This window comes from Campylobacter concisus (genome assembly GCF_003048535.1).
Lineage (GTDB): Bacteria > Campylobacterota > Campylobacteria > Campylobacterales > Campylobacteraceae > Campylobacter_A > Campylobacter_A concisus_S.
Window position 1 is genome coordinate 1 of record NZ_PIRQ01000008.1, and the last position, 57,671, is coordinate 57,671.

Sequence of the window (57,671 nt, forward strand, 5' to 3'; positions counted from 1 at the left end):
ATTTATAAATTCAATTCCTACCAAAGCTAACATCCACAATACGCCTATTCATCACTCTTTTACTTCATATCACAGCTACACTTCGTATCTTCCACTCTCTATTTGACCATTCTAGTTTTCAATACAAATATATAAAAAAGTTTGTATTTTACCTTTTAACATATTCATATAAGTATTATGCTTTTAAAATTATCTTTTTAAAATGAAAGTCGTATTTGTTTTTTGAAAACTTACAAGTAAGTTTTCAAAATTAAAAGTTTTATAAGATTGTAGATTTTAAGCCAAAAGCTCTTTTGCGATCATGCTTATGCGTTTTGCCTCAGCACTCGCTCCAATCTCATCTTTTGCCATTTTCATTACAGCGCCTAAATTTTTACCAACTCTTTCAATGATCTTTTTTATTTTCTCTTTAAGCTCTTCATCGCTTAGTTGCGCTGGCAAATATGCCTTAATAAGCTCAATCTCGCCCTGCTCTTTTTTAGCCAAATCCTCTCTAGCACCTTTTATATAAAGCTCAACCGAGTCAGCCCTCTTTTTGATCTCCTTTTGAAGTAGTGGAAGTACCACTTCATCAGTCATTTCGATCCTTTGATCGACTTCAACTTGCTTAAGTGCTGCATTTAGCGTTCTTAAAGTATCTCTTTTAAACTCATCTTTTGCCTTCATAGCCTCTTTTATATCAGCTAAAATTTGCTCTCTTATACTCATTTTCTCTCCTTTAAATTTTTGAAATATTAACTAAAAATTTGTGATAATTTCTTGAAATTTTCCTTGCAGATAAGCCACCCCAACACCCTCTCTAAGCCCATCGTCAATAACTAAAAATTTTGCTTCTTGCCCGATTAAAAGCTCCTCTAAAAGCAGCGTTCCAGCGATGAGCGGATACTTTCTGTTTCTTCCAACCGCCACATTAGCGCTCTTATCGTCCATCTTTAAAAGCTCATCCACAAACCAAGCAAGATCATCATCTCTAAGCTCAAATCCGCTTACTTTTTTTGGATCATAGTTCTCGTAGTTAAGTCCTAGTCGTAGCGCTGCGATAGTAGTTGGTACGCCAGAAGTCAGCACGATAAATTTATTTTTTAAGCTATTTAAAAATTCTCTTGCATCTTTTGTATAAAATTTTGCATTTTCTTGCATTAAATCAAGTGTTTTAAATTTTTCAAAAAATGTAATAATGCCAAATTTAAAACTCATAAAATTTTCATCTTCACCGATCTCTGAGCTTGCTCCACCGATGTCAATAACACTAAAATTTTCACTGATTCCAAGCTTTTTAAAAGCATTTTGAACACCCAAAAATGTAAGCTTTGCTTCTGCTTTACCACTTATTAGGTGAAAATTTATACCAAATTTCTCTCGTATCTCACTAAAAATTTCCTCGCTATTTGACGCTACCCTAAAAGCCTCAGTTGCGACTGCTACGCATTTAAATTTATCAAAGTCAAATTTACTTTTAGCCTCCGATATCGCTTCAAAGAGCCTATTTTTAGACTCATCTGCTATCTTGCCACTTTCATTTAAGCCCCTTGCAGCTCCAACTATCTTTTCATAATTTTGCTCATTACTAAAGCCATTTTGTTCTTTTTTGACAAGCGCTACGCGAAATGTGTTTGAGCCAAGATCTATCGCTATAACCAAAATTTATCCTTAAAATTTTTTGTAGATTCTAACATATGATAATTTAGTATCATTTAAAGTTGAAAAATTCTAAAAACTTTAATATTTTTCAAGATATAATCCCTATCAAAAACCTTATAAGGGGGCTTGATTGCTTCGAGATAACTTATTGGCATTTGTTATTTTTGCAATTTGTAGCGTTGGATTTTTCGTTTGGGGCTATCAATACATCCCGACAAATAACTACTTTTTATTTTTAATCGCTGGCATGTTTGGTCTTTTTATGGCCTTTAATATCGGTGGAAATGACGTTGCAAACAGCTTTGGCACAAGTGTTGGCGCTAAGACTCTTACGCTTAAGCAAGCTCTCATCATCGCAGCCATTTTTGAGCTTAGTGGTGCGATATTTGCAGGATCAGAGGTTACAAATACGATTAGAAACGAGATCGTAAAATTTCCAAGCGATCTAAACCCGATGAAATTTGTCATCATCATGATCTCAGCCCTTCTTAGCTCTGGGCTTTGGCTCTTTTATGCGTCTAAAAAAGGTCTACCAGTCTCGACCACTCACTCGATCGTTGGTGGCATCGTTGGTGCAGGACTTGCTATGGGTTTTATGATAAAAGATCCAGAACCATTTAGCATGGTCTCATGGAGTGAGATCGGTAGAATTGCCGTAAGTTGGGTCATTTCGCCACTGCTTGGCGGCGTGATGTCTTACGTTATATTTGGCTACGTAAAAAGCAAGATTATAGAACCAACACATGAACTTAAAATGAATCTAAAAGCGCTAAAGGCTGAGAGAAAAGCATATAAAGAAAGCTTCATAAAAGCACTAAAAACAAAGCCGGCTGAGGAGCAGATAGCTACTCTTTCAAAGATCGCAGTTATCGATGAGGACGAGATCGAAACCACTGAATACAGCGAGTATCGCTCAAAAATCCGCATTATGAAAGATAGTGAAAAAGAGATAGATACCTTTAAAGCGATGAAAAAGCATATCCCGATCATCGCTGGATTTGCCGCGATGGTGATCTCGTCGATGATGCTTTTTAAAGGGCTGGAGCATATAAATTTAGCCTTTAGTATCATCCAAACCATCTGGATCATCTTCGTCATCGGAGCTCTAGCATATCTTGCAAGCCTTGCTATTATAAACGTCATGAGCAAAAACGATAGCGAAAAGAGTATCAATAGAATTTTCTCATGGTTTCAAATTTTTACCGCTTCATCTTTTGCATTTTCACATGGTGCAAACGATATCGCAAACGCAGTTGGACCATTTGCAGCCGTACTTGACGTGCTAAAAACTGGCTCTATAAATGAAAGCTCACCCATACCAAGCATCGCAATGGTAACCTTTGGAATTTCGCTTGTCGTTGGACTTTGGTTTTTAGGCAAAGAGGTGATCACTACTATCGGCTCAAAACTAGCTGAAATTTTACCTACGACCGGCTTTAGCGCTGAGCTTGCCTCAAGTATCGTCATACTTCTAGCCACAAAGCTTGGCATACCAGTTAGCTCGACTCATATCCTAATAGGCGCAGTTTTAGGCATCGGCATCGTAAATAAAAATGCAAACTGGAAAATGGTAAGACCAATCATTCTTGCTTGGCTCATCACGCTTCCAGCAGCTGCTATCTCATCAGCTATATTTTATTTTGCCCTTGCTAAATTACTAGGCGTTTAGTCATATTTTTAAATAGCTAAACCGCCCTATTTTTTAGATATTTTTTGTATAAATTTTATATGAGAGCTTGGCAAGTTGATCCAACCTGCCAAGTAAATTTGAAGTTATTTTTTCTTAATGATGATCTTCTCACCATCGCTATCAATGGTGATCTCATCGCCACTTTCAAGCTCATCTTTTAAGATCATATCAGCGATCTTATCTTCAACTAGCTCATAAAGCGCTCTTCTAAGAGGCCTTGCGCCATAAACTATGTCAAAGCCAGCTTTTGCGATAAATTTCTTAGCCTCTTCGCTTAAAACTGCCTTGATACCACGGTTATGAAGAGTCTTTTCAAGCTCTTTAAACATGATCTCAACGATAGAGATTAGTCCTTGTTCATTTAGAGGATTAAATATGATAGTATCATCAAGACGGTTTAAAAATTCTGGTTTAAAGTAGTTTTTAAGCTCGTTTTTAACAGCAGCGTCACGATCTTCGCCCTTTAGCTCCATGATGAAATTTGAAGCAATGTTTGAAGTTAAAATGATGATAGTGTTTTTAAAATCAACCGTTACACCTTTATTATCAGTCGCACGTCCGTCATCTAAAATTCCCAAAAGTATGTTAAACACATCTTTATGGGCCTTTTCAACCTCGTCAAAAAGGATGACTGAGTAAGGTCTTCTGCGAACTGCCTCTGTTAGCTGACCGCCCTCATCGTAGCCCACATATCCTGGAGGCGCACCAAGAAGCCTGCTCACGCTATGTTTTTCCATATATTCGCTCATATCAAAGCGGATAAGCGCCTTCTCATCATCAAATAAAAATTTAGCCAAAGCTTTAGCAGACTGGGTTTTACCAACGCCTGTTGGTCCAAGAAATAAAAACGAACCAATAGGCCTTTGACCTTCATTTAGTCCTGCTTTGTTTCTTTTAACAGCACGTGCGAGTGCGTGTAGTGCGTCATCTTGACCGACAACGCTCTCTCTTAGGTGTTCCTCAATGCGGAGATATTTCTCTTTTTCACTTGTTAGCATCTTCTTAACTGAAATTCCAGTCCATTTGCTCAAAATTTCAGCTACAAGCTCTTCATCGACTTGATTTTTAAGAAGCACGCCCTCTTTTTTCATGCTCTCCCATTTTTCTTCAAGCTCGTGTTTGTGCTTTTTAGCGTCAGCTATCTTGCCGTATTCTATCTCGGCAGCCTTTTGAAGATCGCCATTTCTTTTTGCTATTTCAGCTTGTGATTTTAAGCTATCTATCTCTTTTGTGGCTTTTGAAATTCCGCCAAAAACAGCCTTTTCATTTTCAAATTTTGTATCAAGTGCTAGCTTTTTCTCATTTAGATCAGCTATCTCTTTTTCGATCTCGCCAAGTCTTTCTTTATTTTTATCCGCATCCTCCATCTTTAGAGCTTCTTTTTCTACTTGAAGCGTTACGATCTCGCGTTTTATCTTTGAAAGCTCGTATGGCTCGCTTTCTATTTGCATCTTAAGTTCAGCTGCGGCTTCGTCAATAAGGTCTATCGCCTTATCTGGCAAGAAGCGGTTTGCGATGTAGCGGTCACTTAGTCTTGCAGCGGCAACTAGCGCACTATCTGTTATCGTGATGCCGTGATGAACTTCAAGACGCTCTTTTATACCACGTAAAATTTGAAGTGCCTCATTTACGCTTGGCTCTTTAACATCTATCGGCTGAAAACGTCTTTGAAGCGCCGCATCTTTTTCAAAGTATTTTCTATACTCTTTTAATGTCGTCGCACCAACAGCGTGAAGCTCGCCACGTGCAAGAGCTGGTTTTAGGATATTTGCTGCGTCCATTCCACCCTCGCTCGCACCAGCTCCAACTATGGTGTGAATCTCATCTATAAAAAGTATTATATTTCCAGCTTTTTTAACCTCGTCAATGACAGCTTTTAGCCTATCTTCAAACTCGCCTCTATACTTTGCACCAGCTACAACTGCGCTCATATCAAGTGCGATGACACGCTTGTTTGCAAGGCTTGTTGGCACATCGCGAGCAACTATCTTTTGAGCTAAGCCCTCAACAATAGCTGTTTTACCAACGCCTGGCTCACCAAGCAAGATAGGATTGTTTTTACTCTTTCTTATTAAAATTTGCATCATCCTTGTGATCTCTTCATCACGGCCGATGACTGGATCAAGCTCTTTATTTAGCGCTTTTTGCGTTAGATCGATACCAAATTTCTCTAAGCTATCAAGAGTATCATCGCTAGTTTGGCTATCTATCTTTTTGCCACCTCTTATGCTTTCAAGGTTCTTTTTGATCTCCAAGATATCGCAAAATTTGCTTAAAATTTGTTTGATCTCACTAAGTTCAAGAGATGAGATGATCCATGTATCAACAGCTATGTAGCTATCGCCCATGCTTACCATCAAAGCTTTTGCGTTTTCAAGCGAATTTATAAGCTCTCTTGAAACCGAAACGTTATCTTTTGTGACATTTGAGCTGCTTGGAAGTGAAGAAATTTTACTTTTTACTTCAAGCTCGACGGCGTCTTTGCTTACATTCATTTTATTAAACACTTGGTTTAAAATGGAATTACTATCTGCAAGTAAAGCCCAAAAAATATGAAGCGGAACAACTTGTGGGTTTTTAGAGAATATCGCTAAACTAATACCTTTTTCAAGAGTTTCTTGCATCTGAGCTGTTAAATTTTCTGTTATATCAGCCATTAAATCTCCTTGGATTATTTTATATGGTCGCCATTATATAACTTTAGTCTTATATTGTCAAGTATTTTTATAACACTTATCACTCTTTTTATTTAATTGCTAAAATTTACCGTTATAAATTTGTATCAAAAACTATCCAAAAGCAAAAATATAAGCTTAAATTTATACTTTTTTTAGCCAAAAGCTAATAGAATTGAGTCAAAAATTATAGGAGAAATTTTGAATAAATTTAGTAGATTTTTTGCACTAAAAATTACAGGTGCTTTGCTTATCTCAAGCGTAGCAGTGAATGCACTTTTTGCAAAGAGTGAAGACGAAGCAAGTGCGAAGCTTGAAGCACTTTCAAAGCTTACAAAAACAATTTCAACCGTTGAAAAATACTATGTTGATGACATTAAATTTAAAGAGATCATCGATAAAGCCATTGCTGGTTTAATGCAAAATTTAGATGCCCACTCAAGCTTTTTAAATGAAAAAGCTTACAAAGATATGCAGGTGCAAACAAGTGGAGAATTTGGTGGCCTTGGCATAACAGTTGGTATGAAAGATAGCGCACTAACCGTTATCTCACCGATAGAAGATACCCCAGCTGATAAAGCGGGTATAAAATCAGGCGACATTATCTTAAGAATAGACGGCAACTCAACTATCGGCACAACGATAGATGAAGCTGTAAATAAAATGCGTGGCAAGCCAAAAACTCCAATAACTATCACAATTTTGCGAAAAGGTGAGCAAAAACCATTTGACGTAAAGATCATAAGAGATCTTATAAAAGTTGAGTCTGTCTATGCAAAAATGATAGAAAATGACAACATTCTTTACGTGCGTGTTACAAATTTTGACAAAAATGTTGTTACAAAGGTAAAAGAAGCGATCAAAGAGTATCCAAAAGCAAGTGGCATCATACTTGATCTTAGAAACAATCCTGGCGGACTTTTAAATCAAGCTGTTGATCTAGTTGATCTTTTTGTAGATAACGGCGTCATCGTCTCTCAAAAAGGTCGCGACGCATCTGAAAATATAGAGTATAAAGCAAGTGCTAGTAAAACTCTTTCAAAACTACCGCTTGTTGCACTAGTAAATGGCGGAAGTGCTAGTGCTAGCGAGATCGTAAGTGGCTCACTTCAAGATCATAAACGTGCTGTAATAATCGGCGAAAACACCTTTGGCAAAGGAAGTGTTCAAGTAATCCTTCCGATAGATGACACCGAAGCATTAAGGCTAACCATCGCAAGATACTACTTGCCAAGTGGCAGAACTATCCAAGCAGTTGGCGTAACACCTGATGTAGTCGTGCATCCTGGCAAAGTGCCGCAAAGCGACGATAGTGCATTTAGTATCAAAGAAAGTGAGCTAAAAGCACACCTAAAAAGCGAGCTAAACAAGATAAATCCTACAAGTGAGGGCAATAAAACTGAAGCAAAAGATGATAAAAAGATAATCACGCAAAAAAAAGTTGATGAAGATATTCAATTAAAAACAGCAATTGATACGATCAAAATTTTAAAAATAAAACAATAAATTAGAAGGAGATCTCCATGCAAAAAAGAGAGCTTATTTACGAGGGAAAAGGTAAAAAAATGTATGCCACAGACGATGCAAATTTACTTGTGGCTGAATTTAAAGACGATCTAACAGCATTTGATGCTCAAAAAAGAGGCAACGAAGCTGGTAAAGGCGCATTAAATAATAAAATTTCAACACAGCTTTTTAAGCTTTTGGAGAGTAAAGGCATCGTGACTGACCTAGTTGAGACTATTAGCGACACTGAACAAGTAGTCAAAAAATGTGAGATCATACCTCTTGAAGTTGTTGTTAGAAATATCGCAACTGGTTCACTAAGCAAAAGACTTGGCATAAAAGAAGGCACAGTTTTACCTTTTACGCTTGTTGAGTTTTACTACAAAAACGATGATTTGCACGATCCATTAGTAACCGATGAGCACTGTATCATTATGGGATTAGTAAAGAGTGAAAAAGATCTTCAAACTCTAAGACACACAGCAAGAGAGATCAACTCTATATTATTTAAATTTTTTGCCGAAAGAGACCTAAAACTAGTTGATTTTAAAATAGAATTTGGTATCGACAAAGACGGCAATATCATTCTAGCCGATGAAATAAGCCCCGATAGTTGTAGATTCTGGGATGCTAAAACTAATGAAAAACTTGACAAAGATAGATTTAGACAAGATCTTGGTAGCGTAAAAGTCGCTTACGAAGAAGTTTTAAGAAGAATTTTATCGTAAGGACAAAAATGAAAGCTGTTGTAAATATAGCATTAAGAAGTGGGGTCCTTGACCCTGCTGGCAAAGCAGTGGAGCATGCTTTAAATTCTCTTGGATTTAGCGGTGTGTCAAATGTCAGGATAGGCAAGCAAATCGTTTTAGATATTGATGAGAGCGATAAAAACAAAGCAAAAGAGCAGCTAAAAGTGATGTGCGAAGAGCTTCTGGCTAACACTGTTATCGAAGACTACGAGATCGTGCTATGAAAGTAGCGATTATACTTTTTCCTGGCACAAACTGCGAAGAAGATACAGCTCACGCATTTAAATTACTTGGATGCCAAACACAAATAATCTGGCACAAAGAAGATAAAATAGATGCTGACCTGGTCGTACTTCCAGGCGGTTTTAGCTATGGAGATTATCTAAGAACAGCTGCAATAGCTAAATTTAGCCCAGCTATGCAAGCTGTAAAAGAGCATGCAAAAAAAGGCGGCTATATCTTAGGAATTTGCAATGGTTTTCAGATGCTACTTGAGCTTGGACTCTTAAAGGGTGCGATGAGAAGAAATGAAAATTTAAATTTCGTCTCAAAATATCACCACCTAAAAGTAATCTCAAATGACAATAAATTCTTAGCAAATTTAGCCAAAAATGAAGTAGTAAATATCCCTATTGCTCATGGCGAGGGTAACTATTACACTGATGAAAACACTCTAAAAGGCCTTTACGACAACGATCAAGTGCTACTAAAATACTGTGATGCTAAAGGCAACGAAATAAATCCAAACGGCTCAGTCGACAATATAGCTGGAATTTGTGATGAGAGCAAAAAGATTTTTGGTCTCATGCCTCATCCTGAGCGTGCTTGTGAGAAAATTTTAGGTACAGATGATGGTATGAAGATGCTAAAAGGTCTAGTTTGGTAAAACATTTTCTTTTTATCTCCCTACTCGTACTAAATTTATTTGCTGTAAATACCGATGAAGTAAGCGTTTTTGACATGATGGACGAAGCTAGGGAGGATAAATTTGTAAATAGCCCTACTTCAAATCCAAAAACTCAAAAACCGCCAAAAGAACAAGATTTTTCAAGAAAATTTGTGTCACCACAGCCAGAACGTATCACTCCAGAGCAGATGCGAAACATCGTGCCAACAAACGAGCCAGATATTAGTGTTCCAGACAATCAAGTATATGATAAGATCAAAGTAAAAGAGCTTCTTTTAAAAGCCACAAATGTGCCAAAAAATGTTGTTATAGGAGAAATTTTTAGTGTTGAGATAGTGGCTGATACACAAAATGACTTTGAGTTTGAGTTTGAGACACAGCTTGATGAAACAAATATCAAATGGCTAAATAAGAAAAATTTTCAATGGGTAAAAAGCGAAGACAACAAATATGTAGGTACTTTTTATCTTGAGGCAACAAGCATTGACGCAAAGACTTTAAAAGTTAGTTTAACCCTAAAAAGAAATGGCGAGAACTATCAAAACTCTAGCATAAATATCTTTTTACCAAAGCTAAAAGAGCTTAGAAGTGATGAGAACTACAACCACATCGTCGCTGACAACCTTGAGGTAAAGAAATTTAAAACGACTAAATTTGATGATATAAACAATATCATGGTTGTAGAAATTTATGGCAACAACGTAGATCTAAGTGCTTTTAATATTGAAAATAAGACAATCTTAAAGCAAGGTGTAGATACGATAAATGGCGACTTTAACTCACAAAGCGCATATTATTTTGCAGTATTTAAGCCAAATAAAAAATCGCTTGACTTTAACTATTACAACCTAAAAAAGGCCAAATTTGAAAGTTTTTCTTTGCCGGTGAGTGTCGAAGATGACGATGTTAGCACACAGATCGGACTAAACCCAAAACAAAGCGAGTTTAGCACCTATAAAGATATCACGATATACTCTTGTGCGGTAATTTTTATATTATTAGCTATTTGGCGCAGAAGGCTTAGCTACTTTTTTGTGGCGGCTGTTTTTATCGCACTTGGAATTTACACCTACAACCCTTTTGGCAAGGCTGTTCTAAAACCAGATATTAGCGTTTCGATCTTGCCTACAAAAAACTCAACCATTTTTTACACATCTCGCAAAAATGAAAATGTAGAAATTTTAGACACAAAAGGCGACTACTCAAAAATTTTATTTGCTGATGGTAAGATTGGCTGGGTAAAAAAGGATAATCTTGTCAAAAATTAGAGCTTTATTTTTTGCTATTGAGTTTGTTATTAGCGTTATTCTTGTCGTCTTTTTTATGTGGCTATTTAATGATAAAAATAGAGCCATAAGAAAATTTTGGGGAAGATCGCAAAGGTTTTTTGGTGGATATAAACTTGAAGTGATAGGTAATTTTAGTGATGAGGCAAATATCTTACTCATAAACCATCAAAGTATGCTTGACATTATTGTGCTTGAAGAGGTTCATCCAAAAAATCTTTGCTGGATAGCAAAGGCACAAATCGGCAAAATTCCTATAATTGGTAAAATTTTGAGCCTGCCAAAAATGATAGCGGTTGAACGTGAAAATAAACATTCACTAATAAAGCTTTTAAGCGAAGCAAAAGACAGGGTTGAAAATGGTCGTGTTTTAGCGATATTTCCCGAAGGAACTAGATCTCAAACCAATAAACTTTTGCCTTTTAAGGGTGGTGCAAAACTATTAGTTGAAAAGCTAAATTTAAAAGTTCAACCTATCGTTATAGTAGGAAGCGATGCTATGAAAGTAAAAGAATTTAGCTTTAAAAAAGCAGACATCAAGCTCTTTTGTCTTGATATAGTCGATACTTCAAAAGACAACTGGCTAGAGGCGACTAGAGAGAGTATGCAAAAAGTCCTAGACGAAAATAGAAAATAAATTTGGCTTTGCAAATTTACAAAGCCCCTCCTGCTCTATATCATTATCTATAAAAATTTGACTTTATACTAGAAATTTTTATCAATAAATTTAAAAAGGTCCAGCGAAAGCTAGACCTAAAAATATGAGCTTAAGGGGTAAGCTCTCAAGTCCTAAAGACACTAAGTTTTGAATTTAATGCATCTGTCATCTTGTTTAGATGTTCTGCCGCTGAAGCTATCTCTTCGACACTTCTAGCATTTTCAGATGAAATTTGGTTGATATTTGAGATGCCTTCCATGATTTCATTTACATTTTTACCAGTTGCGATGTAGTCTTGCATAGTCTTATCAGACATTGCTATAGCGTTATTCATCGTCTCACTCATAACATTTATAGTTTTTTCAACGTCGCTTGCCACGTGAGTTAGCTCTTGGATCTGTTTAGAGTTGATGCCCATTTGCTCACTGCTATCATTGATCGCTTGAACGATGACATTGATAGTTGCATTTATCTCAGTTAAACTCTTTTGAGTCCTCTCAGCCAACTGTCTAACTTCATCAGCAACGACGGCAAAGCCTCGTCCATGCTCACCTGCTCTTGCAGCCTCGATAGCTGCGTTAAGAGCAAGTAAATTTGTTTGATCAGCTATATCATTGATAACAACAAGGACTGATTTTACCTGCTCGGCATCACGGCTAAGCTGATCAATCTTATCAGCCATTTGATTTTCTACATTAGCTGAATCAATAATCTGCGCCGATAGCGATCTTATAGCTTCAGTTGCCGTTTTTATATGTGTGCTTGCTTTTTGAAGATCGTCTTTGCCGGCCTGAGCTACTGCTAAAGATTCTTTCATATTTTCTTGCATTACTTTACATCTTTGATTTGTCTCTTCCACTATTTCAGTTGATTTTTCTACACGTTTGCCTGTTTGAAGAGATGTAGAGCTAAGCTCATTTGCAACAGAGCTATTTTCACTTGAAAGGTGCTTTGTATCACTTATTAATACCCTTATTCTTTCAATAAAATCATTTATATCTTTACTTATCTTAGCTATCTCGTCTTTACCATAAATAGGAATTTTAATTGTAAAATCAGATGTTATCGCGTTTAAATTTGTTCCTAGTCTATCGATAGGACTTGCAACCATCTTCTTAAGCAAGAACATCGAAACAGCTATCAAAAGTAAGGTAACTATGACGCTTGCTATGATGAAATTTTTACTAACTACTTTTAATGGTGTTAAAAAATCATCAGTAACAGCTGAACCTAAAACCATCCAGTCTAGTTTATCAAATGACTCAAAAGCAACTATACAGTCAACCCCATCAATTATAATAGGCTCAATACCCTTTCCTTTTTTAACAATATTATCCATAGTAGTTTTTAATTCACTACTTAGCTCTTGATTTGCCTTGGTTGGATGAAAGTCAAATTTGCCAGTTTTAGTATTGTAAAGAGAAAAATATCCATGCTTACCAAGTTTCATCTCAGAAAAAGTCTTTTTCATATTGTTTAATCCCTCGGTAGGATCATAACCAACAAATAAAATTCCTATTACCTCGTTATTTTCAATAATAGGATCGTAAATGCTCATATAGTTGCGTCCAAATAAATTTACAACGCCTATATACCTCTCTTTATTCATGATATTTTTATAGGCTTGACCGTTTTTGTCAATCATAGTACCAACAGCTCTACTACCATCAGCCTTCGTCACCGATGTACTAACTCTTAAAAAATTATCACCCGATTTTGCAAAAATGGTTGAAATTCCACCTTTTGTAGCTTTATTAAATTTATCCAGAATATCGTAGTTGTTGTTTAAAATACCATTTTGAGATATTAGATCTATCGCCTCGTATTTGTCAGTCTTACTCATCTGGTGATTGGTTGAAATTTTTCCGATCATCTCTTTAAAAACACTCATTATTAGCTCTGCACTACTTACATTATCTTTCTCAAATAATTTAACCGTATTCATAGCAAGCTGGACGTTTTGTTCTACTGTTGTAAGCACACCATCTTTTATCTCGCGCTCTAAAATATTTGATGTATATACGACAAAACATGTCATAGATACTGCCAAAACCGTAGCAATCGTTGCTGAAACTTTTACCAAAATGCTTCGTAAATTCATTTTGTTTCCTTTTTTCCAAAAATTTTTCGCCTTGATTATAGCACTATTTTAAATAAACTTTATACAAGAATACATAATTAATAACAATTAATAAATTATCATTATTATTTTATTTATAAATTATAACTTTTTTGAAATTATTTTAAAAAATTAATTTAAAAACCTTGATAGTATTACTATCAATGTTAAGTATATTTTTATCACTTTGTGTTATAATCTGCCAAAAATTTTAAAAAAGGAAATCAAAATGGCAGATAAATTTGAATTTCAAACCGAGGTTAATGACCTTCTAAATTTAATGATTCACTCTCTTTACTCAAACAAAGAGATATTTTTAAGAGAGCTCATCTCAAACTCAAATGACGCTCTTGACAAGCTAAACTACCTTTGCTTAACTGATGAAAAGTATAAAAGTCTAAGCTACACTCCAAGGATCGACATCAAAGTAGATGATAAGGCTAAGACTTTAACCATCAGCGACAATGGTATCGGCATGGATAAAGACGAGCTTATCGCAAATTTAGGCACGATAGCAAGAAGCGGCACAAAAGGCTTTATGAAAAATTTAAGCGGCGATGCAAAAAAAGATAGCTCGCTGATCGGTCAGTTTGGTGTTGGCTTTTACTCAGCATTTATGGTGGCAAACAAGATCGAGGTCATAAGCAAACGAGCACTTAGCGACAAAGCCTATAAATGGACATCTGATGCAAAAAGCTACGAGATAGAAGATGCTAAAAAAGATAGCTTTGGAACGGACATCATCTTGCACTTAAACGATGATGAGTTTGCAAATTCTTGGCGTATAGAAGAGATAGTCAAGAAGTATTCAAATCACATTCCTTATCCTATATTTATGGATAAACAAAGCTATGTCGCTCCAAAAGAAGGCGAAAAAGAGGGCACGTATGAGACTAAGAACGAGCAGATAAACAAGGCAAATGCGCTTTGGAGGCTGAATAAAGCCAGCCTAAAAGAGCAAGACTATAACGACTTTTATAAGCAAATTTCTCACGATAGCAGCGATCCGCTCCTTTACATCCACACAAAAGCTGAGGGTAAGATCGAGTACTCAACTCTATTTTATGTACCAAGCACCGAGCCGTTTGACCTATTTAGAGTTGATTACCAAAGTGGCGTGAAGCTCTATGTGAAAAGAGTTTTCATCACAGATGATGCAAAAGAACTCTTGCCGCCATATTTAAGATTTATCAAGGGTATCATTGATGTTGAGGATCTACCATTAAATGTAAGCCGTGAAATTTTACAAGAAAATGCGATCATGCGAAGCGTCAAAGAGCAAAGCGTGAAGAAAATTTTAAGCGAGCTTGCAAAGTTAAAAGATAACGACCGCGAAAAATACATAAAATTTTACAAACTATTTGGCAAGGTTTTAAAAGAGGGGCTTTATGGATTTAACGCTGAAAAAGAGCAAATTTTAGATCTTTGTCTATTTAAAAGCTCAAAAAGAGATGGGCTTATCAGTTTAAAAGAGTACAAAGAGGCAATGAAAGAGGATCAAAAATCGATCTACTACATCAGCGGCAATAACGAAAGTATGCTAAGAAATTCTCCACTCCTCGAGAGCTTTAAGAAAAATGATATTGAGGTGCTCATTATGGACGAAGAGATCGACACGATCGTAATGCCAATGGTTAATGAATTTGACAAAACGCCTCTAAAATCAGTCTCACATGCTGATATAAATGACGAGATCAAAAGCGATGAGAAGGTTGATGAGAACAAGGTTGCAAACACGCTTGTTAAAATGAAAGAAATTTTAAAAGACGAGGTAAAAGATGTAAGACTGAGCTCAAGACTCTCAAGCTCCGCTGCGGTGTTAATTTATGATAAAAACGATCCTGATTACGCTATGCAAGAGATGTTAAAACAAATGGGACAAGGCGCAAATGCTCCAAAAGTTAAACCGATCTTGGAGATCAATGCTGATCATGAAATTTTTGCAAAACTTGAGAAAAATGAGGCGATGATATATGACATCGCACCTTTGCTTCTTGATATGGCAAGGCTAAATGAAGGCATGAGTCTAGAAAATCCAGCTAAATTTTCAGAGCTACTAACAAAAGTGATGATAAAAGCTATCTAATTTTATAAAGCCCAAGAGAAATTTTGGGCTTTATATTGCTTCTATAAATTTAAATTTCTATAAGAGATCGACCTGCACGCCATCTTGTATCTCAAGAAAAACAGTGTGTCTTGTGTTTATTGTATTTCCATTGATGGTTTCTTGGCGATTAAATGTCGCTTTATAGACTTGATTTACTGCGTCACCTTCACTTGTAACATCTACTTTGTTGTATATGTCACCGACAACACTATGTTTTCTATTTAGCGTAGCAACATCAGCTTTTGTAGCTTTTACAAAGTCATGTGTGAGCTGTACTAAGTCTTTGCTGTCGCCTATGACTTTTAATACTGTATTTACACTCTCACTAGCTACACTATTGCTTGCATCCCTTGTGTTTCTGCTATCAATAATATCAAAGACACCATCTGGGCTAAATTTTATAGATACCGCTTGATCGGCACTGCCTAGTTGAATCTTTTCAAAGTTATTTATCTTTTTAACATTATCTAAATTTGAAAAATCCACATCATCAACTACTATCAGAGTATCCACGCCACCTCTACCATCTATCGCCCTACCCTTACTATAAACAAAGGCATCGTCTAGGTTGCCACCTTTTATATCACCCTCTTGTCTTAGATATATTAGATCGCCAAAATTTGATTCGCCGTATTTACTAGCGTCACTTAGCTCGTAAGAATTTGTAGTCCCTATCTTTTTTACATGTCCATGTTGGATAAGTGCTTCAACATAATTATTACTAAAAAGATGCGTGCCGCTACCTTGTGCTCCAACTAGCATAGATGAAGGATATGGATCTTGGGGGCCATAAGTATTTGCCACACTTTTTGGAAGCATATATAAAGATAAGTTCATCTCACCGGTTCCGTCCATATACTCCATGTCAAATTTATAAAAACCAGCCTTATCAAATGTAAAATCCCTACTCCACCACTGGCCATTTTTACCATATGATGCTTCCGTAGCTGGGTTTATATACGTTGTTGGGCTTCCAAATTTTTGTGTCGTTCCATTTATAGTAAGCTCTGCATAGTTATGTAAGTCTGCTGCTCTCACAGAATATATTCCAGGTGCACTTACATATATCCAGCCATTCATCTTCATAACAATATCAGATCCGACAGGATTTGACTCACCAAGGGTATAATTGCCGGGTCTGCCTTTTAAAACACCATTTGCAAAGCCTATGTTATCACCAGTACCAGCAGCAGTATCGACGTCATTTCTAAATTTCTTTGGTGCATATGGATTAGACGCATCATATAAGGCACTATCTCCATGTCTACCAACTCTAGCTAAATCCTCCGCATGCATATTTCCTTGATTAGACAAAGTCTTATAGTGTGTTCCTGAAGCAAACTGCACAACATCGTAGGTAGTAGAGGCGCTTGGAGAATAAATTTCCATATAGTCTTTATAGATAGGCTTGCCGCCCTGCGTACTATAAACACCGGAATTGTTACCAACCCTAGCTCTCCATGACGGATCTACATAGTTGTAAAACCACATATCAGCATCAAGACCGCTATTGCCAATAAATGTAACAGTGCTAATAGATACGTTTCCTGCGGTGTCAGAATTTTTTATCATAAAATTTGCCCCAGTGCTATTGGCTGATAGGGCAAAATTTTCAGAATAGCTATGTGTATTATCAAGAGACGAGCTTTTGTGAACAGAATTTAGCAAGTCATAAAGATCAACTTTATTTATGGTATTTTTATTAAGAGTGTTGTTACCATTTGAGTCGGTTCCGATACTACCTGAAATATCTACACTAGTAACATTAGACGTGGCATTTGGTGTAGCTATCGCATCTGGAGTAGCATCAAGATCGACTCGGACCAAGAGATCATCATCTTTTGTTTCATCACTTTTTAAAACAGTCGCTCTAATATTTGAATATCTTTCATCTAGCTTTATCCCAAGCGCTTCAAAGTCCATATTTACACGCTTGTCTGCACCTACAACTAGGTCTATATAGTTTTGTCCGTTTGGTAAAATTTTAGCATTACCAAGATCATCTTCAAGAGCTAAACGAAGCTTGGTTCCAGGAGCACGGTCTACACCAAAGACTATATTGGGTTGCTCATCGTTAGTAAGCGAAATGTTATACTCTTTTATAGTTTTGCTCTCATTATCAAAGTTATTTTTCTGAATAACTTTTTCATTATCTCCTGCTCTTAAGTATTTTGCAATATTTATAACTCCGCCGTCTATCTGCGTAGCAAGCTTTACATCATCAATATACTCTAAAATTCCAAAGTCAAATAATCTACCACGGATGCCATCAGTCGTCGTAGCCTCGCCAGGTGTTGTAATAGTCGCTCTAACCGGCGTAGAGTGATCCATGGAAATAGGAACGCCTGGTATGCTAAATTTACCACCAGCTATTGGAAGTGATGCTGAGCCATTGCTTGGTATGGCTGTTAGCCCGTCATCGCTTATTGTATACCTAACGGTTGTGGTAACGGATGGTATGGTAGGAGTCGAGATCGTGACGTTTATATTGCTTCCTGGTTTTGTATTGTTAGGTAGGTAGATATCAAGATCACTTTGGGTTGACGGCGAGCCTGAAGGAGTCGTTATGCTATCTATCAACCCATCACCGTCATTATCCCTTGCAAATTGCACCTTTATACTATTATCTAGAGTTATCTTGTCTGTGACTGGGGCTGCTTTATTGCCAGCTTTGTCAGTAAATGTGGTTGTAAAATTTGTAGTAAGCCCATAAAGTCTTGTGGTGGTCTCTATGGTGCCATTATTTACACTGATAGGCACGCCATCATCTCTTGTTGCACTATATACACCAGACGCATTTTGAGAAATTTTAATAGTGATTTTATCTGTTTTACCATCACTTCCTGCGATATCTATCTCAAATTTATCACCATCTCTTGTATCATTTGGAATTTTTATCTTTATAGATGTTTTTACGCCATCAGGACTAAAACCACTCTCCTTACTAGTTAGAATGCCGTCTTTATCGCCATCTTTTGCAAACTGCACATGCGGAGATTTTATAGGTGCAACTATGTCACTTGAAATTTCACTCACACTTGAAGCTTTTGGAGTACCAGTCGTTCCGTCAATGATCGTCGTGCTTAGTCTTTTTCTGCTTGGATCACTCGAGTTTGTTGGATCAGTGATTGTGATCTTGCCATTTTCGATAGGAATGATCTCTGTACCACCATCAAGTGTAGCACTAAGTCCGTCAGGTGCGATAGTATATGTCTTTGTTACGCTTGTTGGTGTACTAGCTGGATCATCAACTTTTATACGGATCTTATCGCCAACTACGGCATTGTTTGGTATATAAATATCTATCGATAAGGCCGTACCGCCACTTTTTGTAAGCTCGGCTAAATTTATAATCCCATCTTTATTCTCATCAAGAGTAAAAACAGCGATTGGATCGTTGTTGTTTGCTATGGTCATGGTTTCAGTTGGACCTGGATTGCCCGACTTACTTATCATTTGGATATTTACATTTGTTGGAGTTGAAGATGAAATTTTAACCGCATTTGCTACGTTAAAACCGACATTTCCGCCACTCTCGCTTGTAAGCGGATAGCTCTCACCACTCTCTTTATCTATAAGCGTGTTTTGTGATGTTTTAACCAGCACTTTTTCATGTAAAGTTCCGTCAGGATCGGTAGTCGTTAGCTTTATCCTATCGCCTATTTTCATATTTGGCGACAAGATGATCTTTGCATCATTACTTGGTGTGCTAACTGCTGGATTAAAGCTATTTTCGCTTGCATCTATGACGCCATCGCCGTTTAAATCTTTTCCAAAAACGACCTTTTTGAAGCCAAGAGTCGGAGTGATTGTATCAACGCTTGCAGTTGCCTTTGCCACAGATGAGTTAGTGCCATTTGCCAGAGTGATACTAGAATTTACACTAAATGTAGCATTTGGAGTGACAGCGACACTTGGAATGATAAATTCTTTTTGCTCTGGGTTTGTGGCATTTGACGAAATAGGTAAAATTTCACTTGGATTATTTATATTTATCACGCTTGTGCCAGCTTGATCAACCTTATAAACAAGCATGGTCTTTACACCGTTATCTACAACTTCCAATGTCACTTTGTCGTTTGGCTTGAAGTCATTATTAAAAGTAACCGCCATACCAGTATGATTTGCATCGCCGCCTGCTTCTGCAATATTTATATAGCCGTCGCCATCAATGTCTTTTAAAATTCTAACACTTGGTGCCGCAATAACCGGAGCACTCTCTTTTTGCTCTACCGCTGATACCGCGCCGCTAATAGACCTATGTGCCAATGCCAACTCTTTTAATATGACTGGCAGTACAACTGCACCACCATAAACACCAATAATATTTGAGATGTGACCTTGTGTATCAAAATTTAAACCATTTATGCTTGCAAAGCTACTACTGTGGCTTGAGCCATGAGAACTATAACTTGCGTTATGAGGGCTGTCGTCTTCGCCTTTGTTTTTTATTTCTTCATTCTCAACAAGAAAATTTCTCTTATCTTCTTCTATCTGTGCTTCACTGCCTTGTGTATTAAAATTTGCTTTTGATAGCTCTTTTGTGATGATAATAGTTTGGGGCTCAAGTAGCGTGATAGGCGAAGCGTGATAGAAATTTATAATGACTGTATCACCACTACTTTGTGTTATGATCTCGTCGCCTAAAAATATCTCATCACCTTGCTTTAAAGCGGTCAATTTTCCGTCGCGTTTTACAAATACTTTTCCGCTTATTTTTGCAACAATGCCAACGTTTTGCATATTTAGTCCTTTAAATTTAATAATCAATCCATTTAAAATTTCACGCGATTATAGCTAAAAAATATTTTATATAAATAAAAGAATTTACATAATAAATTTTATTATTTTGACCTATTTTTATATTTAAAAAATAAATTAAGTTTTTATAAAATGCTAAAAAAAATGCTCTTTATTTATAATAGAATAATAGATTTTAAGAATTCCCACGCCAAAAGACGTGGGATAAATTTTACGCTATCTTGGTAGCGTCGATGATGTTTAGATCAAGTCCAAGATCTTCAACAGATAGTCCAAGTGCAAGACCTACAAGCTGAGATAGGTGAATGATTGGCTTTCTCACATTTGAGTGGTTTTCATCTTGATATCTCTCTTGGTAGATGTCAAGTTGCATTTGACAAAGTGGGCATGGTGTGACAACTACGTCAGCGCCATTTTCATCGGCGTTATTTACGATCTGGCTTGACATTTTTCTTACAGATGTGCCAGCTGGATAACTAGCGTGGAAACCGCAGCAGTCAAGTCTTTTCTCAAACGGCACGATAGTAGCACCAAGTGCGCTTACAACAGTTTCAAAGCTCTTTGGATTGACTGAGCTTTCCCTGTTATGAAGATCTTTTTCAGGTCTTAAGCTGTGACAGCCATAAAATAGTGCTACTTTTAGCCCACTAAGTGGCTTAACAACCTTTGCTCTTAGCGTTTCTACGTTTTGATAAAGCACCCAAAGAAGGCTTGTGATCTCGGTTGAGCCATTATATTTCATATTGCCCTCAGCCAAGAAAGTATTTATACGATCCTTTGCACCCTTATCAAGCGTAGTTTTAGCTCTTGTTAGAGTTAGCATACAAGTTGAGCATGTCGTAAGCATCGGCATATTCATCTGCTCTGCAAGCGCTATGTTTCTAGCATTTGCCACAAGTGTAGCGATAGGATCGACGTCTTGTGCTTGTTGAGCCCCACAGCAGCTCCAGCCCCTTATCTCGTGAAGCTTCCAGCCAAGTATCGGAGCGATAGCCTCAAGCGACATCTTAGCCTCTTTAGCTGCTTGAGAGAGTACGCATCCTGGGAAAAAAGCGAATTCGTTTTGCATAATTACTCCTTACTAGCAGCTTTGCGAGCCGCATTTATCATTTTTACTAGATCATCATGTCCTTCAATGTCCTCTTCGCCGAAAATATGAAGCGGATTCATCTTACCTGCAAGCATTAAATTTGCAGCGATATCCATTTTGCCCATATTTCTAAACACTCCCTCAGAGCGAAGTGCAAGCTTGATCTCATTTAGTCTGCCTGAGCCATCAACTAGATCGGTTAAAAACGCCTCAGCATGATCTGGTCCCATACCATCATCAAAGCCTTTTTGTATAGCCATAATGCGAAGATCAGTTATGTCTTTACATGCGCTTATGCCTTTTGGACAGCGATCAGCGCACTCTTGGCACTTTACACACATCCAAAGGCCATTATCTATAGCTGGTTTTAGGTGCGGCATAGGATCTTTACTACGTGAGTCAAATGCCGCTCTATAAGCATGCACAAATACAAATGGCTGCATATAATCGCTCGCATCAGCTTCAAGTTTATTACACTCACTAGCGCACGCTCCGCAAAGTATGCAGTCCCATTCAAGCGCTACTTTTTCATACTCTTTTTGACTTTGCTTACAGCCTTTTTCTGCGCTAAATTCTGACTTAGCAGTAATGCTAGGCTTTATCTTGCGTAAATTTTCGATACTTGGCTCCCAGTCCACCATAAGATCAGAGATGACCCTGAAATTTCCAAGTGGAGAAATTCTTATGCTCTCTGGGTTATCATACTCAGCTAAAAGCTCATTCATCTTCGTATCGCAAGCTAGATACGAGTGTCCATTTACCCTAACAGCGCACGCTCCACATATCGCTGAGCGGCAAGATGCTGTGAAATTTAGCGTCGCATCCTTTTTTTGTTTGATATCAAGAAGCACTGTTAAAAGAGTTTTGCCTTTGATCTCTTCATTTGTTAGCTCATAAGTTGATTCATATTTTTTAGTTCCGTCAAAACGGTCGATAATAATTTTCATCCTAGCTCCTTACTCTGGCTTCTTGCCGTCAAGTGAAAATATGCCTGTCACAACGTCTTTGTAACTAAGCTCAAGCTTGCCGTCTTTTAGTGTGACTATGCTATGTTTTAAGAAATTTACATCATCTCTTTTTGGATAGTCCTCTCTTGTGTGAGCGCCACGGCTCTCAAGACGATTTTGCGCTGCAAGGCATGCTGCACGAGAAAGAAGTATAAGGTTGCCAAGCTCGACATAGTCGGTAAATGCTGTGTTCATGACTGGGTTTTTATTTGGCACTTTGATGGTGTCATATTTTGCTTGGATAGCTTCAAGGTTTTTAGAGAGCTGATCAAGTTTTGCACCAGTTCTAAAGATACCCATTAGATCCCAGTTGTTTTTACCAAGCTCTTCACGAAGTGCGTACATATCATTTACGCCGCCCTCGCCTGTTGCTATGGCTTTAAATTTATCTTGCCACATTTTTGCTAGCTCAGAAGTCTTTTTGCCGCTTGCAAATTTTGCATTTTGCGCATAAGCTCCAGCACCCTTGCCAGCTAGATCGCCAGTCACAACTGCGTCAGTTAGGCTGTTTCCACCAAGGCGGTTTGCACCGTGGATAGATACGCATGAAGCCTCACCACCTACGTAAATTCCAGGGATTTTTGTGCTCATATCATCAAATTTAGCTACCTCTATGCCACCCATTGAGTAGTGAGCTGTTGGGCGGATAGGCACTGGTTGCTCGATTAGATCGATATTTTGGAAAAGCATAGCAGTGTGGCGAATTTTTGGAAGCTTTTTCATAATAGTATCTTTGCCAAGGTGGCGAACGTCACAAAGCACATAAGCGCTCATGCCCTCACCAAAGCCTCTGCCTTCGCGAATTTCTGTCTCGATCGCACGAGCGACGACGTCACGAGGAGCCAGCTCCATCTTTTCGTGATAGTTTTTCATAAAGCGCTCGCCCTTGTTGTTTAACAAGTATCCGCCCTCGCCGCGAGCAGCTTCAGTGATTAGTGTGCCGCCATTTTGAACGCCAGTTGGGTGAAACTGAAGCATCTCGGGATCTTCAAAACCAAGACCTGCTTTAAGCGCAGCAGCGATGCCATCACCAGTTGCTATAAATGGAACTGATGTGCGGTTATAAAAAATTCTAGTGTATCCGCCAGTTGCGATAACAAGAGATTTGCAAAGAACTGGGTAAATTTGACCATCTTGGATGTTGCGAAGAACGACGCCTTCGACCTTGCCATCCTCAAGACCGATCTCAAGTAGCTCATGGTCCATTAAAAATTTAACACCGGCTGTGATAGCGTCGTCAAGACAGGCGTGCATCAAAATGTGGCCAGTTTTATCAGCCGCGTAGTTACAGCGTTTTTTACTAGCGCCACCCATGAAGCGAAACGCAACATCACCATTATCTTTACGGGACACGTCACCATTATCTATACGAGAAAAGAGCATGCCATTGTGGTCTAGCTCGTGGATGACTGCGCCTGCTGCCTCGCAAAATTTCACAACTGCATCTTGATCAGCAAGATAAGCCGCACCTTTAACTGTGTCATAAGCGTGAAGCTTGAAGCTATCGCCATTACTAAAGTCAGTAACGCCGTTTATTCCGCCCTCCGCCATACAGGTCGCATTGCGAGATGGCATCATCTTTGTAGCAACAACGACGGTTGAGTTTGGATATTGCTTGCGAACGGCTGTTGCTGCACGAAGTCCGGCACCACCAGAGCCGATTATTAACACATCAACAGATGGTAAGCCACTTTCATTGCCTTTTGGCAACTCATCAGCAAAAACATTGGTCGCACCAGCCGTTGTAGCTAGCGCACCTACGCTGATACAGGCACTTTGTAGAAATTCTCTTCTGGTAAATTTTTCACTCATTGATAACTTCCTATCTTAGTAAATTTTTAGCGTTTAAAACGCACCGCCAGTTTATTTCTTAATATTTTTTAAAACAACTATATTAATTAAATAATTAATAATGAAACATTACATTAAATTTACTTAAAAGAAACATAAAGATTTATTTTAGATTAAGAAATGAGAGCTGATATTAAAATCAAAAAGGATAAAATGGGCTTTTTTAGGCGGTTTATATAAATTTAGCGGTAGAAATTTTATAAGATGTATAAAAATTTCTACCAATTTGAAGTTTATTTTTATTTTTGAGTTTTTAAGCTTTAAAAGCTCTTTTTTATGATATTAGAAAGATAAATTTACTTTTATACTTAAATAAATATATTAAATATAATAAATAACATTATTTTTGTCCTATTATCAAAATTCACCCTTTGGGTGCAAAATTTCTTTTATCTCGCTATCACTTAGCTTGTAGTTATAAAATCTCTCGTAAAACTCTTTTGTTTTTTGCTCTAAATTTAGATCGCTAAACTGCTCTGGGTAAAATGTCTTAGCTAGCCAAAGCGGATAAAGCGCGCCCTCAGCACTTCTTACACTCCAAAGATAAACGCCACTTGGCACTACAAAAATTTGCCCATTTTGCACAGCTTTTAGCTTGGCAAATGACGCGTTTTTAGCGATAGTATCGGCACTTTTTTGCGAATTTGTGATGATGATATCTGGGTTAAAGATGATGACTTGCTCTTCATTTATTGCTTTTGAAATTTTAAAATCACCATCGCTTAGCTCTGAGCTTAAATTTATACCGCCAGCTACGCTAATATACTCAGCACCGATATCCTTTGAGCTAATGGTGCTAAAGTTTCCTGAGTTGTAGTTAAGCACCAAAACTCTCTTTTTTGGTGTTAAATTTGCCGTTTTTTGGCTTACAAGTTTTATGTTATCGTTAAAATATTCATTAAACTCACGCGCTCTTTTCACGCTCTTTTCGCCCCAAATTTCAGCGATCTTGCTAAAGCTATCTTGTAACTCTTTGATGCTTTGAAATTTATCTATCTTTACAACTGCGATGCCAGCGCTCTCAAGCTGAGCCTTGCTATTTTCATCAAACATCATACCAACTGGCCCAAAAACAACTTGCGTTTTTGACGCGATGATCGTCTCGACGCTGCTGCTTAGCATGCCACTTTTGTTGTTGTTACTCTTTATCTTTGGAAAAATTTTTGACATTAGTGGAGGCAGTTTTGGCGCACCGCTAATTATATGATCTTCGTTGCCAAGCATCGCAGAGACATGCACAAATGCCCCTATTAAAGGTGTCGCACGCTCGATCACATCAGGCACTTCTACCTTTTTATTATCGCTATCAAGCACCACTCTTGCTTGCAAACTAACAAGCAAAAAAGCCAAAAGTAAAATTTTCTTAAACATATATTCTCCTTTTAATCCACCATCACACAAGAGTAATGCTCGCGCTCATCGATGATATTTTTTACCACTCGTATATCTACGCCGTAAATTTTCTTTAAATTTTCGCCATTCATCACCTCGCTAGCCTCGCCGTAGATGTAGTTTTTATCCCGTCCAAGCATCGCAACCTTTGCATTTAGATAAAAGACCTGCTCTGGCTGATGAGAGGTGAGGATGATGATGTAGCCTTGCTTTGCGAGCTTTTTTATCTCTTTTAAAACTCGCATTTGGTTGCCAAAGTCTAAATTTGCCGTTGGCTCGTCAAGTAGCATCACCTTTGAGCGTTGCGCTAAAGCCCTAGCTATCAGCACCATTTGCCGCTCTCCACCGCTTAGATCGGTGTAAATTTTATCTTTAAAACTCTCTAAATTTAGCGTCTTTAACGCATCTATCGCTATCTTCTCATCCTCTTTGCTAGGCCGCTCAAATATACCAAGTCTTGCATTTGCACTCATCATCACCACGTCAAAAACGCTAAAGGCAAATGGCGGAGTGTGAGCTTGCGGGACGTAGCTTATAAAGCTTGCTCGCTCCTTCTCGCTCATCTTTAGCGCATCTTTGCCGTCTATTAAAATTTCTCCCCCAAGTGGCTTTAAAAAGCCAAGTATCGTCTTAAACGTCGTCGTTTTGCCAACGCCGTTGCTACCAAGCAGGCAAAAGATGTCGCCATCTTGTAAATTTGCATTGAAATTTTCTATAACGACCTTTTTGTCGTAGCCACAGCTTAAATTTTTTATCTCAAATTTCACGCAAAACCCTTTTTGCTTTTATAGAGCAGATAGACAAAAAGAGGCGCGCCAACTAGCGAAGTGATGACGCCAAGTGGGATCTCACTTGCCATTAGACTGCGTGAAGTGGTATCGACTGTAAGCAAAAATAGCCCTCCGCCAAGCAGCGAAGCTGGAAAGAGCGTGATGAAATTTGCTCCCACGACAAAGCGCATGATGTGAGGAATGACAAGCCCCACCCAGCCCACGATACCGCAAAATGAGACGCAAGTAGCGGTTAGAAGCGTTGAGGCGATGATGATTATGATGTTATAAAATTTCACATTTAGCCCCATCACCCTAGCCTCTTCTTCGCCAAAACTAAGCGTGTTTAGCTTGTAGCGAAGCATAAAAAGTGGCACAAGACAGATCATAACTACGCAAAAAAGCAGAGCCAAATTTTTATATCCGCCACTTCTTGCAAGGCTTCCCATTAGCCAAAAAGTAACTTCTGGCAGCTTATCTTCGCTGTCGGCTAGAAATTTTATAAGCGAGCTAAGCGCTCCAAAAAGAGATGAGATGACGATGTCAGTTAGAACCATCACGAGTAAATTTAGCCTGCCTTTTGCGATGACACTGCTTATAAAAACGACAGCAAAAACCGCAAACAGACCGCAAGCAAATGCGCTAAGCTGCACGCCTATGTAGTTAAAATTTAAGATGATAGCCACGCTCGCCCCCCACAGCTGCGCCACTTGAGACGCCAAGGATGTCAGGCGAAACTAGAGGGTTTTTTAAAAGACCTTGATAGACAGCTCCAGAGCTAGCAAGCGCTGCTCCAACTAAGATGACAAAAAGTACCCTTGGCAAGCGAATGAGCGTAAAGACCGTATATCCTTGCTCGTCGCTTGGTTGCTCGTTTAAAATGCCTGATCTTATAAACTCAAAAATTTGAGCGTAGCTTATCTCGTAGCGTCCGATACCTAATGAAAAAAAGAGCACCAGCAAAAGAAGCGCAAATAATGCGAAAATAATCTTTTTGCTACTCAAATTTCATCTCCCGCACGTCCCACCAGATAAGATAGCTCTTGGTTTCTCTTTTAAATTTAAAGCCGCTTTTGGTCTTTGTGAGGTAGCTTTTTACATTTTCTTTATAAATTTCTTCTTTTTCGGGCGCGATCTCGCCTACGAATCTAAAATAAGAAAACGCCTCTTCAAGGCTAGCAAAATCCCTCTCAAAAATGGTGTCGATTATCTTTAAATTTGGATTTGCTCCCATGTCATAGACGATATTAAAGATAAAGTTATAGCCAAATCTCCTATCGCTAAGACCTGTCTCATTTTCATCTTTTATCCCTTTTAGGAAGTCTTGCCAGAACGTTTTTAAGCTTGGATAATCCATTAAAAAAGAGGTCATCACGACATATTTTTTAGCAAATTTGCAAAGCTTTTTTATATCAAAAAGTCCAACTGAGCGTGATGCTAGCACGATGTCATGTTTTAGCAAATCCTTTAAACTCTGCTCATCACTCCAGTCTTTTTGGATGAAATTTATATTTTTTACCCCAGCCTCTTTTGCATTTTTTTTAGCGTATTCAAGCATTTTTTCAAACGGATCTAGCGCGCTTACACTCTTTGCTAGCTTTGCAAGTGGCACGCTAAGCCTTGCTGGACCACATCCTACGTCAAGCACACTGTCATCTTTTGTGATAGGTAGGTTTGAGAGTAAAATTATTGTAGAAGCCGTCTCCATGCCGGTCATCTCGTTATACATATCTGCGTAATCATCCCAATTTACGCCGCCATCTTTGCCCTTTACTTTTTGCAAAGTAGGCGAAAACACTCGCTCCAAAATCGCTTGATAATCAACCAGCCCTTGCATCTTTTCTCCCTTTGGTTATTTAAATCTGCCCTACGAAAAGGGCAAATTTAAAGAGCCTAAAGCCAAAATAAATTTGGCTTTAGTTTTGGTTTTAGAATTTAACTTGAGCTGAAAGCATGAAGGTTCTGCTTTGTCCTAAGAAAAGTGAGGTTCCTTCTCTGTCTGGTATCTCTCCATTCACGTCAGATGGGAACATTCCCGCCCAGTATTTTTTATTAAAGAGGTTATTTATGTCAAATCTTATAGTTGTCTCTTTGCCTAGCCAAGCTTTTGTAGTGTATCTAGCTCCAACATCTGTTGTGAAGTAGCCATTTACACTATGAGCATTAGCATTGTCGATGTAGCGTTTACCTGTATAGTGGAAATTTGTTGTAAATGCAAGTTTATTTGTGCTAGGAACTGCGTAGTCAAACAAGACATTTGCTTGAAATTTTGGCTCACCAATAACTGTTTTACCCTCAGACACACCGTCTTTAGCATTTTTTATCTTAGCATCAAGAAGTGTAAAGCCACCATACATACTTAAAGTATCAACAAGCTTTCCGCCAGTAGTTAGCTCAAAGCCGCGGTTTCTTTGTGTGCCTTGAACTTTAAAATCTGCACTTGCACCGCTACCAAGTAGGTATGCTACTGGACGTCTGATCTCAAAGATCGCAGCTGATAGATCAAGCTCACCCAGTCTAGCTTTTGCACCGATCTCATATTGTTTGCTTCTAAATGGTTTTACTGTTAAAGTTTCACCTGCTCTAGAGCTGGTATCACCAAATGTATAAGTAGTTCCTTCATTTGAAATACTATCTGCATAAGTAGTATAAAGACTTAAGTTTTCAACTGGCTTATAGATAAGGCTTATACCGTAGTTAAAGCCACTTTTATCGTAATTTTTCTCTTTAGAAGGTCCAATTTATAGCTTGTAAACCAGCTTCTTGAAACTGATAAGATTGTGCTAAAGTAGTCATTGAATTTAATATCATCAACAACAGAAATATTTTTCATATCGCTACTACTACTTTTATATCTGCCACTTCCTTTTGCCACATGTGGATCGTTAAAGATTCTTGGGTTATATAAATTTGACGTACCAAGATTTTTTCTGCCACCTCTATTTCTAGCACTATAAATGGTCCAGCGATATCCATTTGTAGCTACAGCAAAATTATGTGATAAAGAACCTGTTTCAAAATTTGTCAAACATTTTAAGAACCAGCTATCTACATCAAATCTACCAGATGCACCACTGCCACCACTTTTAGTAACTTCATAATCTCCATTTTGATTTAAGAATTTTCCATCGGTGCCATACATATCTCTGATAGCCTTTTGCCACTGATAGCCACCCTCAAAGTACCAGTTCTCTGTTGGAGCGTATTTTAGTTTTATACTAGCTGTCGTTGTTTTAAGGTGATTACCGCCAAAAGACTGCTCAAGTCCTCTTTTAGTATCTTTTACTGGACTTGGCACATTAAAATCAGCTACGCCGTTTGTTAGCGGCATAGTAAATCCACCTGGCATACCTGAGTTTTTATGCTCATAGTGGCTAAAGTTTGTCTCAAGCGTTAAATCTTCTGTAAGATAAAAATCAAGTCCTAGTGAGGCTAAGCGACGAGAGAATTTACTATCTTTAGCATTCTTTTCACCGCCCGAATAGTAAAAGACACCCCTATATCCAACTTTTTCAAATTTGTTTGAAGTACCAAGACCTACGCCTAAATTTGACCTTGAGCTGTAATCGGTCCAGATGATATTTTGAAGTGGAACTGGGCGCTTGCGAGAGTAGAGGAAATATCCAGAAGGCGTAGCTCCGCCGTAAAGCGAACCGGCAAGTCCGTTTTGGATTTGCAAACTCTCAAACATCGCCATAGGTATAGCTGTGGTTGATGAAGCATAAAAACCATCCCAAAGGACGTTACCTACAACTGAGCCTTGAAAACCGCGAGTTTGTGGGCGACCGATCTCAGCTCCACCACGATATTGAATTTGTGCTGAAGGGAAGTATCTAACTGCATCTTCAAAACCTTGAACGCCTTGATTATCAAGAACCTCTTTTGAGATCGTATTTACTTGATAAGGCATATCTAAAACTTTTTTGTCAGCCAAAGGACCAGCGGCTACTCTTTTGCTTAAAATTCCCTCATCGATACCACTCTCGCTTATGTTATCGCCAACTGAATTTACTTCGATACCCTCAAGTTTTGTCGTTTGCACAGCAAAAACTTGACTTAAAAAACCACTGCACATCAAAAGTGCAGCACATGTTGCAACCGAGATTTTGTAACTCAACTTTTACTCCTTTTACAAAAAATTTTACGTCTAAAATGTTACTAAAACAAATCTCAAATATAATTTATTAATTTATTAAATATTTAAAAATATATTTTATTTAAAAAAGCTGAAATAAGGCATTATGAGAACTATTTTTTAAAAATTTTATAGCTTTGATAAGATAAATAGATACTATAAATATAATTTTTTATATCGAAAAGTAATGCTTTAAATTTTAAGAAAAGTAATAATTGATTTTTCTGTTTATAGTAGAATTTTGGCTAAAAATTAGCCAAAATTTATTTTAAAAGCTCTTTTGCGTATTTTAGGCCTAGCTCGTAAGCTTTTGCATTTGCTTCTTTGACCTTAGCTGGTACACTTGTTAGCATCTCTTCACGCACTAAATTTTCATCCATGCATCCACTCATAGCCACAGCCACGCCAAGAGCCACAACGCTTTGAGTGATGACATTTCCGACCTCGTCTTTTGCGATAGAGATGATAGGAATTTCATAAATTTTCCAGCGCTTTTTATCTTCATCGCTCACTTTTACCAAATTTGGCTCGATAACGATCGCACCGCCCTCTTTCACGCCGCTTTTAAAGGCATCGTAGCTTATCTGTGCAGTTGCTAGCATAAATTCTATCTCGCCATCGTTTGCATAAGGATATAAAATTTCTTTCTCATCAAGTATGATATCAACCTTCGTTGGGCCACCACGCACCTGAGATGTGTAGGTAGAGGCCTTGACGCCGTATCCGCCTGCTTTTATCTTGGCAGCCGAGAGGATCTCGCCTGCTAGTATGACGCCCTGTCCGCCAACGCCGACAAATCTTAATTGTGACTTCATGCTAGCTCCTCAAAATTTATCGCCTCGCCGCTCATAGCAGCCCTTCTTACCATGTCGTAAGCCTTGGTATACTCTATCTTCTCTTCATCTTTGTGCAGCACACCAAGTGGGAAAATGCCCTCTTTCTCCTCGTCACTTAGCATGTCAAATTTGATCTTACTCGTCGTACGACCCTTTATCCACTCTAAATTTTTCACTGCCTCGCCCATTTTGTTCTTGCGACCTAAATTTATATGGCAGTTTGAAAATACATCAAAAAAGCTGTATCCATCGTGACTAAAGCCCTCTACAAAGAGCTTTGTGAGCTTCTCTGGCTCGATGACGCTTCCGCGCGCGACAAAGCTAGCGCCTGCAGCGGTTGCGAGCTTACAGGCGTCAAAGCTAGGATCGATGTTGCCGTACTGTGCTGTGACCGTCCACATGCCCTTTGGCGTGGTTGGGCTGGTCTGCGAGTTTGTTAGCGCGTAGATGAAGTTATTTATTAGGATGTGATTTAGCCCGATATTTCGGCGGCATCCGTGTATCGTGTGATTGCCACCGATCGCAAGTCCGTCGCCATCGCCAGTTACCACGATGACGTGCTTGTCTGGGTTTGCCATCTTTACGCCAGTCGCGTAAGCTACGGCTCTGCCGTGAGTTGTGTGGATAGTGTTGCAATCTAAATATCCGCTAAAGCGGCCAGAGCAGCCTATGCCTGAGACCACGCAAACGTCGTTCATATCCCAACCCATGGCGTCAATAGCTCGGATGAGCGCCTTTAGTATGACGCCGTCGCCACAGCCCCAGCACCAAAGAGTAGGCATTTTATCTGTTCGTAAATATTTATCGTAATTAAAAGCCATAAATTTCTCCTATCTTTGCCTCGATCTCGCTTGGACTTATCGGTCTGCCGTTTGCTTTTAGCAGTTTTGCAAAGTCATCTCTTAAGATGATCTTTGAAATTTCGCCACTATACTGGCCTAAATTTAGCTCGCAGACTAAAATTTTCTTAAATTTATTTGATATCTCTTTTAGTTTTTTAGCTGGAGCTGGAAAAAGTGTGAGAGGCTTAAATAGCCCTACCTTTAGCCCTTTTTCGCGTAAATTTAAGATCGCTTGTTTAGCTGAAAGCGCCACGCTACCAAAGGCGATGATGCAAATTTCAGCGTCATTTAGCATAAACTCTTCATATCTCTCGCACTCATCAGTGTGTAAATTTATCTTATTAAACAGCCTATTCATCGAGTATTCAACGATTTTACCATCTTCTGTTGGAAAGCCAGTAGCGCCGTGATGAAGCCCAGTGATATGGTAGTGGTAGCCTTTAAAAAAAGGATTTAGCGTTGCTGGCTCATCTGGTGCGGCCTCGTAAGGTTTATACTCTTTTGGCTCGCCACTAAATTCTCTTCTTTTATAAATTTCTAGCTCACTAATCTCTGGCAAACTAACCCTTGCTTGCATGTGGCCTATCGTCTCATCAAGTAGCAGCATAACTGGCGTCATAAATCTAGCTGCAAGATTAAAAGCTCGAACTGTCTGCGTATAGCACTCCTCAAGGCTGCTAGGAGCCAAAACTATCATATTTACATCGCCATGAGTTGGATTTTTAGCCTGCAAGATATCGCCTTGTGCGACACGGGTTGGCAAGCCAGTTGAAGGGCCGCCACGCATGACATTTACGATGACAAGCGGTATCTCAGCGATAAAGCCAAGACCAATTTGCTCAGCCTTTAGTGAAATTCCAGGTCCTGAGCTAGCAGTCATTGCCTTAGCACCACTCGCACTTGCGCCAAGAGAAACTGAAATTCCAGCTATCTCATCTTCCATTTGTATAAATGTGCCGCCATGTTTTGGCAAAAGTACGCTTAGCTCGTGGGCGATCTCACTACTTGGAGTGATAGGATATCCGCCAAAGAAGTTACAGCCACACTCGACCGCAGCCCTTGCTACTAGGGCATTTCCAGTTGATACTAGCTCTCTCATGCGCTCTCTCCAAGCTTTGCAAATTTATTTGCCTTTACGGCAGCAGCTCGCTCTTTGCTCTCAGCGGTTAGTTTTGCAAATTTAAAGCCTTTTTCAGCCACATAAATGGCAAAATCAGGACAGTGAAGCTCGCAGTCGCGACAGCCTATACATGAGTCAGCATAGACGACCTCTATCATCTTACCAAGTACCGCCTTTGGCTCAAGCCTCATCGCTAGCACGCCTGCTGGGCAGTAGCTCACACAGACATCACAGGCTTTACACCTGCTCTCATCGACCCAAACAGGTACATTTTCTTTTATTATCATCTATATTCCTAATCCAAATTTTCTTTTAAAAATTTAATGTTTTTTCTAATATCAGATTCGCTTTTACTTAGTTGCTCTTGCTCACTTTCATTTATATTTAGCTCTAAAATTTTTTTTAAGCCCTCGCGTCCAAGCCTTACTAGCCTTCCGCAACTTAGCTCATCATCAAGAAGCACGCTAGCACTTAAAATTTCATCACTCTTGCCCATGATCGCTTCACACATTTTCACAACAGCAGCCGCTGGTGCGTAGTAAGCTGAAGTGCCAAGGAGCTTAACGATCTTTGCGCCACCAGTGCTTGTCTCTTTTTTAAGAGTTGCCAACTCATTTTCATTTAAATTTTCGCTGATATTACTAGCTGATACGATCATCTCGTCGTTGTGAGCGCCAATTATCTTTGTCTTTAGCTCTTTTGCATCTTTATCTTTTAGAAGCGCTAGCTCATATCTGCATCTTGCCCCATCTAGTTCACCAGCCATGCCGATCACTTTATTTTTGCTAAAACCACTAAATTTATGAGCCGTCCAGACCATCACATCAAGCGGATTTGTCACGACGATTATCACCGCATTTGGTGCAAATTTTGCGATATTTTGTGCTGTTTGTTTTACAACAACGGCATTTTTAAGGAGCAAGTCCTCTCTTGTTTGACCCTCTTTTCTTGGACTTCCAGCAGTTACCACTACGATATCACTGCCCTCTATTAGCATAAAGTCATCGCCACCGCAAACGATAGTTTTTGCGTTAAACACGCAGCTTGACTGCGCTAGATCGATTGCTTTTGCACGTGCCACATCACCAAATATATCTACAAGCGCGATCTCATCGCAAACTTCTCTCATGCAAAGCGCATAAGCTATGCTTGCACCGACGTTTCCTGCTCCAACTATACTTATTTTCATTTTCTCATCCTATTATTTGATTTAAAATTTTACTTGGTCTCATGACCTCATTTGCTTTTACTTCATCTGGCAAATAATATCCTCCAAATTCCATGCTTGCACCATCATTTTGTCTTAACTCTTTTAGAATCTCATTCTTATTTTTCTCTAGCTCGTCTGCTAAATTTTCAAAAATTTTACTTAAGATCCCGCCACTTTTTGCCATCTCTCTTGCCCAAAATAGCGCTAGATAGAAGTGCGACTCTCTGGTATCAAGAGTGGCGTTTGGTGTTTTATTTTCATCAAGATAGCTAGCAACCGCTCTATTTAGCGCATCACTTAGCTCTTTTGCCTCTTTTTTTTGCTTAGCAAATGCTAGATGCTCGAGCGAAGCACTAAGCGCTAAAAACTCGCCTAAGCTATCCCAAAGCAGGTGATTTCTCTCTTTTAGCTCTTTTACAAGCGTCGGAGCTGTCCCGCCAGCGCCCGTCTCAAACATCGCTCCACCAGCAAGTAGCGGCACAACTGAGAGCATTTTTGAGCTACCACCTAGCTCAAAGATCGGAAAAAGATCGGTTAAATAATCTCTTAAAACGTTACCAGTTACGCTTATAACGTTTTTGCCAGCTCTTATCAAGCTAAGCGTTTTCGTAGTTGCTTGCTCGTAGTTTAAAATTTCAAATTTTACGCCAGCGCAAGCAAATTTTTCTTTAAATTTTTCAAATTTAGCTATCAAATTTCTATCATGAGCACGGCTGCTATCTAGCCAAAATATAAGCTCATCTTTTGAAATTTCGCCTCTTTTTAAGGCAAGCTCAAACCACGCATTTATCGCATCATCTTTTGCCTGCGTCATCCTAAAAATATCGCCACTTTTAACACTAAATTTAAAGACGCTCTTGCCCGCTTCGTCAAAAACTACAAATTCTCCGTCCTCTTTTGCGATAAAAGTCTTATCGTGACTGCCATACTCCTCGGCCTTTTTAGCCATTAGCCCCACGTTTGCTACGCTGCCTATACTGCTTACATCAAGCGCACCATGCTCCTTAAAGTCCGCTACGCAAGCCTCATAAACCCTAGCGTAGGTCCTATCTGGGATCATGCAAAGCGAGAAATTTAGCTCGCCGCTTCTATCTTTTACCTTGCCAGAGTTTCTAATGAGTGCTGGTACGGAGGCGTCTATTATGACGTCATTTGGTATGTCAAAATTACTGGCATTTTCATTTAACGCCCAAATTTTTGCCTTTTTGCTCAAAATTTCATCAAATTTAGCCAAAATTTCATCTTTATTTTTAAGCTGTGAAATTTTAGAAAACATATCTTTTAGTCCGTTTTTTGCCTCCACGCCGTGAGTTTTAAACTCATTGCCAAACAGCTCAAAAACCTCTTTAAAATAACTTTTTATCGCGCGAGCAAAGATGACTGGATCGCTAACTTTCATCATTGTGCATTTTAGATGAAGGCTTAAGGTCAAATCCTCTTTTTTTGCCTCTTCAAAACATCTTTCATAAAATTTATCAAGCTCATTTACGCTTAAATATGTTGCATCTACAATATCGCCACCTTGAACGACAAGCTCTTTTAAAAGCTCTTTTTTGCCATCCAAACTTATGAAATTTACATAAAATTTCTCATCTTTACTGGCGATAATTGAGCGCTCATTCTTATAAAAATCGCCCTTTTGCATGTAGCAAATTTTTGTCTTATTTGTCTTATCCCAGTCGCCATTGCTGTGAGGATGCTTTTTGGCAAATTCTTTAACCGGTGGCAAGACTCTTCTATCTGAGTTTCCTTGCCTAAGCACTGGATTAACAGCACTTCCTAGCACTTTTTGGTATTTTTTAGCGACCTCTTCGTCGTAGTCTGTAATAATTTCATCTGGATAAAAAGGCACGTTTATGCCTTTGCTTCTAAGCTCCTCTATCGCTGCTTTTAGCTGAACAAGCGTGGCTGAGATGTTTGGCAGTTTTATGATATTTGCCTCTTTGTGACTGGTTAGCTCGCCTAAAAGCTCCAACTCATCGACCTTATTTAGTCCAAGCTCTTTGCTAAAAAGAGATAAAATTCTCCCAGCTAGGCTAATATCGGCCCTAGTTATGCTAATGTCAGCGCGTGATAAAAAGCTCTTTACGATAGGAAAGAGAGAGTAGCTTGCAAATAGCGGTGCTTCGTCAGTTTTGGTCCAGATAATGTCACTCATTTTAGCCCTTTTGGTTTTTTAAAATTTATCACTTTCTTTATTAAATCTCGTTGTGTTTTAGGCATTTGCTGCAAATTCTAGCTCTATTTTCCTATATTTTGGTTGTGCTCGCTTAAGGTTTTTGAAAAAATGTGTTTTTTTGCCTTTTTATCAAGCACAAAGTATAAATAATCGCTCTTTGCAGGGTTTATCGCCGCTTTGATCGCACTTATTGAGACCGAGCAGACCGGGCTTGGCGGAATGCCGTCGTTTAGATAGGTATTAAACTCACTCATATCGCTTCTTATGCGCTCAGCCGTGATCACATCGTGTGAATAAATTCCATAGTTTAGTGTGCCGTCCATTTGCAGCCTCATGCCTTTATTTAGGCGGTTATAAATGACTGAGGCGACAAGTGGCATCTCAGCATCATTTGCCGCTTCTTTTTGAATGATCGAAGCGATCGTTAAAATTTTAAACCATTTTTTCTCATTGTATTCGCCAAAAATTTTATTGCTGATCTCGCTTTGAGCCTTTTTTGATGAATTTACAAGATAAAAAGCAAGGTGCCTTTCGCTGATGCTTATTGGAATTTTATACGTATTTGGCATCAAAAAGCCATCACTCACTGGAGCAAGGGCGTTATATTCGCTATTTAGCTTAACTGGGTCAAGTCCTAGCTGAGCAGCGATCTGGTTTAAAAAAACAATAGTCGTTTCGCCTGGTATTAGCGTTATCTCGGTTAAAGCTGCTTTTGACTTTGCAAGTTTTTTTAAAAAATCAACCCTTGAAATTTTGTCTTGGCCGATCTCTATCCAGCCAGATTGCGGAGAGCCGATAAAAAGTATGGCGTATTTGTCTATCACGCTTAAGTTAAAGTTGCGATTAGCTAAATAAGATATAATCTCGCCCACACTTCCCTTTGGTATAAAAACGACCTTGCTTGTGTTTATAGGGCGTGCCAAATAGACAAAAATACTTAGGAAAATGATGGCTACGATATCAAAAAAAATGTCTAAATATGGCTTTTTTATAAAATTTTTTATCATCTTGATTCTTTCATTTATCTTACTTTTAAAATACGGCATAAAAATTAACAATTTCGAGTTTTACGGCGTAAAATTGGAGCAATTATATATAAAATTAGATAAAAAAATAATTGCAAGAGCAAAGCAGATAAGGCTTCCAAATTTTAAGAAAGAAAGCAAGCAAAAAAACAGCGACGAGCGCCTTTTAAACCTTAGTAAAAGCGTAGATTTTATAGATACGATTTTTCAAGAAATTTCACTTGAAAATGTACAAATAGGCGATGATTTTAAACTAAAAATTCTGTTTTTAGATGATATATTTTTTGTTGATAGCCCTTATTTAAACGTGGATATAAAATTCCAAAACGAACAACAAGACGGAATAGATCTTTTTAGCGTTAGAAATTTAAGCTTTAAGGATTTTAACGTCAGCATTAGCGGCGAAGGAAGTGCAGATTTTGATAAAAATGACTATAAATTTGAAGGAAATTTCACCTCTCATGAGCTGCACGGTAAGCTAAATTTTGCCCTAAAAGATACATTTTTAACCTACAAAGCTTATAATGTCGAGGCTGGAAGCATTAAAAACTTCATTGATGAGCTTGATAGACGCATAGAGCTAAATAGTGAAGTTAAAAGCTGGATATATGGATACATCGTTGCTGATGATTACGAGCTAAAAGAGATAAATGGCAAGGCTGATCTAGCTAAAAATAACTTTTATCTAAATGATCTAAATGCCACCGCAAATACTAAAAATTTGCTCGTTAAATTTGAAAAAGGCTTGCCAGCCGTAAATGTAGGTGAGGCAAATATCACGCTTAAAAACTCAAAGCTTAAATTTGATCTTATTTCGCCTATTTACAAGGGCAAAAAGCTTGATGGCTCAAGCGTTGTGATAAATAATATCTTTGATGAAAAAAGCGCAAATTTAGAGCTTTTTATAAAGACAAAATCGATCTATGATGAAGCTATAAACGAGATATTAAAAGCCTATAAGATCATCGTGCCAGTAAGGCAGCTTAGCGGAAAAATGGATGCTAGCTTAAAAATTTTGATAAAGCTTGATGAGAAAAGCTTAGAAAATTTTGATGAAAAAAGCGTCATCGCAAATGGAGAATTTAAGCTAAGTGACGCGGTTTTAGAGATTGCTGGAAGTAAATTTAATACCAAAAATGCTCTCGTAAAGCTCATCAATACGACAAATTTAAGCATCGATGCTACTGGCTTTGGACTTGAGTTTTTTAAGGCAAATGCCAAGGCCGATATAAATTTACAAAAAAGTACTGGCGAGATAAAAGGCGTGATAGAAAGCTTTGATCTAAAAGAGAAAAATGATGAAATTTTAGCCTTTAAAAATGAGCCATTTAGCGCATTTTTAGACTTTAGCAAGGCTGGTGAAACTTTGCTTAAGATAGAGCCATTTGGGCTTGATATGAGCTTTGGCAGTGAAAGTAAAATATCAACAAAAAATAGTAAATTTTTCATAGAGAGCTCGCCTGTTTTAAAGCAAAACGGCGTGCATGGTTTTGATGAACTTAGTATAAAAAGTAAGGATTTTACTGATCTTGAAATTTTTGCCAAAGAGGCAAACTTTGATTTGCCGTTTTTAGATAAAAATGGTTCAAAATATGAAAACGATGATCTTAAAATTTTAGTCTCAAAAGCTGGTGTAAAGGTAGATAGCGCGAGTAAAAAGCTAAGCCTAGACATAAAAGAAAAAGCCATAAGCGTAAAAACTAAAGATCTAAATTTGCTAGTGCTTGACGATAACGAAACCAGTGAGCAAAGCACACCGCTTGAGCTCTTGGCAAGAAACGGCGATATTATTTTAAAAGATTTAAACAAAACACTACCATTTACTAGCTTTAGTGCTGAGAAAAATGGTAAAAGCATCTCACTAAATGGCCTAGCTCAGCAAGGAAGAGTTGGCTATTTTAATGACGAAAAGAGTATAAACTTAGACGCAACCGACATAAGCGGCGAATTTATCAACGATCTTTTTGGTATCAAGAGCTTTGAGGGCGGTAAATTTCGCTTAAAACTTCTTGGAGAAAGCACAAAAGATTTTAAGGCAGAGGTAAGATTTTTTGGAACATATCTTAAGGACTACATCTTTTATCAAAAGTTGCTTAGCTTCCTAAACTCGGTACCATCGCTTCTTAGCTTTAAAACACCTGACTTTAACGACAAAGGCTTTACTGTTAAAAATGGCAAAATTTTACTCACTAGAAAGGGCGATATGATTGAATTTTTAGCGATTGAAATGATAGGAACAAGTGCTGATATCGGCGGACGTGGCACGATCGACCTAAAGAGTAAAAAGATAAACATCGACCTTGAGCTAAAGCTACTAAAAGATGCTAGCAGTATCATTGATAAAATTCCACTGGTAAATCAAATAATACTTGGTAAGGACCGCTCGCTCTCAACCGTCATCGCAATACGAGGCACTACCGACAAGCCTGAATACTCGACGCAGATATTGCAAGACGCCCTGCTCTCGCCACTAAAGATAATAAGAAACGTGATTCAGGCTCCGTTTTTGATATTTGAGTAGTTTAAATCTGCAACGCATGGAAATTATAGAAAAATTATTGGCTGCTTCTAAAGCCAAGAGTGGCACTCATTTTTGATTATATATATTATCCTCGGCTCGCAAAGCGCGTAAAAAGGATATCGAAAGCTAAAGATCAAGGCCTTGATAGCTATTTTTTGATACTACAACTATTAAAATATTTTGATAAAAACATAAAAATTTTACATATAAAAATATGTAAAATTTACTTCATCTCAAGACGCATCAGATACATATCTTCGCCGTCAGTTACCTTTAAATTTTGGCTTTTACACTTTGGACAGGTGAAGTCATTTTCATTAAGCTCCCCGCCAAATCCACACTCCAAACACTCGATCACAATGCCTTGTAAATTTATGACAAGCTCAGCGTTTTCGCAGATCGTGCCAGCCTTATAAACATCAAATGCACTCTGCAAATAATGAGGCTCCACTCCGCTTAAACGGCCAACCTTTATCTCGATTTTACTTATCTCTTTGGCATTTTCTTTGGTGGCGTTTTTCTCGCAAAGGCTGACTAAATTTTGAACGATACTAAGCTCGTGCATTAGCAGATCCTTGGTAGTAGCTCGCCCTTTGGCGGCTCGAGAAATCTTCTTGATTTATAGGCATTTTCGATGATGACACGCTCGTTTTTGGCCTCCATTACCTTGCCAATTATCATCGCGTTTTTATCAAATTCTCTTAAAATTTTAAGTGCCTCTTCAGCCTGGCTCTCATCAACCGCCATCACAAAAGTACCCTCATTTGCGAGCTCATAAGGTTCAAACCCAAACAGCTCACAAACGCCCATCACTTCGTCTTCGACCTTGATATTTTCTTCAAAAACTAAGATGTCAAATTTACTAAATTTAGCCCACTCATTTAGCACTGCACTTAGTCCGCCCCTTGTCGCATCACGCATGCACTGCGGTTTTATACCAGCCTCAAATAGCCTCAAAGCAACCTCTTTTAGGCTCTTACAGTCACTTTTTAGATCAAGTCCAAGCTCAAATTCCTCTCTTGCTGCAAGCACCACGCCGCCGTGTCTACCAACATCTCCAGAGATTAAAATTTTAGCCCCTGCTTTTAAATTTTTAAGCTCCACGCCTTCGCAAACTATCTCGCCTATGCCTGCTGTGTTTATAAAGATTTTATCGCATTTGCCCTTTGGTACGACCTTTGTATCGCCACAAACTACGCTCACAGCGCTATCTTTACAAGTTTTTGCAAGCGAGTCAAGCACCTTTTCAAGCTCCTCTATACTAAGTCCCTCTTCGATGATGAGCGAGCAGCTTAGGTATTTTGCGCTTGCTCCAACCATCGCTAGGTCGTTTATCGTGCCGCAAGCCGCGATCTTGCCGATATCGCCGCCGTTAAAAAAAATGGGAGTTACCACAAAGCTATCAGAGCTAAATGCGATCTTGCCGTTTAAATTTAATATCGCTGAGTCGTTGCTCTGCCTTAAAATTTCGTTATCAAAGATCTTAAATATTGTCTCGTTTATAAGCGAGTTCATCTCCTCGCCGCCGCCGCCGTGGCTTAGCATTATCTTTTTCATTAAATTCCTTAACCAACTCTTGCATATTTAAAATATGCCGCACAAGCGCCCTCGCTTGAAACCATGCACGATCCTATCGGATTTTGCGGATTACAAACCTTGCCAAAGACTTTACACTCTGTTGGCTTTGCTAGCCCTCTTAAAATTTGCCCACAAATGCAAGCCTTGCTCTCACCAGCGCTATCTACGCTGCAGTCAAACTGCACTCTAGCGTCAAGATAGGCAAACTCATCTTTTAGCTTCATGCCGCTTTGCACTATCTCGCCAAGGCCTCTCCAGACAAAGTCACACGGCTCAAAGTACTTAGCTATGAGCTCTTTTGCCTTGACGTTGCCCTCTTCTTTGACAGCCCTTGCGTACTCGTTATAAACCTCATATGTGCCTGCGTTTTGCTGACGGACTAAATTTAGCACACTTGCCATGATGTCAAGCGGCTCAAAACCACTAATGGCGATCGGTCTTTTAAATTCGCTCGCTAGCTCTTTGTAAATTTTACTTCCGGTGATGACGCTCACGTGGCTTGGGCCTAAAAATGCATCTATCCTCACGTTTTCATCGCTCATTATGGCTCTAACTGGTGCTGGGACGGTTACGTGATTTATATGAAAGTATAAATTTTTAATGCCCCCTTGCACCACTTTTTCAACCAAATTTGCGCTCATTGGCGTCGTTGTCTCAAAGCCAATGGCAAAAAATATAACCTTTTTGTCTGGATTTTGCTTAGCTATATTTAGCGCATCAAGTGGCGTGTAAAGTGCTCTTATATCATGCCCCTCGCCACGAAGTTTTTGCAAGCTTGTCTTTGAGCCAGGCACTCTTAGCATGTCAGCTAGCGTGCAAAAGATCACATTATCCATGCTAGCGAGCTTACAGGCCTCATCTATGCGGCTCTTTGGCATCACGCAGACCGGACAGCCTGGGCCGTGGACGAAATTTATATGCTCTCCAACTAAGTTTGGCAGTGCAAATTTCATAATGCTATGCGTATGACCGCCGCAAATTTCCATGATATTTAGGGGCTTTGTGCTCTCTTTTTGGATGAGTTTTGAAAGGGCTAGGATTAAATTTTTATCGCGAAAGTCATTGATAAGATCCATCAAATTTTCCCCGCGTTCATATCATCAGCGATCTTTTGATAGACCTCTAAGCTTTCAAGCGCAAACTGCGTATCGATCTTTTGCATAGCATATCCAACGTGAATTAGCACGTATTCGCCTACTTTTACCTCTTCAGATATAAGGTCTAGGCTTACCTTTCTAGTAACGCCCAAGGTTTCAACGGTAGCAACGTTATTTTCATCTATTTCTATTACTTTTGAAGGGATTGAGAGGCACATTATCTTAGCTCTTTTTTAAATTCCAAATAACTTATCCACTTATCAATGCCCTCGCCTGTTTTGCTATCTATCACAAAGATGTCAACCTTTGGATTTAGCTTTCTAGCATCGTTTTTCACTCTCTCTATATCAAAGTCAAAGTGTGGCGCAAGCGAAGCTTTTGTGATTAAAAGCACGTCAGCAGCCCTAAACATCACTGGATATTTGCTCACTTTGTCATCGCCCTCTGGCACTGAAAGAAGCACAGCGTTAAAATGTGAGCCAACATCGTAGCTTGCAGGACAGACTAAATTTCCAACATTTTCTATAAAGACTAGATCAAGCTCGTTTAGCGGCAAATGATGAAGCCCTTCATGCACCATAAATGCGTCCAAGTGACAGGTCTGACCTGTGCTTATCTGATAAGCCTTTGCGCCAGCTTTTACTATGCGATCAGCATCTTGATTTGTCTCCAAATCGCCCTCAACAACGCCTACTTTAAACTTACCAGCCTTTATCGTAGCCTCTAAAAGCGTGGTCTTGCCAGCACCAGGACTACTCATCAAATTTACGCAAAGTATCTTTCTTTCATCAAGATGAGCTCTGTTGTGGGCAGCTTCTTTATCATTTTCAGAGAGAATTTTCTCTATCACGTCTATGGTTTTGCTCTCGTTTAGCACAGGGTGTGCGTGAGCCTCGTGGCTATGTTCGTGCGCGTCATGAGCGTGATCTGTATGCCCATCATGAGTGTGTTGGTGCGAGTGAGTGGTGCCATCAGCGTGAGTGTGAACGTGGGCGTGATTACCCATTGAACAACCGCAATCTTTACACATTTTTTCATCCTTTTTTATTAATTTATGGAGATTTTAACTCTTAAATTTAAAAATAAAATTAAAATTTAGGAGTTTTTGCAAATAGATCAAAATTAATTTATTTATTTAAATTTTTATTTAAATTTAAAAATATAAATGAAATTTTCAAGCATTTTGACTAAATTTACTTTACTCTTTTTGCCTAATCTCATCCAACTTATCAAAATTTTCATCACCAAGTAGTTTTTTACTATTTTTTTGGGCATTCTTTTGGATTATTAGATCCTTTAGCCTAGCCTTGCCATTATCCATCACCATCAAAATCGCATACGCATCAACGTCTTCTTCTCTCATTTCATCTTCGGTATTAGTTGCACTATCAGGCGACATATAAAAGTGCTCTATGCCGTATTTTACGAGCGAGTAACCGTCATATCTACCAGCCAGAAACACTCCATTCTCTGGCTTGCTTATACTAAATTTGGAAAAGCTGTAAGTGCCATTAACATCTGGTTTTAAAACAGCATAAACTCTAGCTTCATCTCTTACTCTCTCATCGTATTGGTCGATATAACGGTCATCTTTATCATTTTCGTCAAAATTTCTTGAATGAAAATTTGAAAATTCATAGTTTAAATCAACATAGTTTCCACGAAAAAGATCTCTTGGGTCGTAAAGACTTACCCTTACTCTTACCTCTTGCCCAAAATAAAGCGGCATAAGCGCGTAGCCAAGCATAATGCCAATAAGCAAAATTTGAAAAACTACAGCCACTATTAATACTTTTATCTTCATTTTTTACGTCCTTTTCTAGCCACAACTAGTACTATGAAAGCAAACACCATAAACAGTGCCGTAGCACCAATATAATCACCTATGAGTTGGAAATACCTCACGGCTGCAACCAAAAATATCATACAAAGACCAAGTTTTAACTCACCTTTTTTTATAAGGACCGCAGCTGTTATGATATTTGCGAGCGAGAAAAATATATTTGCGTAACCAGGCCCGTAGCTAAAGACAAATGGCAACGACACGAGCAGCGCCCCAAGCAGCAAACCACTCTTGTTTTTTTCTTTAAAAAATAGTGCAAAATAAGCAACACTAAATAGGATAAAGACAAAGCCAAAGTTGCTTTTAAAAAATGACTTCACAAACCAAAGCTTTTCATCGTAAAGCTCAAATAAATTTCTTTCTTCAAATAAAAATAGACAAAATAGCAACACAAAAACGCCAAAATTTTTACCAAATTCTTTCGTAAATACGCCAAGCCCTACTCTAAATTTATCTAGTAGCGGCGAAATACTAATAAGCAAAAGTGCATAAGATAGCGACACGATCGCAACCATCGGAAGTCCAAACAAAAATCCATAATCAAATATCGCCCTAAAACCACTAATGTAGCCGCAAAATGAAATGATGTATATAAAAATATCTATAAAAAGCACAAAAGCAAGCCATTTTGAGTCGTCTTTGTAAAGCGTATATGCGCCAAGTGCTATAAAAATGATAAAGCCAAAACCAAAGTCACCCTGATAAGCTATCATAAAAAACCAAACTGTCGCAAAGATAAGGCTTTGGGCTACCAACACACCTTTCTTACTAGCAAAAGAAACCGCAAACGCTCCGATACTCCAAAGCAAGATACCGCCGCTTGGCTCATCGCTAATGTTATAAATTTGAGCAATAAGAGCAATCGCTGCACCAAAGCAGAAATTTCCAAGAAAAAACATCGCCGTTGATAGATTTTCCTTTCCCTTTGCGAGATAGTAAATTCCACCAAAATTTACAAGTCCGAGTACAAATAACACAAGTGCTAAACGTCCTAGTCTTGGTATCTCTTCCCAGTTTGCACCAACGAGCGTAAAAAAGGCTAGTGCAAAAAATAGATATGCTACGAGCTTTAGGACAAAACTTATCTTGTCACTATGAGCGTCAGGATCGATGTCATATAAATTTGCTATTTTTATAGCGGTCTCTTTATCGACTATTCCGTCACTTTGCCACCGATCCAGCTCTTTTGTTAGAAAAATTCTATTTAAGAAGTTCATTATTCACACTTTCTTTTATAAGATATACAAAACACCAAATTTCTAACCAGTGTCTTAAATGCCGTATTTATGTCCATTGACACTGCCTTAGTCTTTCAACAAAAAAATATAATTGTGATTTAAAATATAAAAAAATACAGAAGCTAAAATGCTACCGATGATAAAAATTTTTAGCAAGGTAGCTTGGGCCAGACTCCTAAGCTCTGCTTTAAAAATTTCTCGCTTAAGTCTAAACCCAAGTAAAAAGAAAAAAACGGCCATCAAACTATCATTTACAAAAAGGATAAGGGGCTTTTGTATCGGCGATCTGCCAAAATTTAGCCTTGTATCGATTTGTAAAAATGAGTTATAAAAACTGCTTAAAAAAATATTTTCAAAGATAAATGTCACTAAAGCAGCAACGATAAGAAAAATACCGCCGCTAGCTTCACCTATAAAAAAATCCCAAAAATTCCTAAAACCCATAAAGACCCTTAAAAAACTAAAACCTAGGAATAGCTGCCCTTGTGAGTTTAGAAAATTTTACGCCCTTTAAGCCGGCGATCCTTTCAGCAAAGCGTTCAATTTTGCCAGCCTCGCCTCTTATTGAAATCGTTTCTAAGCAGTTATGGTGATCGACATGAACATGGTTTGTGCAGATGATTTTCACATCAGAGCTATGCTCTATATCCATCTTTTTATTCACCAAATCGTTGTGATGATGCATATAAATGAGCGTCAAAACCCCGATCAACTCCTCACTAGCGTCCTTCCAGCTATCACTTACGATCTTTTCACGTATCAAATCTCTCGTAAATTCGCTCCTAGAAGCGTAGCCTTGTTCGCTAACCTTTTTATCTAGTTCGTCAAGCAACTGACTAGGTAAAGAAACACTAAAACGTATAACACTATCCATTTTCTGCTCCTTTCTCGTTTGATTACCGTTTATAATCATTATACATCACTTATTAGAAAATGTGGATAAATAATAATAAATTTGCCCTAAATTTACGTTAGAATCGTTGCTACAGAATTTTTTATTGATATAAAATTTCAAATTTACTTTAGTAAATTTTTTGTAAATAAGTTCGAGTAAAGTCTTATTTTGAAAAACTCCACCGCTTAGCAAAATTTCCATTTTTTCTTTTTTTGAAATTTCAAAAATAATATCAGCCAAGCCATTTATAAATGCCGTTGCAGCAACTCTTGGCTCATCTTTTAAAGCACTTTTAAAAGCCTCTTTAAAGCCAATAACTCCATTATCTAGGCTAAATTTGTAACACGCATCTAAATTTTTATCATAAAGCGCTTCAAGCCTCATGCCGCTCTCGCCCTCAAAACTCGAGTGAAAAAGCCCACAAATAATCGCTCCAAATGCGTCAAATATCCTACCAACCGAGCTAGTCTTTATTAAGTTTAGTCCTTTTTGCTCCATTTTTTTAAAATTTGCAAGCATTTTTTCATCAAAATTTACTAAAAATTTACTAGCTTCGTCCTCAAGAGAGTATTTTAAAATAATAGAATATGCGATTAGATAGATATTTTTGATGCTGTTTTCGCCCCCAAATAGGCTAAATTCATCAAAATGATAAACTCGCTCGTAACTATTTTTATCTAGCCTAAAGACCTCGCCACCCCAAATTTTGCCGTCCTCCCCATATCCTGTGCCGTCAAAACAAAAACCAAGATACTCTTTGTCTACTAGCTCATTTTCAAAAATCACACTTAGCAAATGCGCGTAGTGATGCTGCAGACGAACTAGCTCAAAGCCCTGATCTTTTGCCCATTTTGTATTTAAAAAATTTGGATGCAGATCGGCTATGACTTTGTCAATTTTTAGATCATAAGTCGTTTCAAAAATGGTGAAAATATCCTTAAACCTATCAAAAGTCGCCACGTTTTTTAGATCGCCGATATATGGACTAATCATCAAAAGCCCGTCTTTATAGATACAAAATGAGCTTTTTAGCTCGGCTCCAAGGGCTAAAAATGTCCCTTTTTGCTTGAAATTTGTATGGATGAAATTTGGATTTAAGCCACGGCTCGTTCTTGTAAAAATCACTTCATCACCAACGCAAAAAGCGATACTATCGTCACTTGGCGAGTAAATTTTTCGGTCGTGATCAAGGTAAAAATCTATGACATCACCTAGTTTTTCTCTTAGCTCACTCTCGTCTTTTATCACAACTTCGCCTGAGATGTTTGCGCTAGTTGCGATGATATCATGTTCTAAATAGTCAAATAGCAAAAGATGTATGCCACTAAATGCGAGCATGACGCCAAGCTTATTTAAATTTGGCGCGACGCTTTTTGCGATATTTGAGCCGTTTTTTGCTTCAAGCAAGACGATCGGCTTTAAATTTGAGCTAAGAAGCTTCGCCTCTGCTTCTGAAATTTGCACTATTTTTCTAGCGTTTTGTAAATTTTTACTCATCAGAGCAAAGGGCTTGCTTGGGCGGTGCTTTCTAGCTCTTAGCTCGCAAACTGCGGCTTCATTTGTCGCGTCACAAACCAGATGAAAGCCACCAAGCCCTTTAATGGCTAAAATTTTGCCCTCGTTTATGAGCTTAGCTGCCTCTTTAGCCGCTTCGTTCCCACTAGCCAAGACTTTGCCAAATTTATCTTTTAGATAGAGCCTTGGCCCGCAGTTTGGGCAAGAGATCGGCTCTGCGTGATAGCGGCGATTAAGCGGATCTTTGTACTCGCTCTCGCAAAATTTGCACATTTTAAACTCGTTCATCGTCGTATTTATCCTGTCGTAGGGCAATGCTTTGATGATAGAAAATCTCGGTCCGCAGTTGGTGCAGTTTATAAAAGGGTATTTGTAGCGTGGATTTGTGGGGTCATAAAACTCGTGCAAGCAGTCATCGCAAAGTGCGTAATCAGGCAAGATAGGCGCTTGTTTGGTTGCCGACTTTGAAGCGATGATCTCAAGCTTTTCATAAATTTTATCTATCTTAAATTTCTTTAGCTCATCGATCCTAGCAAGGGCTGGCAGCTTCTCATAAAGCTCTTTTTCAAAAGCCAAAAAGCTAGCCTCTTCGCCGCTAAAATTTAGCTTCACTCCCTCATCGTCGTTGTAAATTTCACCAACAAGAGCAAAATTGTGCGCCAAAGTATAGACAAAAGGTCTAAAGCCCACACCCTGAACTAAGCCTTTGATCTCATATCTAAAGCTTGATCTCAACGCCAAATCCGGGGTTAAAATTTGTTTTTATATTTGGGTTTAGGTGCTTTTTTATCAAGTTGCTAACTACCTTATTATAAAATAAATCCCCGCTTAAAGTAACATTTTTGATATTAAATTTATCTCGTTTTTCATAGCTAAAATCGCTCAAAAAGTGCGCCAAAGACTCGGTGCAACCAAAGCTGATGTTCTTCTCTCCAGCGCCAGCAAGGACAAACGAAATGATACTTTTTACAAACTTAACCCCGTCTAAACCAAAGTCATCTTTCATCTTATAATCGATCCTAACTCCCTTTTGACCGCTAAAATCAGCTGCCATAAGGAGCAAATTCTCCCCTGCTTTCTTAAAGTCATCGCTTAAGCCAAGCAAGCGTCCAGCTATGCAAAATAGCGAGAAAAAGCTAGCATTTGAGCTAAATTTACCGCTTGGCAAGGCGTACTCTTTACTGAAGTTTTCAAGTAGCCTTTCGCCACCCTCATCGGCTCTTATGAGCTCATAAATTTCTTCAAAGCTACTAAATTTTGGTAAAAATAGAAGCTGCGTTTTGCTTGATTTTGAAAGCAGGCAAATTTCATCATCGCTAAATTTGCTAAATTTTAGCCCCAAAGCTATATCACTAAAATTACTAAACTCAAATTCCTCGTTTTTTGTATAGAAAAATGGGCTTAAAAGTGCGCTATTTTCAAGTAAAATTAGCCTTGAAAGAGCATTTTTTTGCTCCTTTACAGTAATGCTTAAAAAGCTAAAGCCCTCTTTGTTTAGCTGCTCGCAAACGGCATAAAGAAAAAGATCGTTTGGTGCCATCACATCAAAAAATAGCGGTGCATCATCGTGGTTTTGTCTATAAATGGCTGTCGTCTTTAGTGCTAGAAGTGGCTTTTCAAAACTAGCTAGAAATGTCAAAACTCTATCATCGGCGATAAAAATTTTTGGTAGCTGCTTTAAATTTACAGGCATCAAGAAATTTGCGTCAAAATTTACACCAAGAGAAATTTCATATAAATTTTCATCTTGCTCTACGCAAACGCCCTTGCCGTTTTTTAATAAATTTAGGCAAGCTTTAAGCTTTTCATTAAAATTACCAAGCGTTATCTCACCCTCAAATTTACTCTCACATAGCACGCCACTTTCATTTAAGATAGCCTTTTCGCTAGCCAAAAATGTGCTCGCTTGAGTCGGAGTTAGGCCACTAAATTTTATCTCATTTATCTTACTATCTTCATCAAGCTCACTTGCAGCCAAGACCTCACTGTGCTTTATAAAAAGACTAAATGGCAAGAGTGTGCTTGCTTTATTTGCCACGCTCTCAAGCTCGCTGGCATCTCCACTTACCTTTAGACAAATTTCATCATCTTTGCACTTTATACTATGAGCTAGATCGCCAGCAAGCAAGCGTAAAAATGGCGCTAGAAACGAAGCGTCTTTGTGGCAAGTAAATTTAAAAGCAAGTATCATTTTAAACCTTTTTTAGCGTATTCATCAACGATATCATTTAGGGTAAAATTTGCCACCTTTTCACACTTAAAATCAAGCTCTTTTAAGTGATCGAGCAGCGTTTTTTTTAAAATATTAGAAGCGTTCATAACCTCATCTGAGAGGCTAAAATTTGATGACTCTATGCGGCTAGGCACGATACCTAAAATTTTAGTCGTAGGCCTATCGCCTGCAAGCTCCATTAGATGAAGGGTCTGGAGCATCTCTATCTCGTGAGCCGAGCCGTCCCAGCTGATAAAATTTGGTACATTTAGAAAATCAAAAAAATAAACATCACCCACGCTTGCGCCGTTTGCGCTAATGCAATCAACGACGATAAGATAGTCAAATTCGCTTATGATGTGAGTTAGGGCGAGGGCTAAAGTGCCCCCGTCCATTAGAGTAAGCTCGTTTTTAGAACTTGTAAATTTGTAGTTTTTGTCCATCAAATTTACAAAATGAACACCTATGCCCTCATCGGCAAACATCACGTTGCCGATACCAAGAACCAGCACTCTCATCAGTGTTCTTTTACAAATTTATAGCCACTAACGATAGCGTCCATCGCTCCATTTTTACCTTTAACAGCGTTAAATACTGCCATATAAACATGAATAGGCACAAAAATCACAATGACCCACATACAAATTCTATGTATCGTTCTGACATTTGCTAGTCCGCCCATAAGCTCTTCAAAAAACCTAGCTGGCTCATAAAGCGCTCCGCCAAGTCCCTCATGATAAACATGAACATAAAGCACAAGACCGCTTAGGCAAATAAGAGTCAAAATAAGATAAAAGAAAAAGTATGAGGCAAACTGCAAAGGATTATAAACGCCCCTTAAATGCGGATGTGGTCCCATAAAAAGATAATACTTAATCTGTGCGATCCAAATTTTTGGATTTAGAAAATCAACCACACTCATCCACTCTTTTTTACTATGTTTATCAAAGACAAATAGATAAAATTTAAAGATAAACGCCGCTATTAGCACAAAGCCAGCGATCTGATGAGCCATACGCCACTTTGCTTGCATAAAATTTGTAGGCTCGCTCGTGATCTCTGGACTCACAAAAACGTACGAGATATAGTAGCCGCTCACAACTAAAAGTGTGATCGCTGCAAATCTAATCCAGTGTGTCAGCCTAACGCCGATGGAGAATTCGTATTCGCTGATCCTGTCAGCATTTTTATGTGACATATTCTCTCCTTACAAATTTGGATTTATCTTATAAGTACTCAAATCATTTCCCTTTGTATCCATAACATGCACAGCGCATGCGATGCAAGGATCGTAAGAGTGAATTTTTCGTATTATCTCGAGTGGTTTTGAAAGATCAGCGATCTTTAAACCAACTAAGCACGCTTCGTAGCTTCCCATTTGGTTTTGCGCATCTTTTGGAGAGGCGTTCCATGTGCTTGGTACGACTGCTTGCCAGTTTGTGATAACACCATCTTTTATGCGGCACCAGTGGCTAAGCGCACCTCTTGGAGCATTGCCTTGGAAATTTCCTTTGTACTCTTTTTTGTTATCGATTACATATTTTGCGCAAGTCTCTTGATCTGATTTTAAATTTTCTACCAAGGCATTAAATGCATCCATTGTATGCTCTGCTACTACTTTTGCCTCGAGCATACGAGTAGCGGTTCTGCCTAGAGTTGAGAAAACTGCACTTAATGGCAATCCACTCTTTGCTAAAAACTCATCAACTACCTTTTTAACTCTCTCGTTGCCTCTAGCGTAGTTTATAACAATACTTGCTATTGGACCTACTTGCATAGGCAAACCATCATATCTTGGTGCTTTGATCCAGCTATATTTGCCTTTTGTATCAAAAAGCTTACTATGAGCTAGTTTGCCCTCGGCGTCTATGCTCTCGCCGTCAATAAGACCTGTGTAGTTTGCCTCAGTCTCGCCGTCATATGGGTGAAGCGCTTTGTCGTTTTTATACCAAGACCTAGTAGCTTCTTCGGTGATTTTATTTTCATCAACATCATAAACCTTGCTAAGATCGCCATTTAAGATATAGCCACCTTTAAATAGATGATCATTTTTGCCTATCAAAAACTCATCGTAGCAAAGTAAATTTGCCACACCAACATCGTTTAGAACGCTTGGCTCATTACCATAAGCTTTAGCTGCCATCAAGATATCTGGATAGTAAGCTCTATCTACAAATTCTTTAATCTCGGCAAATTTGCTCATATATTCGCCCATTCTAGCTGGATCCATAAGGTCCATCACGCAGGTCACGCCACCAACTGTTAAGCTTTGTGGATGTGGGTTTTTTGCGCCAAAGATAGCCATCATCTGAGCTGCAGTTCTTTGGATTCTTAAACACTCTAAGTAGTGAGAGAGAACGATCAAATTTTGCTCTGGCGTAAATTTATATGTGCTATGTCCCCAGTATGCGTTGGCAAATGGTCCAAGGTTGCCCTTTTTAACAAATGCTTCAACCCTCTCTTTTACCTCTTTTAGCTTGTCAGCTCCCGTGGCAAATGGCAGATCAGTATATTTAAACGCCTCTTCGCTAGCTTTATGCACATCTGCACTTAGTGCAGAGACGACGTCCGCCCAATCCATGCCATGAAGCTGATAAAAATGCACGATGTGATCGTGAAGATATAAAGCTGCGTTCATCAGCGTTCTAGTTAGCTCAGCATTTAATGGAGGCTTGATGCCAAGTGCATTTTCAACTGCAATAATGCCTGCTCGGTAGTGCGAGTATGTACAAACGCCACAAATTCTTTGCATAAAAAAGCCAGCATCTCTTGGGTCTCTGCCTTTTACGATCTGCTCTAAGCCACGCCAAAGAGTTGAGCCAGAATACGCCTCTTTTACGACATTATTTTCATCTACAACAACTTCTATTCTTAAGTGTCCCTCGATACGAGTTATAGGGTCTATTACTATTCTTTTTTCACTCATTTTTTCGCCTTATTCTTTATCTTTACTCATAGAAGCTATAACAGCGTGAGCTGCTATACCAATGCCAGTAAGAGCTAAAATTCCAATGCCAACTTTATCGCTGACATTATCAGCTCCAAGACCTAAAACAGTATCAAAGAGTCTATCTGCCATAGGCTCTTCAAATGGTCCCATCGTATCCCAGAAGTCTGGCTCTGAGCAGCCTATACAGCCGTGACCTGCTTGAACTGGCCACGATGTGTGCTGGTTAAATCTCTCGCGTGAGCAGTTATTAAATGTATATGGACCTTTACAGCCTACTTTGTATAAGCAGTAGCCATTTTTTGCACCCTCATCGCCGAAGTTTTGGACAAACTCGCCAGCGTCAAAGTGACCACGTCTTTCGCAAAGATCGTGAATTCTTAAGCCATAAGCCCATTTTGGTCTATTGTAAACATCAAGTGCTGGAAGTGTGCCAAAAAGCAAGAAGTGAAGCACGTTGCCAACGATATTTTTCTCACTTGGTGGACAGCCCGCAACATTAATAACTGGTTTATCAGTTACCTTTGAAAGTCCCACTGAATTTGATGGATTTGGCCTTGCAGCTTGAATGCCACCAAAGCTAGAACAGGTGCCGATCGCAAAGATAGCAGCTGCGTCTTTTGAAGCATTTACAGCATGAGTTTTACCTGTTGTGCCATGAGGTCCAACAGTTAGAAAATTTTCAGTCGCACCAGTTGGGATACCGCCCTCAACTAGTAGGATGTATCTGCCTTTGTATTTTTCGATCGCGCTCTCTAAATTTTCTTCAGCCTGCCAACCAGAAGCTGCCATGATAGTTTCGTGGTATTCAAGGCTTATGTAGTCAAATATAAGACTATCTATGCTTGGAGCATCGGTTCTTAGTAAGCTCTCGCTACAGCCTGTGCATTCTGCCATATGAAGCCATATCACAGGAAGCCTGTCACTAAGCTCAGCAGCACGAGCAACCATCGGTGTCATCGCGCTTGGTAGAGCCATAAAAGCTGTCATCGCACCAGCCCACTTCATAAAATCACGCCTCGTAAAGCCCTTCTCTTTTAAAAGCTGCGCAATACTTGAGTCGCTTTTCATCTTAGGCAACGCACTAAGCTCACTTAAGCGCCTATCTATCTTTTGACGCAAGTCATTATTCATATAAGCTCCTTTGCTTGAAAATTTTACTTTTGTTAATAATATCTTTGTTTAAAGAAGTAAAAAATTATTTTATAAAATTAATATTTATAATTAAATAAATTTTAACTAAAAAATTTAAAATCCCTTTTTTGCGATATATTTTCAAAATATAAAAAATAATATTTTGAGAAATTTTATTTTGTTTTGATGAATTTTCAATATTTTAAGCATGTTATTCTGAAAGTAAATATCAACTATAATTTTTAATAATTTTTAAAAATTTAGCATATTTAAGGCGAGAGAAATTTTTGAGATATAAATTTTTAAAAGCCCAAATTGATTAAATTTTAGGCTTTTAAAGTTGCATTAAAATGGCCAGATAGCCTCCATAAGTCTTGTGCCCCAAGGTTTTTTGGTAGATTTGTCTAGCTCGCCCTCTGTTTTATACAAAATTTTAGCGTCAGCTATATATTTTGAGTCGATTTCGTTATTTTGTGAGATGTCGTAAGGTCTGATGACACCACTTACTTGCATGATCTGTTTTTCGCCATTTATAAGTAGCTCCCGGCTACCTTCTATAAAGTAATTGCCATTATTTAGGATTTTTATGATCCTGGCTGAAATGGTTGCGGTAAATTTCTCGCTTCTGTTGCTCGTGCCACTTCCTGTAAATTTATTGCCACCACCTGCTTTAAAGCCTATGTCGCCGTATTTATTTAGATTATCAGCCACAGTTGAAAGCGGTGCAGCCCCAGCTGTGAAAACACCGCCACCAAGCGAGATAGTGCTATCTTTGTTGGTACTTTTGCTACCAGTTGAAGTTTGGCTTGCATTTTCTGAGATGACGATAGTCACGATATCATTTACATTCATCGCCTTTCTGTCTGAAAATAGCGGATTCTCGCCCTTACCAAAGAGGCTGCCAGCGTTGCTTTGTCCGGTTCCACTATCTTTTGAAGGGAGTTGCTCGACATAAACTGGGGGTTTCATATTGATATGAGGATCAGCACTTGGTGTGCAGCCAGTGCAAATAATGCCCGCAGATAAGACGAGCCAAATCGTTTTATGATTCATAAAAAATGCCTTAAAATAAGTATCTTTGTGCTAAAATTAAGCAATTTAAGTTCCTAAAAAGGTCGCAAATGAAAAGTTGTTACGTTTTTACAGACAAAAATTTAGCACATCTGCAAGAAATTATAGCTACAAAATTCAAAAAAGTTGAGATTTTCAAAATAATCCCAGATGAAAACGATAAAAATAACTTAATAAGTTCAAATGAAAAAGAGTTTTTTCTTAAATTTATAGATAAATTTGAAGAGCTAAAAGCCAAAAGCGACTTTGTCATAGTCCTTGGATGTGAGAGTTTTAGTGTCTTTGGCAAAAGCGAGCTAAATTTAAAGCTAGCAAAAAATTTAAACACGCCAATTTTTGACGAAAATGTAAGTGAACTAAAAGCACTAAATCCAAACTCAAAGCTTCTAATCACCGATAAGATCGATGAAATTTTGAGCTACAAAACAGATATCATCACACCATTTAAATTTCAAAGCTTGCTTCTAAAAAGGGCCAAAGCTGCAAACAAAACCGTTGTTTTACCAGAGAGTGACGATGAGAGAATTTTAAAAGCGGCTCATATCGTACTAGAAAAAGACGCAGCAAATATCATCTTGCTAGGACTTGAAAATGAAATTTCAAAAAAAGCGGCCGCTTTGGGGCTAAATTTAAGCAAAGCCAAAGTGATCAATCCAGAACAAAACGAGCTGACAGATGAATTTGCAAAGAAAATTTATGAGCTAAGAAAGCATAAAGGCGTGGACGAAGTCAAGGCAAATGCGCTTGCAAAAGATAAAATTTACTTTGCTACGATGCTAATTTATGAAGGCCTAGCCGATGCCTTGGTAAGTGGCGCTACGATGAGCACGGCTGATACGATCCGCCCAGCCTTGCAAATAATAAAAACAAAGCCAAATGTAAGCGTGGTAAGTGGGGCATTTTTTATGGCGCTTGAAGAGGAAATTTTGCTTTTTGCCGACTGTGCTGTCACGCCAAATCCAAGCGCAGATGAGCTAGCTAGTATCACGCTAAGTAGTGCTCAAACAGTAAGTGCCTTTGGTATTAGTCCAAAGATCGCTATGCTAAGCTACTCTACGGCTGATAGTGGAAGTGGGCCTGATGTAGAATTTATAAAAGAGGCTGCTAAAAAGGCGAGCGAGCTTGATGCAAATTTAAAAATAGCTGCGCCTATTCAGTTTGATGCGGCAGTTGATCTAAGCGTGGCTAGTAAAAAAATGCCAAACTCTGATGTGGCTGGGCATGCAAATGTCTTTATCTTTCCAAATTTAAACTGCGGAAATATCTGTTATAAAGCAGTTCAGCGAAGTGCAAACGCTCTAGCCGTGGGTCCGATACTTCAAGGATTAAAAAAGCCAGTTAACGACCTAAGTCGCGGCTGCCTCGTTGAAGACGTGATAAATACTATCTTAATCAGTGCTATACAAGCAGGAGAATAATATGAAAATTTTGGTTTTAAACTCAGGTAGCAGCTCGGTAAAATTTCAACTTTTTGATATGCAGACAAAAACAAGCTTAGCAAGTGGCCTAGTCGAGCAAATCGGCAGCTCTAGCTCAAGAGCCGTGCTAAAGGCAAATGGCGAAGTTTATGAGATAAAACGCTTTATAAAAGACCACCATGACGGACTTGAGGCGATGAACGAGCTCTTTACCACATCACATACACTGCACGATCTAAGCGAGCTTGACGGCATAGGACACAGGATAGTGCATGGTGGCGAGAGCTTTTTTAGCTCGATGATCGTTGATGAGAGTGTCATTAAAAAGATCGAGGAGATAAGCCCTCTTGCCCCACTTCACAACCCAGGGCACCTTGCTGGCATCAAAAATGCGATGAAAGAGAGTAAAAACGTGCCTCACGTGGTCGTTTTTGACACTGTTTTTCATCAAAGCATGCCAGAGTACGCCTACCGCTACGCCCTACCCTACGATGTTTGCAAGGCTCATCACATCAGAAAATACGGCTTTCACGGCACATCGCACAGATATGTCTGCAAGCAAGCGGCAAAAATGCTTGGCATAGAGTTTGATAAATTTAACGCCATCTCGCTTCATTTAGGCAACGGCGCCTCAGCCTGCGCGGTG

General features: G+C 38.6%; 48 protein-coding genes and 2 pseudogenes (1 of these 50 running past the window's edge). 11 read left to right on the top strand and 39 right to left on the bottom strand.

Translation table 11 applies throughout. The annotated features are described in order from the left end of the window. Positions 1 to 276: 276 nt before the first annotated feature. A complete protein-coding gene (locus CVS93_RS07810) occupies positions 277 to 708 on the bottom strand; it encodes a GatB/YqeY domain-containing protein (protein ID WP_021091309.1) in 432 nt (143 codons plus the stop codon). 30 nt (positions 709 to 738) lie between these two features. Next, positions 739 to 1,641, bottom strand: a complete 903-nt coding sequence (locus tag CVS93_RS07815; protein WP_107687209.1) for a disulfide bond formation protein DsbA — start codon at positions 1,639 to 1,641, stop codon at positions 739 to 741. Positions 1,642 to 1,771: 130 nt separating this feature from the next. Here CVS93_RS07815 and CVS93_RS07820 point away from each other — a divergent pair, with 130 nt between their 5' ends. Further along, the gene (locus CVS93_RS07820) at positions 1,772 to 3,310 is read left to right on the top strand and encodes an inorganic phosphate transporter (RefSeq protein ID WP_107687210.1); all 1,539 of its coding nucleotides are present in this window, start codon (positions 1,772 to 1,774) and stop codon (positions 3,308 to 3,310) included. A gap of 104 nt (positions 3,311 to 3,414) precedes the next feature. Here CVS93_RS07820 and CVS93_RS07825 read toward each other — a convergent pair whose 3' ends face one another. Continuing rightward, on the bottom strand, positions 3,415 to 5,988 hold the full coding sequence (locus CVS93_RS07825) for an ATP-dependent Clp protease ATP-binding subunit (RefSeq protein WP_107687211.1): 2,574 nt from the start codon (positions 5,986 to 5,988) through the stop codon (positions 3,415 to 3,417). A gap of 207 nt (positions 5,989 to 6,195) precedes the next feature. Between CVS93_RS07825 and CVS93_RS07830 the strand changes: the two genes are divergently transcribed. Genes CVS93_RS07830 through CVS93_RS07855 form a run of 6 tightly spaced genes read left to right on the top strand, consistent with a single transcriptional unit; the run spans position 6,196 to position 11,091 of the window. Next, a complete protein-coding gene (locus CVS93_RS07830) occupies positions 6,196 to 7,512 on the top strand; it encodes a S41 family peptidase (RefSeq protein WP_413784290.1) in 1,317 nt (438 codons plus the stop codon). Between the two features lie 17 nt (positions 7,513 to 7,529). Next, positions 7,530 to 8,240, top strand: a complete 711-nt coding sequence (gene purC, locus CVS93_RS07835) for a phosphoribosylaminoimidazolesuccinocarboxamide synthase (protein WP_021091373.1) — start codon at positions 7,530 to 7,532, stop codon at positions 8,238 to 8,240. 8 nt (positions 8,241 to 8,248) lie between these two features. Next, a complete protein-coding gene (gene purS, locus CVS93_RS07840; protein WP_009293857.1) occupies positions 8,249 to 8,485 on the top strand; it encodes a phosphoribosylformylglycinamidine synthase subunit PurS in 237 nt (78 codons plus the stop codon). Then, complete coding sequence (gene purQ, locus CVS93_RS07845) at positions 8,482 to 9,147, top strand: phosphoribosylformylglycinamidine synthase I (protein ID WP_107687212.1); 666 nt, start codon at positions 8,482 to 8,484, stop codon at positions 9,145 to 9,147. Before purS ends, purQ begins: the two co-directional genes overlap by 4 nt. Further along, the gene (locus CVS93_RS07850; protein WP_107687213.1) at positions 9,141 to 10,436 is read left to right on the top strand and encodes an SH3 domain-containing protein; all 1,296 of its coding nucleotides are present in this window, start codon (positions 9,141 to 9,143) and stop codon (positions 10,434 to 10,436) included. The genes purQ and CVS93_RS07850 overlap by 7 nt, the downstream gene beginning before the upstream one ends. After that, positions 10,417 to 11,091, top strand: a complete 675-nt coding sequence (locus CVS93_RS07855) for a lysophospholipid acyltransferase family protein (RefSeq protein WP_234400121.1) — start codon at positions 10,417 to 10,419, stop codon at positions 11,089 to 11,091. The genes CVS93_RS07850 and CVS93_RS07855 overlap by 20 nt, the downstream gene beginning before the upstream one ends. A gap of 145 nt (positions 11,092 to 11,236) precedes the next feature. Here CVS93_RS07855 and CVS93_RS10135 read toward each other — a convergent pair. Both CVS93_RS10135 and CVS93_RS10140 read right to left on the bottom strand, forming a co-directional pair. Further along, positions 11,237 to 12,289 (bottom strand): annotated as a pseudogene (locus CVS93_RS10135) (methyl-accepting chemotaxis protein); the annotation flags it as partial. Positions 12,290 to 12,316: 27 nt separating this feature from the next. Beyond that, a pseudogene (locus CVS93_RS10140) lies at positions 12,317 to 13,213 on the bottom strand (Cache 3/Cache 2 fusion domain-containing protein); the annotation flags it as partial. 247 nt (positions 13,214 to 13,460) lie between these two features. Between CVS93_RS10140 and htpG the strand changes: the two are divergent. Next, on the top strand, positions 13,461 to 15,317 hold the full coding sequence (gene htpG, locus CVS93_RS07865; protein ID WP_107687216.1) for a molecular chaperone HtpG: 1,857 nt from the start codon (positions 13,461 to 13,463) through the stop codon (positions 15,315 to 15,317). 57 nt (positions 15,318 to 15,374) lie between these two features. Here htpG and CVS93_RS07870 read toward each other — a convergent pair whose 3' ends face one another. From CVS93_RS07870 to mltG, 18 genes are all read right to left on the bottom strand, one after another. Then, positions 15,375 to 20,081, bottom strand: a complete 4,707-nt coding sequence (locus CVS93_RS07870; protein WP_107687217.1) for a hypothetical protein — start codon at positions 20,079 to 20,081, stop codon at positions 15,375 to 15,377. A 229-nt stretch (positions 20,082 to 20,310) separates the two neighbouring features. Next, complete coding sequence (gene sdhE, locus CVS93_RS07875) at positions 20,311 to 21,168, bottom strand: 8-methylmenaquinol:fumarate reductase membrane anchor subunit (protein ID WP_107687218.1); 858 nt, start codon at positions 21,166 to 21,168, stop codon at positions 20,311 to 20,313. Between the two features lie 2 nt (positions 21,169 to 21,170). Then, positions 21,171 to 22,136, bottom strand: coding sequence for an 8-methylmenaquinol:fumarate reductase iron-sulfur subunit (gene sdhB / locus CVS93_RS07880; protein WP_107687219.1), 966 nt, complete (start codon positions 22,134 to 22,136; stop codon positions 21,171 to 21,173). Between the two features lie 9 nt (positions 22,137 to 22,145). Continuing rightward, positions 22,146 to 24,008, bottom strand: coding sequence for an 8-methylmenaquinol:fumarate reductase flavoprotein subunit (sdhA, locus tag CVS93_RS07885; RefSeq protein WP_107687220.1), 1,863 nt, complete (start codon positions 24,006 to 24,008; stop codon positions 22,146 to 22,148). Between the two features lie 396 nt (positions 24,009 to 24,404). After that, positions 24,405 to 25,418 carry an ABC transporter substrate-binding protein gene (locus CVS93_RS07890; RefSeq protein ID WP_107687221.1) on the bottom strand — a complete coding sequence of 338 codons (1,014 nt, stop codon included), beginning with the start codon at positions 25,416 to 25,418 and terminating at the stop codon, positions 24,405 to 24,407. Between the two features lie 11 nt (positions 25,419 to 25,429). Beyond that, on the bottom strand, positions 25,430 to 26,206 hold the full coding sequence (locus CVS93_RS07895; RefSeq protein WP_107687222.1) for an ABC transporter ATP-binding protein: 777 nt from the start codon (positions 26,204 to 26,206) through the stop codon (positions 25,430 to 25,432). Continuing rightward, on the bottom strand, positions 26,203 to 26,919 hold the full coding sequence (locus tag CVS93_RS07900; RefSeq protein WP_234400113.1) for a FecCD family ABC transporter permease: 717 nt from the start codon (positions 26,917 to 26,919) through the stop codon (positions 26,203 to 26,205). Before CVS93_RS07900 ends, CVS93_RS07895 begins: the two co-directional genes overlap by 4 nt. Next, a complete protein-coding gene (locus CVS93_RS09965; RefSeq protein ID WP_234400114.1) occupies positions 26,873 to 27,214 on the bottom strand; it encodes an iron chelate uptake ABC transporter family permease subunit in 342 nt (113 codons plus the stop codon). Before CVS93_RS09965 ends, CVS93_RS07900 begins: the two co-directional genes overlap by 47 nt. After that, positions 27,207 to 28,046 carry a class I SAM-dependent methyltransferase gene (locus tag CVS93_RS07905; protein WP_107687223.1) on the bottom strand — a complete coding sequence of 280 codons (840 nt, stop codon included), beginning with the start codon at positions 28,044 to 28,046 and terminating at the stop codon, positions 27,207 to 27,209. The genes CVS93_RS09965 and CVS93_RS07905 overlap by 8 nt, the downstream gene beginning before the upstream one ends. A 91-nt stretch (positions 28,047 to 28,137) precedes the next feature. Continuing rightward, positions 28,138 to 28,950, bottom strand: coding sequence for a TonB-dependent receptor (locus CVS93_RS09970; protein WP_320205299.1), 813 nt, complete (start codon positions 28,948 to 28,950; stop codon positions 28,138 to 28,140). Continuing rightward, entirely contained in the window at positions 28,896 to 30,326 is a 1,431-nt protein-coding gene (locus CVS93_RS07910; RefSeq protein ID WP_234400115.1) for a TonB-dependent receptor plug domain-containing protein, read from the bottom strand. Before CVS93_RS07910 ends, CVS93_RS09970 begins: the two co-directional genes overlap by 55 nt. A 281-nt stretch (positions 30,327 to 30,607) precedes the next feature. Further along, positions 30,608 to 31,159, bottom strand: coding sequence for a 2-oxoacid:acceptor oxidoreductase family protein (locus CVS93_RS07915; protein ID WP_107687224.1), 552 nt, complete (start codon positions 31,157 to 31,159; stop codon positions 30,608 to 30,610). Further along, entirely contained in the window at positions 31,156 to 32,001 is an 846-nt protein-coding gene (locus tag CVS93_RS07920) for a 2-oxoglutarate ferredoxin oxidoreductase subunit beta (RefSeq protein ID WP_107687225.1), read from the bottom strand. Before CVS93_RS07920 ends, CVS93_RS07915 begins: the two co-directional genes overlap by 4 nt. Next, a complete protein-coding gene (locus CVS93_RS07925; protein ID WP_107687226.1) occupies positions 31,991 to 33,121 on the bottom strand; it encodes a 2-oxoglutarate synthase subunit alpha in 1,131 nt (376 codons plus the stop codon). The genes CVS93_RS07920 and CVS93_RS07925 overlap by 11 nt, the downstream gene beginning before the upstream one ends. Continuing rightward, a complete protein-coding gene (locus CVS93_RS07930; protein ID WP_085657315.1) occupies positions 33,118 to 33,429 on the bottom strand; it encodes a 4Fe-4S dicluster domain-containing protein in 312 nt (103 codons plus the stop codon). The genes CVS93_RS07925 and CVS93_RS07930 overlap by 4 nt, the downstream gene beginning before the upstream one ends. Positions 33,430 to 33,437: 8 nt before the next feature. Then, positions 33,438 to 34,331 (bottom strand): malate dehydrogenase, encoded by an 894-nt coding sequence (locus CVS93_RS07935; RefSeq protein ID WP_107687227.1) that lies wholly within the window; start codon positions 34,329 to 34,331, stop codon positions 33,438 to 33,440. A gap of 4 nt (positions 34,332 to 34,335) precedes the next feature. Then, positions 34,336 to 36,510, bottom strand: a complete 2,175-nt coding sequence (locus CVS93_RS07940; protein ID WP_107687228.1) for an NADP-dependent isocitrate dehydrogenase — start codon at positions 36,508 to 36,510, stop codon at positions 34,336 to 34,338. Between the two features lie 83 nt (positions 36,511 to 36,593). Then, positions 36,594 to 37,538 carry an endolytic transglycosylase MltG gene (gene mltG / locus CVS93_RS07945; protein ID WP_107687229.1) on the bottom strand — a complete coding sequence of 315 codons (945 nt, stop codon included), beginning with the start codon at positions 37,536 to 37,538 and terminating at the stop codon, positions 36,594 to 36,596. A 73-nt stretch (positions 37,539 to 37,611) separates the two neighbouring features. Here mltG and CVS93_RS07950 point away from each other — a divergent pair, with 73 nt between their 5' ends. Further along, positions 37,612 to 40,077 (top strand): AsmA-like C-terminal domain-containing protein, encoded by a 2,466-nt coding sequence (locus CVS93_RS07950; RefSeq protein WP_107687290.1) that lies wholly within the window; start codon positions 37,612 to 37,614, stop codon positions 40,075 to 40,077. Between the two features lie 223 nt (positions 40,078 to 40,300). On the opposite strand, the gene hypA is transcribed toward CVS93_RS07950, so the two are convergent. The 16 genes from hypA to flgH all read right to left on the bottom strand — a co-directional run bounded on the left by hypA (position 40,301) and on the right by flgH (position 55,589). Then, entirely contained in the window at positions 40,301 to 40,642 is a 342-nt protein-coding gene (gene hypA / locus CVS93_RS07955) for a hydrogenase maturation nickel metallochaperone HypA (RefSeq protein ID WP_107687230.1), read from the bottom strand. Then, positions 40,642 to 41,634: a hydrogenase expression/formation protein HypE gene (gene hypE, locus CVS93_RS07960; RefSeq protein WP_107687231.1), complete on the bottom strand. Its 993-nt coding sequence runs from the start codon at positions 41,632 to 41,634 to the stop codon at positions 40,642 to 40,644. The genes hypA and hypE overlap by 1 nt, the downstream gene beginning before the upstream one ends. An 8-nt stretch (positions 41,635 to 41,642) precedes the next feature. Beyond that, positions 41,643 to 42,731: a hydrogenase formation protein HypD gene (gene hypD, locus CVS93_RS07965; RefSeq protein ID WP_107687232.1), complete on the bottom strand. Its 1,089-nt coding sequence runs from the start codon at positions 42,729 to 42,731 to the stop codon at positions 41,643 to 41,645. Next, on the bottom strand, positions 42,731 to 42,970 hold the full coding sequence (locus CVS93_RS07970) for a HypC/HybG/HupF family hydrogenase formation chaperone (protein WP_054196671.1): 240 nt from the start codon (positions 42,968 to 42,970) through the stop codon (positions 42,731 to 42,733). The genes hypD and CVS93_RS07970 overlap by 1 nt, the downstream gene beginning before the upstream one ends. Beyond that, positions 42,970 to 43,782, bottom strand: coding sequence for a hydrogenase nickel incorporation protein HypB (hypB, locus tag CVS93_RS07975; protein WP_107687233.1), 813 nt, complete (start codon positions 43,780 to 43,782; stop codon positions 42,970 to 42,972). Before hypB ends, CVS93_RS07970 begins: the two co-directional genes overlap by 1 nt. A gap of 168 nt (positions 43,783 to 43,950) precedes the next feature. Then, entirely contained in the window at positions 43,951 to 44,556 is a 606-nt protein-coding gene (locus CVS93_RS07980) for a GDYXXLXY domain-containing protein (RefSeq protein ID WP_107687234.1), read from the bottom strand. After that, the gene (locus tag CVS93_RS07985) at positions 44,553 to 45,812 is read right to left on the bottom strand and encodes a DUF2157 domain-containing protein (RefSeq protein ID WP_107687235.1); all 1,260 of its coding nucleotides are present in this window, start codon (positions 45,810 to 45,812) and stop codon (positions 44,553 to 44,555) included. Before CVS93_RS07985 ends, CVS93_RS07980 begins: the two co-directional genes overlap by 4 nt. A gap of 87 nt (positions 45,813 to 45,899) precedes the next feature. Further along, positions 45,900 to 46,277 (bottom strand): Na+/H+ antiporter NhaA, encoded by a 378-nt coding sequence (locus CVS93_RS07990; protein WP_107687236.1) that lies wholly within the window; start codon positions 46,275 to 46,277, stop codon positions 45,900 to 45,902. A gap of 16 nt (positions 46,278 to 46,293) precedes the next feature. Continuing rightward, positions 46,294 to 46,707, bottom strand: coding sequence for a nickel-responsive transcriptional regulator NikR (gene nikR, locus CVS93_RS07995; protein WP_021091291.1), 414 nt, complete (start codon positions 46,705 to 46,707; stop codon positions 46,294 to 46,296). A 45-nt stretch (positions 46,708 to 46,752) separates the two neighbouring features. After that, positions 46,753 to 48,978, bottom strand: coding sequence for a carbamoyltransferase HypF (gene hypF / locus CVS93_RS08000; RefSeq protein WP_107687237.1), 2,226 nt, complete (start codon positions 48,976 to 48,978; stop codon positions 46,753 to 46,755). Continuing rightward, positions 48,962 to 50,434: a hypothetical protein gene (locus tag CVS93_RS08005; RefSeq protein ID WP_107687238.1), complete on the bottom strand. Its 1,473-nt coding sequence runs from the start codon at positions 50,432 to 50,434 to the stop codon at positions 48,962 to 48,964. Before CVS93_RS08005 ends, hypF begins: the two co-directional genes overlap by 17 nt. Further along, entirely contained in the window at positions 50,431 to 50,973 is a 543-nt protein-coding gene (locus CVS93_RS08010; protein WP_107687239.1) for a HyaD/HybD family hydrogenase maturation endopeptidase, read from the bottom strand. The genes CVS93_RS08005 and CVS93_RS08010 overlap by 4 nt, the downstream gene beginning before the upstream one ends. Then, positions 50,973 to 51,653: a Ni/Fe-hydrogenase, b-type cytochrome subunit gene (cybH, locus tag CVS93_RS08015; RefSeq protein ID WP_107687240.1), complete on the bottom strand. Its 681-nt coding sequence runs from the start codon at positions 51,651 to 51,653 to the stop codon at positions 50,973 to 50,975. Before cybH ends, CVS93_RS08010 begins: the two co-directional genes overlap by 1 nt. A 9-nt stretch (positions 51,654 to 51,662) precedes the next feature. Next, positions 51,663 to 53,381 (bottom strand): nickel-dependent hydrogenase large subunit, encoded by a 1,719-nt coding sequence (locus tag CVS93_RS08020; protein ID WP_107687241.1) that lies wholly within the window; start codon positions 53,379 to 53,381, stop codon positions 51,663 to 51,665. A 9-nt stretch (positions 53,382 to 53,390) separates the two neighbouring features. Beyond that, positions 53,391 to 54,536 (bottom strand): hydrogenase small subunit, encoded by a 1,146-nt coding sequence (locus CVS93_RS08025; RefSeq protein WP_084041138.1) that lies wholly within the window; start codon positions 54,534 to 54,536, stop codon positions 53,391 to 53,393. A 345-nt stretch (positions 54,537 to 54,881) separates the two neighbouring features. Then, positions 54,882 to 55,589 carry a flagellar basal body L-ring protein FlgH gene (flgH, locus tag CVS93_RS08030; protein WP_021091364.1) on the bottom strand — a complete coding sequence of 236 codons (708 nt, stop codon included), beginning with the start codon at positions 55,587 to 55,589 and terminating at the stop codon, positions 54,882 to 54,884. 68 nt (positions 55,590 to 55,657) lie between these two features. Between flgH and pta the strand changes: the two genes are divergently transcribed. Together pta and CVS93_RS08040 are read left to right on the top strand one after the other, a co-directional pair. Next, a complete protein-coding gene (pta, locus tag CVS93_RS08035) occupies positions 55,658 to 57,025 on the top strand; it encodes a phosphate acetyltransferase (RefSeq protein ID WP_107687242.1) in 1,368 nt (455 codons plus the stop codon). A 1-nt stretch (position 57,026) separates the two neighbouring features. After that, on the top strand, positions 57,027 to 57,671 hold the 5' portion of the coding sequence (locus CVS93_RS08040) for an acetate kinase (RefSeq protein ID WP_107687243.1). The gene runs 552 nt beyond the window's last position; only the first 645 of its 1,197 coding nucleotides appear in the window; it begins with the start codon at positions 57,027 to 57,029; the stop codon falls past the right edge of the window.

Excerpts from the sequence above, each read along its gene's own strand:
- CVS93_RS07810 (WP_021091309.1), bottom strand. The coding sequence starts at position 708 with ATGAGTATAAGAGAGCAAATTTTAGCTGATATAAAAGAGGCTATGAAG.
- CVS93_RS07825 (WP_107687211.1), bottom strand. The coding sequence starts at position 5,988 with ATGGCTGATATAACAGAAAATTTAACAGCTCAGATGCAAGAAACTCTT.
- purC (WP_021091373.1), top strand. The coding sequence starts at position 7,530 with ATGCAAAAAAGAGAGCTTATTTACGAGGGAAAAGGTAAAAAAATGTAT.
- purS (WP_009293857.1), top strand. The coding sequence starts at position 8,249 with ATGAAAGCTGTTGTAAATATAGCATTAAGAAGTGGGGTCCTTGACCCT.
- purQ (WP_107687212.1), top strand. The coding sequence starts at position 8,482 with ATGAAAGTAGCGATTATACTTTTTCCTGGCACAAACTGCGAAGAAGAT.
- htpG (WP_107687216.1), top strand. The coding sequence starts at position 13,461 with ATGGCAGATAAATTTGAATTTCAAACCGAGGTTAATGACCTTCTAAAT.
- CVS93_RS07870 (WP_107687217.1), bottom strand. The coding sequence starts at position 20,081 with ATGCAAAACGTTGGCATTGTTGCAAAAATAAGCGGAAAAGTATTTGTA.
- sdhE (WP_107687218.1), bottom strand. The coding sequence starts at position 21,168 with ATGCAAAACGAATTCGCTTTTTTCCCAGGATGCGTACTCTCTCAAGCA.
- sdhB (WP_107687219.1), bottom strand. The coding sequence starts at position 22,136 with ATGAAAATTATTATCGACCGTTTTGACGGAACTAAAAAATATGAATCA.
- sdhA (WP_107687220.1), bottom strand. The coding sequence starts at position 24,008 with ATGAGTGAAAAATTTACCAGAAGAGAATTTCTACAAAGTGCCTGTATC.
- CVS93_RS07890 (WP_107687221.1), bottom strand. The coding sequence starts at position 25,418 with ATGTTTAAGAAAATTTTACTTTTGGCTTTTTTGCTTGTTAGTTTGCAA.
- CVS93_RS07905 (WP_107687223.1), bottom strand. The coding sequence starts at position 28,046 with ATGCAAGGGCTGGTTGATTATCAAGCGATTTTGGAGCGAGTGTTTTCG.
- CVS93_RS07915 (WP_107687224.1), bottom strand. The coding sequence starts at position 31,159 with ATGAAGTCACAATTAAGATTTGTCGGCGTTGGCGGACAGGGCGTCATA.
- CVS93_RS07920 (WP_107687225.1), bottom strand. The coding sequence starts at position 32,001 with ATGGCTTTTAATTACGATAAATATTTACGAACAGATAAAATGCCTACT.
- CVS93_RS07925 (WP_107687226.1), bottom strand. The coding sequence starts at position 33,121 with ATGAGAGAGCTAGTATCAACTGGAAATGCCCTAGTAGCAAGGGCTGCG.
- CVS93_RS07930 (WP_085657315.1), bottom strand. The coding sequence starts at position 33,429 with ATGATAATAAAAGAAAATGTACCTGTTTGGGTCGATGAGAGCAGGTGT.
- CVS93_RS07935 (WP_107687227.1), bottom strand. The coding sequence starts at position 34,331 with ATGAAAATAAGTATAGTTGGAGCAGGAAACGTCGGTGCAAGCATAGCT.
- CVS93_RS07940 (WP_107687228.1), bottom strand. The coding sequence starts at position 36,510 with ATGAGTGACATTATCTGGACCAAAACTGACGAAGCACCGCTATTTGCA.
- mltG (WP_107687229.1), bottom strand. The coding sequence starts at position 37,538 with ATGATAAAAAATTTTATAAAAAAGCCATATTTAGACATTTTTTTTGAT.
- hypA (WP_107687230.1), bottom strand. The coding sequence starts at position 40,642 with ATGCACGAGCTTAGTATCGTTCAAAATTTAGTCAGCCTTTGCGAGAAA.
- hypE (WP_107687231.1), bottom strand. The coding sequence starts at position 41,634 with ATGAAAAAGATAATGCTAAGCCACGGCGGCGGCGGCGAGGAGATGAAC.
- hypD (WP_107687232.1), bottom strand. The coding sequence starts at position 42,731 with ATGGATCTTATCAATGACTTTCGCGATAAAAATTTAATCCTAGCCCTT.
- CVS93_RS07970 (WP_054196671.1), bottom strand. The coding sequence starts at position 42,970 with ATGTGCCTCTCAATCCCTTCAAAAGTAATAGAAATAGATGAAAATAAC.
- hypB (WP_107687233.1), bottom strand. The coding sequence starts at position 43,782 with ATGTGTAAAGATTGCGGTTGTTCAATGGGTAATCACGCCCACGTTCAC.
- CVS93_RS07980 (WP_107687234.1), bottom strand. The coding sequence starts at position 44,556 with ATGAAGATAAAAGTATTAATAGTGGCTGTAGTTTTTCAAATTTTGCTT.
- CVS93_RS07985 (WP_107687235.1), bottom strand. The coding sequence starts at position 45,812 with ATGAACTTCTTAAATAGAATTTTTCTAACAAAAGAGCTGGATCGGTGG.
- CVS93_RS07990 (WP_107687236.1), bottom strand. The coding sequence starts at position 46,277 with ATGGGTTTTAGGAATTTTTGGGATTTTTTTATAGGTGAAGCTAGCGGC.
- nikR (WP_021091291.1), bottom strand. The coding sequence starts at position 46,707 with ATGGATAGTGTTATACGTTTTAGTGTTTCTTTACCTAGTCAGTTGCTT.
- CVS93_RS08005 (WP_107687238.1), bottom strand. The coding sequence starts at position 50,434 with ATGATACTTGCTTTTAAATTTACTTGCCACAAAGACGCTTCGTTTCTA.
- CVS93_RS08010 (WP_107687239.1), bottom strand. The coding sequence starts at position 50,973 with ATGAGAGTGCTGGTTCTTGGTATCGGCAACGTGATGTTTGCCGATGAG.
- cybH (WP_107687240.1), bottom strand. The coding sequence starts at position 51,653 with ATGTCACATAAAAATGCTGACAGGATCAGCGAATACGAATTCTCCATC.
- CVS93_RS08020 (WP_107687241.1), bottom strand. The coding sequence starts at position 53,381 with ATGAGTGAAAAAAGAATAGTAATAGACCCTATAACTCGTATCGAGGGA.
- CVS93_RS08025 (WP_084041138.1), bottom strand. The coding sequence starts at position 54,536 with ATGAATAATGACTTGCGTCAAAAGATAGATAGGCGCTTAAGTGAGCTT.
- flgH (WP_021091364.1), bottom strand. The coding sequence starts at position 55,589 with ATGAATCATAAAACGATTTGGCTCGTCTTATCTGCGGGCATTATTTGC.
- pta (WP_107687242.1), top strand. The coding sequence starts at position 55,658 with ATGAAAAGTTGTTACGTTTTTACAGACAAAAATTTAGCACATCTGCAA.